The sequence below is a fragment of the Acinetobacter sp. YH12027 genome (assembly GCF_013420085.1).
In the GTDB taxonomy this organism is placed as follows: domain Bacteria; phylum Pseudomonadota; class Gammaproteobacteria; order Pseudomonadales; family Moraxellaceae; genus Acinetobacter; species Acinetobacter amyesii.
Genome location: NZ_VOYW01000024.1, coordinates 1 through 55,206, shown reverse-complemented (window position 1 = coordinate 55,206; position 55,206 = coordinate 1). Strand labels below are relative to the sequence as shown.

Below are 55,206 nucleotides of genomic sequence, written 5' to 3'. Positions count from 1 at the left end.
TGAAAACCTTCAAAATTCTTGCTGAGCGATATCGCAATCGAGGCAAAAGACTAGCATTAAGATTCAATCTAATTGCTGGAATTTATAACTTGGAGCTGAGTGAAAAATGACTTATGAAAGAAATCTAGTAATTATTAAAAAACCAGTATTTAAACCATCTACTCTTTTTATAGGCAAAAAAAACCTCCCATTTGGGAGGTTTTTTTAACTCAATTAACGATTGTTGTTTTCGTCGTCTTGAGCATCTTCAAATTTAGTTTCGCCATCAAAACCAGCATTTTGACCGCCGAAGCCACTTTGACCGCCGAAGCCACCTTGACCACCGAAGCCACCTTGACCACCGAAGCCACCTTGACCACCAAAGCCACTTTGACCACCGAAGCCACCTTGACCACCGAAGCCACCTTGACCACCGAAGCCACCTTGACCACCGAAGCCACCTTGACCACCGAAGCCGCCTTGTTGACCACCGAAGCCAGCAGCGCCTTGAGCACCAGCAGGAGCACCAGCAGGACGTGGGTTACGTGCTGGAACAACAGTTGAAATAGCGTGTTTGTAAACCATTTGGCTTACAGTATTTTTTAATAAAACAACGTATTGGTCGAAAGATTCAATATGACCTTGCAATTTAATACCGTTTACAAGGAAGATCGACACTGGAATACGTTCTTTACGGAGAGAATTTAAGAACGGATCTTGTAAAGTTTGACCTTTAGACATGTTATAACTCCAAAAAATAATAAAAATCAGCGCAAAAGCTACCTTTACTTTTCAATTAAAAATTATCAAAAAGGTAGTCTGTAAATTTTGCTTTATCCGTAGCACTTTCGCAAGTCTTCTTGAGCCTGCTGCGCAGTTAAATATGTAGTAAATTTATGCGTTTCTTGCAAAGATCTTAACCAAGTATATTGACGTTTTGCAAGTTGTCGTGTTGCAAAAAGTGCCTTATCCTCCATTTCACGCTGTTTTTCGCTACTTTGATCACTATTTTTCAAAAAATCTAAAGCTTGACGATATCCAACTGAGCGCATAGAGGGTAAATTTTCATCTAAATCGTATTTTTCAATGAGAGCTTTCACTTCATTTAAAAATCCAATTTCCCACATTATTTTTAGACGTCGAGCTATACGCTCATGTAATTCTAATCGGTCGGGCAATAATGCGTAATTATGAAAATTGTATCGGTATGGTACGTTTTTAGGTTGCTCAGCTTGTAACTGAGTAATGGGTTTACCGGTTAACTTAAAAACTTCGAGCGCACGGATAATTCGTTGCTTATCACTCGGTTTAAATTTTTCACCTGCCAATGGGTCTACATTGCACAATTCTGCATATACAGCATCCCAACCTTGCGACTCAGCTTTGGCTTCAATTTCAGCACGTACGGCATAGTCTGCACTTGGTAAATTTGAAGACAACCCTTCCAATAAAGCCTTGTAATACAACATTGTACCACCGACTAATATCGGTGTTTTACCTCGTGCATGCATATCATCAATCAGCACACACGCATCTTCCACAAAGTTCGCTGCCGAATACACTTCTAGCGGACTGATAATATCAATCAAATGATGTGGATATTTCTCCAACTCAGCTTTACTCGGCTTGGCCGTACCAATATCCATATCCTGAAAAACCAAAGCAGAATCGACAGAAATTAATTCGAATCCACCTTGCTCGTATAATTCACATGCCAAGGCGGTTTTACCGCTTGCAGTTGGTCCCATTAAGTTGATGACCGGCAATTGATTTGACATGTAAAACTACTCTCCCCGAGCAAAAAGTTTATCTAGCTGTGCCAATGGAAACGCACGCCACGTCGGACGTCCATGGTTACATTGGCTGGCAAATTCAGTTTGTTCCATCTGACGCAGTAATGCATTCATTTCAGATAGACTTAAAATACGGTGTGCGCGTACAGCGCCGTGACAGGCCATGCCTGCCAATATTTGATCGCGCTTTTGTAGTAACCCTGCAACCTGATCACTTGGGTCTAAATCATTTAATAAATCTGGAATCAGCGCATCAAAGTCTGCTTTATGCAAAATGGCAGGAACACCTCGGACAATAACTTGCTCATCGCCATATTGATCTATTTCTAAACCTAGGCGTGCCAATTGTTCTTTGAGCTCATCGACGCGCATCGCTTGCATCCTACTGATGCTCACGACTTTAGGAATCAGCAATTGCTGCGATGTCCAAAACTCAGGTTTATCCCAAGCAGTTTTCATTTGTTGCAAAACAATGCGCTCATGTGCCGCATGCATATCAACAATGATTAAACCTTCGGTGTTTTGGGCCAAAATATAAATACCATGCAATTGCGCAATGGCAATCCCCAAAGGATGCTCATCGACTTTCTGCTGAATATGTTCAGCCAATGCGGTATCCGGATCATTTAACGACTCAGTTTGACGTAAAGGCGCCAAATAACTTTGCAATGCATTATTGAGCTGTCTGGAACCCGCTAAATTTGACTGATATCCAGCACTATTGTTCGACGCATTTGAATATTGCTGTGTATAAGCTTCCTGCCCTGTTGGCGCATGATTAGAAGCATATTGCACTGTTGCAGGTGAACTAAAGTCAGTGAGTCCGCCTGAGATCTCTGGACTGACAAAATTTGAGCCTTGCTCTGCAACTGGCTGAGATTGATGTAATGAAAATTGTTCCTGATGACGCGGCTGCGGAATAATATTTTCATGTGCCTGCCCGTCGAGTTTCATTGCAGATGACAATTCGGCTGTCGCGGTTTGAAATTGCGCTAAAGTCGATTTGGCAAAATGGCGCACAAACTCATGTACTTCACGTTGATTTAGAAAACGTATTTCATGCTTGGTTGGATGCACATTCACATCGATATTTTCTGGATCAACTTCCATAAATAACAAATAAGCCGCATGTTGATGTCCATGCAAAATACCGTCATAGGCCATGCGAAGTGCATGTGAAACTGTCTTGTCTTTTACGATACGTCCATTCACATAGACATATTGCATATCGGCTTGCGCACGTGCATCTGAAGGATGACCTAACCACCCACTGAGACGCATATTGACGCTATCAGCATCCATCCAGTACGCATTTTCAGTAAATTGACGGCCTAATAATTGTTGCACCCGCTGAAAACGCAGCGCACCACTATCTGCAATAGGCAAGTTCAGCTTAATGCTATTGTTATGCTCAAGGACAAAACGTATATCAAAATGGGTCAGTGCTAAACGACGGACAATTTCTTCGATATGTCCAAACTCAGTCCCCGGTTTTTTGAGGAACTTACGCCGTGCAGGTACATTAAAAAATAAATCTTGCACACGGATGGTTGTGCCTTGCGTCGCTGCCACAGGCTGAATTTCTTGCGAATCAAATGCGGTGCCATTTACTTCGACCTGATAGCCTACACCGTCATCATTTTGGCTACTGGTCAGTGTCAAACGAGACACCGCAGCGATCGAAGCCAAGGCTTCCCCACGAAAGCCCAAACTGACAATGGCATGTAAATCTTCAGCAGTTTGGATTTTACTGGTGGCATGGCGCATGACCGCCAAAGGTAAATCTTCAGGGTGGATGCCCCGACCATTGTCTATAATTTCAATCAGTGTACTGCCGCCTTGTTCAATACGAACAATCAGCTCAGTCGCCCCTGCATCAATGGCATTTTCCAGTAATTCTTTGACCACAGAAGCGGGACGTTCAATCACTTCCCCTGCGGCAATTTGGTTGGCTAAGGCAGGATCAAGCGTTCGAATGCGGCGGGCACTGATTTCATTCAGCATGGTTAAATTTTTGCTCCAAAGCGTTTTGCAAAGTTTCTGAAGAAGAGCTTAAAGTCGCTGTACGGGTGGTTTCATCCGCAGACTTTTCAATATTAATAATTAAATCAGCCGCAGGGATTTCGTCGCCCCCTTTTGATGGCCATTCAAATAAAAATAGGGCGTTCGGCGTTTCTAAATAATCACGGATGCCCATAAGTTCAAGCTCATAGGGGTCATTCAGACGATATAAATCAAAATGAAAAATATCTTGTCCTTGAATATTGTAAGGTTCAACCAATGTATAGGTTGGACTTTTTACCGCACCTTGATGACCCAAGTGTTGTAAAAAATAACGTGTTAACGTGGTCTTTCCTGCACCCAAGTCACCAATTAAATACGCTACACCCGTCGTAAAATGCGTCGCCAGTACGGTAGCTAAGTTTTGGGTATCGACTTCACTATTAAGTTCCAGACTGAATGAATACTGCATATTACTCACAACATGTACATAAGAATTAAATATGATAGCATCGCACTGGCTAAAATGGATATGTTCACACTACAGATTGAGCATTTTTCATGATGTGTTCTCTGCTTTATTTGCTCAGTTTTTAGATCTTTCTTCATGCACAGTTTTGAATTTACCCCCCCGATGATCAATGGTGTCAATGCCAGCAAAGTCTTCCTTGACGGTCAACACACACATGCCTCTACCGTCTATGCATATTTGTGTGAGCAATTTCCTCATATCCTAGCAGCAGAGTGGCAACAACGATTTAAGGATGGATTGGTCTATGCCGCAAATGGTGACGTTTTAACACTAGACAGTCCTTTTGAAGCCAATCGTCATGTTTATTATTATCGATTCTTAGCGCATGAAATCCATGTTCCTTTTGAACATCAGATTTTATTTGAAAATGATCATTTCATTGTGGCCGATAAACCACATTTTCTCACCATGAGTCCAACCGGTCAGTATGTACAAGAAACCTTATTGGTTCGACTCAAAAAGCAAACGCAGCTTGAACAGCTAACGCCGATTCATCGTTTAGACCGTGAAACTGCAGGCGTGGTGCTGTTTTCCAAATGTGTTGAAAGCCGTGGGCTGTATCAACAGATGTTTGCCACGCGCCAAGTTCAAAAAACCTATCAAGCCATTGCAGCTTATCGAGATGAGTTAAATTTCCCGATGACAACTCGCTATCGTATGGAAAAAGGTCAACCTTTTTATACAATGCAACTAGTAGATGGTGAGCCTAATAGTGAAACCTTTATACAGCTCCTCCAGCAGCATGGAAACCATGCCAAGTATGAATTAAAGCCGCATACCGGCAAGCAACACCAACTTCGTGTGCATTTAAATGCTTTGGGCATTCCAATTCAAAATGACCCCTTTTATCCAGTAGTACAACATAAGGCAGATGACGATTTCAGCCAACCTTTACAACTACTTGCGAAACAGCTTGAGTTTATCGATCCTGTGACAGAGCAGGCTTTTCAATTCAGTTCTGCCTATGAATTGACACTGTAAATCTATTGTCATTACATTAAATTGATAAAATACTGCCAAACTTTCTTGAATTTATAACAGTTTTGATTAGAATAAATGCGAAAAGTTAAGTATTTTAAAGCTTTCTAAGAATATGAGAAAAACTGAAGTCTACCAAATCCGCCTCGATTCACAGGAAAAGAAACAGGCCTTTGCCGTGTTTAAGCAATTAGGCATTACACCTGCACAGGCTGTACGTCTATTCTTTAAACAAGTTGTTTTAACCAAATCGATCCCCTTCTCTATTGAAAACCAAAATATCAATATTGAACAATTGATTAAGTTACGTAAATTAAAACAACAAGAAGCTCAAGCCATTTCAACCACTGAAATTAGCCCTGCGGAATTAGAAATTTTAAATAATGATCCATTATTAGATGATGATCATCTCGACTTGTTTGAAGAGCTCAATGCAATTTTGGGTGAAGGTGACAAAACTTAACACTGTCGCATTTATAAACAATTTATAAATCAACCAATTTCGAAAATTCGATATGCTTCATGCAAGACTGATAAAAATAGCAGGGAGTATAGAAAAAAATGATCGTTCGACGCGCAACAGAAGCAGACCTTCATCCACTTGCTGTTTTATTTGATGAATATCGCCAATTTTATGGCACCTCTTCTAATCTTGATATTTCATATAAATTTCTAAGACAACGTTTTGAAAATAATGAAAGCGTAATTTTTATTTGCTTAAAAGATGATGTGATTACTGGGTTTATCTTACTATATTTGGGCTTTTCATCTGTGGCTTGTTCAACCTACTATATTTTAGATGATGTCTATGTCAGCCCTGTATATCGTCGTCAGGGTTCAGCCAAACAATTGATCGATACCGCTGTTCTCTTTGCACAACATGAAGGTGCGCTTCGAATCAGCCTCGAAACTCAAAAAAATAACTATCACTCGCATCAGCTCTATGAATCGATGGGCTTCATTAAAGATGATGAATTTCAAACTTATCATTACTTTATTCGCTAATGCCTTGCTCGGCATTAAAATACATCATCAACGCATATTAGAAACGAATCTTTCGATCAGTAGATAGCAGACATATTAAGGGGCTTTAATACCGCACATTCATCCTTCAAATGATGACGTATCAAAGCCCAATACCCATTACTGTGGATTTAGATTTTCACGAAATTTCGATTGTTCAATTTGCGCTGCATTCAAATAAATCCATTCACCCTCAGCGAGATCTTCAAGCTTTAATTGTCCAATTTGAGCTCGATGTAAAGTTTCAACTTTATTACCGACAGCCGCCAACATCCGCTTTACTTGATGATAGACCCCTTGATGGACAGTCATTTGTAATTGCTGTGAAGCCAATAGCTGTACATCGGTTGCAGCGAAGATGCCTTTTTCGTTTCGAAGCTCCACGCCTTGTTCTAATTGTTGTATTTGCTCAGGCGTCACAGGATCTGCGGTATGCATCGAATACACTTTGGCAACATGCTTTTTAGGGTGTGTAAGCGCTTGTAGATATTGACCATCATCCGTGAGCAGCAACAGTCCCGTGGTGTCTTGATCCAGTCGCCCGACGCATTGCAGACCACGATTTAACAGCACATCATCAAATAATTCAAAAACACTAAAATGATGGGTTGCCTGATGCGAACATTCATAACCTTGGGGTTTATTTAACGCAATATAGATATGCTCACGATAGACATAGTCCTGACCATGCACACTGTAAGTTAAATCATTCAAGTCCAGTTTTTGCTTTGGATTATCTACAATCTCACCGTGTATTTCGACCGCACCATTTTTAATCAACTGTTGGCAATATTTACGCGAACCAAAACCTTGTGATTGCAGCATTTTTTCCAAAAACATAGAACAACCTAATAAACACCATATATTGCTATTTTATACTGAACCACGAGCCAACTTGCAGGAAAAATAGCGGAAATGATCTTGAACGCCAGTTTTTAATGTTTCTGCGCTACACTATTGATTATTTATTGAAGTTTCTCACGAATATCCTATGTCTCAGTTGGATTTAAATCTGATCGTGTTATTGGTGTTATTGGCTTGTGGCATCTTTAGCCACAATACAGCGATCACCATAGCAGCAGGTGTCTTGATTGTTTTCCGCATCACGCCTTTAAGTGAATTTTTCCCCTATCTGCAACAATATGGCTTAAACATTGGCATTATTATTTTAACCATTGGGGTACTCACGCCGATCGCTAGCGGAAAAATTCCTGGTGATTCGATTTTAAAATCCTTTTTAAGTTGGAAATCCCTCGTCGCAATCGCCATTGGCATCTTTGTCGCATGGCTAGGCGGACGTGGTGTCAAACTGATGTCAAATCAGCCAGATGTGGTTGCCGGGCTATTGATTGGGACAGTCGCAGGTGTTGCGATGCTGCGCGGTGTACCTGTCGGCCCACTCATTGCAGCAGGCATCTTGTCGCTACTGATTGGGATTAAACAATAAGGCTGTTGCTGACATAGCGGTTTAACAAAATTTTAATTTGAGCCATGCTGCATTTGAAATAAACGTCGACTAAGCATGATTCCAACGAATGATAATGCTGACATCAAGATCCCCGCCCAAAACCACGCTCCAGTTTGTGAAACCACAGTGGCAATCACAGGTGGCAGAACAAATTGTGATATGGCAGAGCATTGTAAAATCATGCCGACCGTCGTACTAATTGCCGCAGGATAAGGTGCAAAATGTAGTGCTTGCGCAAAAACCGTCGCAGCAACTAAGCCTCCAAAAAGCGAAAAACTAAACACCGTTAAATATTGCAGTAAAAACGGTAACGCATCTTTAGAGAGATAAAACCCTAAGGAGCAAATGATCAAAACAGCAAAACCCAGTTGGACTAAAGTTTTAGCTTGAAAACCACGCTGTAATAACAGTCCGCAACCCCATGTGCCCACAGCATTCGCAACGGCAACACTGGCTGTTAAAGCACCCGCCAGCTCTGCTGAAATTTGATTTTGCGCATAAATCATCGGTAAGAAGCCCACCAATGCAAACCACTGCCCTGCATATGTCCCAAAAATGAGCGCCAAAAGCCATGCTGCAGGATGTTTCAAAGTATCTCTAATGAGACCAATAATAGGTGTTGTATTCAGTGCCACATTAGGCTGAGGAATAAACATAGCGATACAGAGTAGTAATGCTGCAGTAATCATAGCGAAACTGAGCCAAACCACACTCCAACCATATTGAGCAATTAGAAATGGCGCAACCAATAAGGCTATGCCCATACCTCCGCCCATATAAGCACTCCACAGTCCCATCTTTGCGCTGATGTGCTGTAGCGGTACAAGCTGACGGATAAATGCAGGCCCTGTGAGTGTCACCAATAAGAAGCCAAATCCTTCTATGACACGCAGTAGCAACAAGACATCAAAGCTTTGTGCAAAGCTCCCCCATGCACTTGCTATCGTCAATAGACTTAAGCCCAATAAGATACACAGTTTAAATCCAATTTTTTGGATATAACTACCAATCAACAATGCAAAGCACATTCCTGCACCCTGTACTAGTGAGAGCAATAAACCAGACTGAATAAAGCTAATACCAAGTTGCTGTTGTAATACAGGTATTGCGGGCGGTAATTTCCCGATATGCATTGCAGCAACAAAACCTGCCGCAATAATGAATAAATCTTTTGACATCCCTTTCATTGAATTGTCATGCTCTTTTCGCCATGCAATAGTGCACAGCTTAACAATTCAAAATATTATTTTGAGTCAAAAAACAAATGACCTTAGATGATTTTTCAATTATTTAATCATCTTGCACCGTCACATGCTAAGCGCACTTTGATTTAAATTAAACAATGATATTCCGTGATGTCATCTGCAATTGTTTGAGACAACACGTATTCCCATCAAAAATGTTTTTTCTGATACTTTCAATAATTTGGCGGTAGTGAAGGAATTCACCTGCATAACAATTAGTGAATTATTTAAGCAGTGAGTTATTCAATATTTACTTGTTTCCGTTCACGCTTATTGGCGTACATTTTCAAGTCTGCCATTTCGACCAATTGATCGATGGATTCGGCATCCTCTGGAAATAAAGCCATGCCAATACTGGCACCAATTTTCAAGCTCATTTGCTCGAATGCAAATGGCAGTCCGCAACTTTCTGCGATTCGATTCATCGCCGTTTGCGCACGCTCTAAGTTGGCAATATTGGTTAAAATCACAGCAAATTCATCACCACCCAAGCGTGCAACCAAGTCATCTTGACGTGTTTCACGCAAAATGCGCTGTGCAATTTCTTTCAGTGCAGCATCCCCAATGCGATGTCCAAACTGATCATTAATCGGCTTCAGACCATCCATATCAATCATCAAGATACCTAGCACTTTTTTCTGCGCACGTGCTTTTTCTATCCCTTGGCGCAAAAAGTCGACAAACAAAGCCCGATTGGCTAAGCCTGTTAAGCTATCTTGAGTCGCCAATTTATATAACTCTGTCGCACCGAAACGTGTCGCATGGTACATCGCCGCAGCGATCAACTCAGACATCAAACTCAATATATGTAAATCAGCTTCCTGAAAGGCATCGACTTGATCAGAGTAAATCTTTAAAACACCGACACCTTCATCACAGTGAATCAATGGCACTACTGCCATCGAACGCAATCCAACACGTTGACATGCCACGCGATCTACCCGTGCATCTTTTTCCGAATCTTGGCAATACAGTGTTTGTTTTTGTGCAATACATAGACCTGATAAGCTGTTTTCAATATGTAGTCTTAAACCTAGTAAATGGCTCGCCCCACCAGACACTGCACGATAGACCATATCACCATCTTCAGCCAACTCTACAACTGCACCTTTAGCATGTGTAATCTGCTGCGCCTGTTCTGCGACCACGGTCATCACTGCATTTAGATCTAAACCCAGTTTGGCAATAGCTGTCTGCGTTTGAATCACAGACATGAGTTGAGTTGGTGAGGGTTCTATAGTATTCGGCATGATTGAGTTCAAACAGTGTTCAGTATGAGATACAGCTCAATTCTAAAAATTATTCATCCACTTGTATAGCAATCTTAAAGTGATTTCTGTTCATTCAAGCACTTTAGATACAACTCTTTCAAATACTGCTCTTAAAAAAAAGCACTCAAGGAAAAAACAGAGCAAGCAGAATCATCGATAAATATTTCGAAGGTTAGGGAAAGTCATGATGTATGGATGACCCACGTATTTTACGACTCTCCCCTCAATATTATTTCAAGGCGTAAATTTCACTCTGCATCCATTCTCCGCCTTCCAATTGCACATCGACAGCCACACGTTGATATTCAGCCCCTTCAAATTCATCTAAAGCCGCCCAATGTGCGGCTAAGTTTTCAGAGATAAAAACATAGCCTTCAATGGCTTGACCTGCCTTCGATAAACGAATACCCGGACTGCCCATCGCCGCACCCCAGCCTTTATGTTCTAATTCACCCCAAACTACACCTTTCTTCCACTCGCCACCAATACGCTCCATCACGTGTGCATTGGGCTGACCTAGACGTCATGTCCCGTATACAAAAAGACTCTGAGTCATAGCTCCTCCTTAGTTGGAATAATATTGATTGCGTTTTTGTGAGAATTTGGCCAACTGTTTTAGGAAGCCTTCAAAATAGCTTTTTTCAGCCTCTTCGGTACGATAACCGGCGTACAATGTCCGTCTTAAACCTTCAGGTGAAACACAATCTAAACGTCGAGAGGTCACCCAACCTTTTTGTTCATATTCATTTACCACCCAATCTGGTAATGCCGCAATACCACGACCACTTGCAACCAACTGAATCAGCATCTGGGTCAAATCTGTGGTACGGACGTGTTTAGGCTGAATATTGGCCGGTAAAAATAATTTCGCCATGATATCTAAACGATGTTTATCGACCGGATAGGTAATAAGCGTTTCTTCTGCTAATTCTTGAACAGTCACATTTGTTGCACGAACCAATGGATGCGTATTTGACAGTACCAAACGAGACTCATATTCAAAGATAGGGAAATATTCCACACCTTTTAAATTGATCGGATCTGCCGTAATCAGAAGATCAAACTCGCCCGTTTGTAATAGTTCATGCGGATTGGCTTCAAAGCCAGAGGCAAAGTCTAAATCTACATCGGGGTATTGTTGACGGTAGACATTCAATAACGGCATGAGCCAGTCAAAGCAACTATGACATTCAGAAGAAAAAATAATTCGGCCGGTTTGACCATGCACAATACGTGTAATGTCCGATTGCGCAATTTGAACTTGCGGCAAAATGTCATCGGCAAGGCGTAGTAAACGTTGCCCAACATTCGAAAAGGTCACAGGACGTGTGCGTCGGTTCACCACCTCTACCCCATACCAATGATCAAGCTCTTTCAACTGATGTGAAAGCGCAGAAGGCGTTAAACACAGATCATTAGATGCAGCGACCAAAGAACCATGTTCTCTGAGTGCCAATAATGTTTTGAGATGGCGTAATTCCAACATAATGAGTTCCACAAACGACATACTGAATGAGCTGAAAATCAGTATTTTTAAATTATATTTATCATATCATGATATTTATGAATCATATTCATCATAAATTTTATTTAACTATTTTTTATTCACATGAATATACTTCATCAAGTTTTACTGAATCATCTTTAGCTAATGTGTTTTTTTCACATTACAAATCAGGTAATTTTTTTCCACAATGCGGGCAATATGCATACTGCTCACGCTCCTGCTTTAATGATTCCTCTTTTTGCTCACGTAACAATTGCCAAATAATATCCTGTGTTTGCTCACGGGTTAAACCCACTGTTTTTCGGATTTCTTCGATTTTTTCAGGCTCAAGTACAAAATCAATTTCACGATTTTGAATCAACTCACGAAAACTGAGTTCTAATTGTTGTTTGCGTTGCTCCAATTCATGTGCCAAACCATTGGCTAAAATACCTGCTGGCAATGCTGCCAAGCCAACCCCTAATATCGTAATCATTGCACCTAATATCCGCCCAACAGGGGTTATCGGTGTTACATCGCCATAACCGACCGTCGTTAAAGTAACAACAGCCCACCACATGGACGCAGGAATAGAACTAAAGACCTCTGGCTGTGCTTTACTCTCAACTAAATACACCCCAGCTGCGGCCATAATAATCATAATAAATAAAATAAAAACAACAGCTTGAAATGAACCTTTTTCACGTTCAATGACACGTAACAAAATTTGCAACGACACAAAATATCGAGTTAATTTTAATAAACGCAGTAATCGTAAAATACGTAAAAAACGCAAATCAAAATGGACAAAGAAATTTAGATATGCAGGTAAAATTGCCAATAAATCAATAATTGCGCCACCACTTTTTACCCAATTCAAACGATTACGCCAAGCGGAGTAAAATGGGTCTTTATCTGCAATCGACCAAAGCCTCAATACGTATTCAACACTAAATACAATGATTGAAAAATTTTCAAAAAAATCAAAGTAAACTTGATAAGACAAATAAATATCATTGACCGATTCGAGTAAAACCGCAGCAGCATTACCTAAAATCAGCAATATCAAAGCATAGTTGAGAAAATGACTAAATTTAGTTTCATAATCATCATTATGTAAATTGTTATAGACAAATTTACGCAGTGAATACCATGCACTAAAAGTCATAATTCAAATCGTTAGCAAATTAACTTGCTACAGTGTAAACCATCGCTTAGGAAAAATACGAATCCTTTAGACAGTCTACTGTTAAATCTATTGAACGATATTAACCACACTTTATTCATCAGTATTTTTCGTATGCACCATATATCCATTATTCCACAAATAATAAAGCCAAACGAACTTGGTCATATCCCATGCGTGGACTGGTTAACTCCACAATTGGACGCAACTTAACCGTGCCATCATCATTATAATGTGCTGGGTCTTGTCGTTTCGCCAAACGTTTATAGATTTTACGCACCTGCTCAACCACATCTTCTCCCGGATGTGCCACCGAGATATCCAAACCTTGCTCTTTTTGCAGACGAGCCAAATGATTAATAATCGTAGCTGGTGTTAAACCACGCTCCACAGCAATATCTTGAATTTCATAACCTTCCTCAAACAACTCACGAGTTTGATCTAAAGTCGCTGTGGCAAAGCTTTGTTTCACACCAGTTTTGGCAATTTTCTTTTCATTGCGCTCGATTTCCACTTCATTCAGCGTTCCGCCACAGTGACGAATAAAGGCTTTATGTTGTACGGTTAAATCGGCCTCTGCAAAATTGGTTTCCGCTTCGTCAGAGAGCTCCTGAAAACGTCGATCGGCTTTAATAGCCAAACTGTCGAGTTCTAAGGCTTGTTCATTAAAACCAAGTAAACGCAGACCATCTAATGTTTTTAAACGCGACAATGCCACATAACCCTGACCTTTCTCAAAAGTATGCGTTAAGTTAATTTCAGCCGCTGCAAGGGTCATCCCTTGAGATTTATGAATGGTGATCGCCCAGGCCAAACGCAGTGGAATTTGTTGGAAACTGGCAATGGTTTTACCATCATCATTATCGACAGACCATGTTTCAGGTTCGACCACCAAGGTCGTGCCGTCCGTAAGTTTTACTTTAGGCAAGATGCCATATTCATCATCTTCTTCAAAACCTATCACTTCACCGAGGCTGCCATTGATATAGCCCACGTCAAAGTTGTTTTTTACAAACATCACTTTGGCATTTTTCTTTAAGGTCAAAGTTTCCGGCGCACGCACTGAAGATTTTAAGGTTTCGATCAGTTTATCATTACCATCACATTGGGCATCAAACTGGCGAGATTCTTGCTCAATTTCATTTAGATGTTTATAGTTAATACTATCTACATCCATATTATGGGTATACAAGCGCGTAAAGGTTTCACCTATATTTTGTGAACTTGTCTGCCTTAAAGCATGCAAATGATCGCCAGTAATTTGCTGAGCACGAATCGCATTTAGAATATCATTGAGATAGTCATTACCCTGACGATGTTGTTCGGTCAAATAACACACGCGAAACTTCGCTTCTACCCATGCCTCAGACATAAAGCAAAACTTGTCACGGTTTAATTCACCTTTGCGTCCCACAGGGGGTAACTGGAAGAAGTCACCTGCAACAATGACTTGAATCCCCCCAAAAGCATCTTCACTGTCTTTAAAAAATTTTAAAACTTTATTCACCAAGTTTAATTGCTTGGCATGCAACATCGAAATTTCATCGATGATTAAAACTTGGGCATTTTCCAAATGCTCTTTTAAATATTTACGTTCTTTTAAGCGCTTTAACTCATCTTCGGAAATCGCATCTTTAATCCCAATCCCTGCCCATGTATGAATTGTCATGCCATTCATATGGGTTGCAGCAATCCCTGTAGAAGCCGTAATTGCCACCGGCACTTTGCGCGCTTTTAGATAATTGATGTACTGATTTAAAGTATAAGTTTTACCTGCACCAGCCGAACCTGTTAAAAACACATTTTCGCCTGCTTTGAGCAGCTTGAGTGCAGTTTCTTGTTTCATAAGACCTATACCGTAAAAGAACGGCTATAGCCTAACGATTTTTGACTCAAAAGTTAAGCGCACAACACAGTTTACTAAATCCGTATTTCGCCAATCTTACTTTAAGCTATTGAACCTATTTAAAAATTCTTTGGCGATATTTACTTTTTCTATTTCTGCTTGGGTATTATTTGAATACTCAAGTTGATCAAAAACCAAAATGTGGTTTTGCACATGACAGCCCAAAGTCATCGATACATGCAAAATGGGATGGTACATATGAAAAGCTACATATACTCTTGCAATGATACTGGCGCTATAACTTGACGCTAAACAATGTCGAAAGTGAATAGATTCATCAATAATTCGATCGATGGTTTTTAATTCTTCAAAGACCCACTCTTGAAAATATATTTTGTCTTCTGTTGTAAATGGCTGCCAGACTGTTGTCTCAAATTTACGCTTTAATTGAGTTAACACTTCTTGCTTTTGTTGCTTAGCATGCCAATGCACCGCCTGATGAAAGACCCCATTCCACGTAATATTTTTAGGGACTGTATGACCTGTAGAATAAGTCGCACTAACATAGTCACGCACATATGCATCAAATACAGATACTCTTAAATTAGCATGCTTTAAATAAAATAAATTTCGAAAATCCTGCAGTTGAATTTTATGCTGTCGTAACATACTTAAAAACTGGCGATTTTCTTGGGTTTCTGGACGGATATAATCCATCAAAGCCTGCGGTAAATGCTGCGTACAACGTACTAAATGTTGCAGATAGGCCTGCATAATACGGCTCAAAGGTAGATAGACTTTTTTTATGGCCTGATCCTCCGCGCCTAACACCTGTCGCATTAAGATCAACCACTCATCTAAATACAAAATCGATGGGCTGATCACTACACGATGGTCATCATGCTGCTGATATTTTCGCTGTAAAACAAACTGTAGATTTTTTTCATGATTAAACCAATCATGTTCATGCGCAATCGTATGGCAATTTTGAATAAATAAGCGCGCTGCAACAAATTGAAAATGTTGTAAGGTCTCAAGAATCAATGCGGGATGAATATGCTGCGTATCGACAAAACTTAATGCCGTCACAGCCACTCGTACATTACTGTGTTGAAAATTACGACTCAGCCAATCCAATACTTCGGCTGACTGCTTGAACATCCATCGCACTGCACGGTTGTTATCGAGTAAAGGGAGTTTTCCACATTTTTTTTGCCAAATTGCTGTGGCTTGCACAAAATTACTATGGCTTAATATGTCCTGCTCTGCCCAAACATCCCGATGCATCAAACGAATAAAACCCAACAAATTGGGACGCTCATATGCATGGTCGAGCAACAAAATAATATCTTCTATATGTTCATTTAATTCTTGTAAATTGAACCGATCTTCATAACTCAAACTCATGATCCGGTAAATCGTTGGATCTAAAAATTGTGCTGTAGCAAAACAAATCTCGTCCAAACTATCCATCAAGAGCTGTATCGGCAATATTTCAGCTTCTGTAAGTGAATGAAGCGCAAACATCTGCTCAATCTTTTGCATCAACCAATGTGGTAGACAGATTTGGCATTCGATATACGTTTGTAATAGCGGTGTCTGATAAATCTGCTGCTCTTGCATCAGCTGATCAAAAATTTGCGCTTCAACTGCTGTCATCTGTGCTAAAAACTGCTGAACACGCGCTGGCCCATTTAGATGTTGAAAAATCGACTGTAAGATCAAATGTCTCAACTGCTGTGCTTTTTCCCTAAGCAAGAGTGAATGTTGCGGCTTTAGGTCGCCAGTAAAAAAATACAATTCATGAAATAAGAAATCTTCTATTGTTTCAATACATGGCACTGTCGAATGCAATTCAGCAATTTTGATGGGTCTAAATGGACTTCTAGGAAACTGATATCCAATCGATTCACGACTTTGTAGTTGTAAGGTCCACAGTCCATTACACAGTTGAATGCGGTGCAGCTCTTGTTCAATTTTAAAGATATTTTGTGAATTGAGTGCTGTAGCAAGATCCATTTGCTCTTGATACAACTGCTTTAAACTTGGAGATATTCGAATAAGTTGCCGAGCAATATGCTCTAGCTGCGGGGTCAAGCTTTTCTTTTCCATCTTCCGCCCTAACGATTGTTGAATATTTTTCAACCTTCACTATAGTCAAAGTTTAATGCTCCGACTACTGCCATTAATCAACCAAATAGCTGTACAAAAGGTCAATACAAAGGCATTCAATAAAAAAGTCTAAAAGCTATTGTTGTGACAAAATTCACTATGATTTTGAGCTGTGACGAATAAAAAATGGATGAAGTTGAAGAGTAGTCACTACTATTGGTCTACAGAATGTTGTTCTGCACGGATTTTTTTAAGCTGTTCTATCGCAGTGTAAATATCTTGTTGTAGAGCCTCACGATAACGCTTTAAATCCTCCACACTCTGAATATGACTTAAGCTTTGACGGGGTAAAAATTGAAAATAGAACGGAATGCGCTTGGGGATAATACGTTTGGGTAAAGACGGAATCACATCACCATGACGTAATAATTTATCGAGCTTTTGTATTTTTAATAGTTGTTTAAACCAACGATGTTCAACAATCACACTGGCATCAAAACCCAGTTCAAAGACTTCATCCCCACCTAAAGCAGCAAAAGGCACGATGTCATAATTAAATTCTTGCGCCAGTTTTAAAAAGCCATAACGTTGCTTCCAGATCAGTTGATAGGCTTCTCCTTTTCGCTTCAATACCTCTCGACCGCCACCGGGAAAAACTAAAATGGAATAACCTTGTTGCATCACTGTTCTGACATAGTCCTGAATACCTTGGACTGCACCGAACTTTTTGACCATGCCACGCCAACCGGGCAAATAAAAATGGCTATGATCAGCAATACTGACCACAGCCACTTTATGTTCATTGTAGAGATAATCAATAATCACCGGTGAATCGAGTACACCGTAAATTGTGTGATTCCCTACATACATTGCAGGTTTAGATGCATCGATGTATTCAGCGCCTAAAAATGTTGGCGTGAAATACATGCGGGATAAAGCGCTTAAACGCTTTATCCATTTTGCATCATGTTCAACCTGCAAATGTACCGACCTTAGGCAGCATCATGTTTTTGAACAAGTACAGAACCTACTGAGTAGCCTGCACCAAATGAGCAAAGTACACCGTATTCGCCATGGTTTACTTCATTCGCAGTACGGTGCAATGCAATAATGACACCTGCTGATGAAGTATTGGCAAATTCATCAAGAATGATTGGCACAAGGTCTGGCTGAGCATGTTCTTTACCCACAACCAGTTTCAGAATCAATTCATTCATGCTGGCATTTGCTTGGTGTAACCAGAAGCGTTTTACATCTGTTGCCGCAATTTTATTGTCATCCAATTGCTTAGTGATCATTTTCGCCACTAATGGACACACTTCTTTAAATACTTTACGACCGTCTTGACGGAAACGGTTGTTGTCGATGTCAGCATCGACTTCACTCATATTTAAGTAACCGAAGTTGTTACGAATGTTGTTTGAGAACTGAGTAAACAGGTCAATATCCAACACTTCAAAACCAGCTTTGGTTTCAGTTTCTTCAATGATCGAAGCCGTTGCAACGTCACCAAAGATGAAGTGACAGTCACGCATACGGAAATCTGTATGACCAGATGTGATCTCAACGTTCACCAATAACACGCGACGAGCGCCTGATTTGATCGCGTCATAAGCTTGTTTGATACCAAAAGTTGCAGCTGAACATGCAACGTTCATATCGTAAGCATAACCTTGGATACCCAACGCAGTTTGAATTTCAATTGAAACGGCTGGATAAGCACGTTGAATATTTGAACAAGACAAAATCACTACATCGATGTCTTCTGCAGTCACTCCTGCATTTTCCATCGCTTGTTTAGCCGCAGCAACACCCCATTCCGCTTGTAGCGAAATTTCATCATTTGGACGTTCATGTAGCACTGGGCGTAAACGTTTTGGATCTAAAATACCGCTTTTTTCAGCAACATAACGTGCTTTCACGCCAGACGCTTTTTCGATAAATTCTGCACTTGAACCACGGCGCGCTTCTAGCTCACCGGCTTCAATTTTTTCAGCATTGTCGCTGTTGTACTGTTCCACATAAGCATTTAAAGCTTCAACTAACTCTTCGTTAGTAATTACGTCTTCTGGATGATAAAGACCTGTACCCGTAATGCGGATGCCCATGTAAAACTCCTTTTAGAAATTACCTATATCTTAACTGATTCCGAGCTTATCCCATACTTTTTGCAAGCGGGATGGAGAAATTGGCATCTTGGTCTTCATTGGTTGAGAGAAAATAGAGATGCGTAACTCCTCAACCATGAAATACAATTCTTTAAGGCGAGTGTCATTTTTAAACTTAAATAATTTTTCCATCCATGGGTCAACTTGATCAATGGCAGAATTGTCCCTTTGTAGGTTATTTGGCAAGCGGTCTAAACGCAAGACTAATGCCTTCAAATATCTTGGAAATTCGAGCCACACATCGGAAGTTTTGCCATAAACAAAATCTGAAAGTTGCATCAAATCGAGCTGATCTTCAATGTCATCAATATTCTTTCCAAACACAGAATCATCTAAAACCAATAATTTCCGACGTATATCCTGCCATTGAATATAGGTTTCAGTTAAAACGGCTAATGCTTGTTGCCCATGGGTTAAGAAAGATTTCTTTACATTTAAAATCAGGTTTTGGTACTCCTGCACATTGACAGGTAGCTCATTTATTGCAAGCTGAAGTGTGGCATAAACTAACATTTGCTCTAGTTTGGCTTTGTCACCTAGCGGTGAATAAGCCAATGCCAAGGGTTTAGATATCTGTTTTTTCAACTGACGAACTAAGTCACCCAACTGCATATGAACCAAACGAATGATCCCTTCGCGGTGTTGTTTGACTGCTTCAAATTGGTCATTGAAAGTCTGAATCACCACACCCGATTCATCTTTGGCATCCAACTCTGCAAAGCCTTTGACTGGAACAAGCGCTTGGTATTGTTTCACCACCACACCCGTGACTTTTTGTGATGCTTCGAACACAAAATTATCAGGGAAGGTTTTAAACTCACCTTTTAACTGTTTGACTGGGCTATGAGTTTCCGTACGACAGCGTGCTTTGAGTTCATCTAGATCACGACCTTGCTCAATCACACGGCCTTTTTCATCAATGACTTTGATTAAAGGCAGCAGATATTGCTCAACGCGCTCCCAAGAAAAGTCCTTATCTGTGATTTGCTCACCACGCAGTTGGAACGCCAAGAAACTAAAAATATGCTCGCGCAAATGCACGGCATCGACACGATCCATCAATTTACGCGCTGTATCTGGTATTGGCACCAAGTGACGGCGTTTATCCTTAGGCAATGCTTTAAGCAAGGCTTCAATCAGGTCTTGTCGCCAACCAGGTATACCCCATGACCAAATATTTTCATCCACTTGCGGCAAAGCTTGAACTGGAATTTTGACCGTTGCACCATCTTCATCATGACTTGGGTCAAAACGATAACTTGCAGCCAAATGCAGTTCACCATTTCGTAGGTAGTCTGGAAATTGCTGGGTCGTTGGACGGTCATTCATCCAAAGCGCATCATCATCGATAAATAAATGCCGTGGATTTTTCGGTTCTACAGTTGCACGCCAGTCTTCAAAACTACGACGACTTGCCACCTCTTCAGGCACTTTTGCAGCATAAAATTGGTAGATGGTTTCTTCATCCACCACCAAATCACGACGACGCAGTTTATCTTCAACACGCTCAACTTCTTCGAGTTTTAATAAATTGTGTTTTAAAAACGGCGGCGTAATACCCAAATGTCCCGTCGTCAACGCATCGCGTAGGAAAATTTCATGCGCCGCCGGATGATCCACTTTTTCATAATTAATCTGACGACATGGCTCAATAATCAAACCAAATAAAGAAATTTGATCATAAGCATTCACCACACCAGCTTTTTTCGACCAATGCGGCTCAAAATAATAATGCTTCAATAAATCGCCTGCAGCCAATAGAATCCATTCAGGTTCAATTTTCGCCAACGTTCGAAGATATACCTGAGAGGTTTCAACCATCTCAAAAGCCATGACCCACGGTGTATTGGTTTTATGCAAGGTTGATGCAGGGAAAATACGTGCCTTTTGCTGACGCACTGCCATGAACACATTACGTTCATCGGTTTTGTTGGCAATAAATGAAAGTAAACCCGTTAATAGCGCACGGTGCAGATTTTCATAATTGGCTTTCTTTTCATTAAAGGACAGTTTTAAGCCTTGAGCCAAATCCACCAATTGCTCATGGGTTTTTTTCCACTCACGGAGGCGTAACCAACTCAGGAAATGGTTGCGTGCAAAGGTTCGACGCTTATTTTCACTCATGTCACGGTTAGCGACTAAAGCTTCCCATAATTTGATATAGAACAAGAAATCCGAGTCAGCTTCACGGAACAAAGCATGTTTCTGATCGGCCTGCATTTGTTTATCCGCAGGACGTTCACGTGGATCTTGTACCGCTAAAGCAGCGACAATAATCAAGACTTCATTTAATACACCAAAATGCGCTCCACCCAAAATCATCCTTGCAAGACGTGGGTCGATCGGCATTTTCGCCATTTGCTGACCAATTTTGGTTAAACCACCACCCTTCGCCGGAGGAAGTCCCCCTTTTGTAAAGGGGGATTTAGGGGGATTACTTTCAATAGAATCTCCCCCAACCCCTCTTTGCGAAAGAGGGGCTTTCCCTTTCTCAACCATCGCCCCAAGCTCAATCAAAAGCTTACGACCATCATTCACCAAACGATGATCTGGCGGCTCAATAAAATCAAAGTCTTCTAATTCACCAAAGCCCAAACTTTGCATTTGCAAAATAACCGAGGCCAAGTTGGTTCGTTTAATCTCAGGCTCGGTAAATTCAGGACGACTCATAAAGTCTTCTTCTGAATACAGTCGAATACACACACCCGGTGCGATACGACCACAACGACCTTTACGCTGATTTGCTGCCGCCTGTGATACAGCCTCAATCGGTAGACGCTGTACACGTGAGCGATAGTTATAACGGGATATCCGAGCAAAGCCACTATCAATTACGTAGCGAATATTCGGTACGGTTAAAGCCGTTTCTGCCACGTTGGTGGCAATAATAATACGTCGCCCACCACCCGATGGATTAAAGATCTTTTGCTGTTCTGCCAAAGCCAATCGAGCATATAAAGGTAAAACTTCGGTATGACGTGGCCCAAACTTTTGCAGTGTTTCCTGTAACTCACGAATTTCTTGTTCAGTGCTGGCAAAAATCAAAATGTCGGCATGTTCAGGATGACCTTTTTCCTGCGCATCTTGAAAACATTCTTCTACTGCCGAAACCACGGCACGGGGTAAATTTTCTTCAAAATCGTCAAATTCATCATCATCACTGCCGACAATGCTCAGCTCTGAAATCGGACGATAACGCAACTCTACAGGGAAGCTTCGACCTTCCACCTCAAAAATAGGTGCCCCATTGAAGTAATTAGAGAAGCGGTTTACGTCTAATGTCGCGGAAGTAATAATGACTTTGAGATCTTTACGACGTGGCAAGAGCTGTTTGAGATAGCCCATGATGAAGTCGATATTTAGCGAACGTTCATGCGCTTCATCGATAATAATCGTGTCGTATTTATTTAAGAATCGGTCATTGGCCAGTTCAGCCAATAAAATACCGTCAGTCATCAAACGCACGATGGAATCTTGTGAACCTTGTTCATTGAAACGAACTTTAAAGGAGATCGACTCCCCCAGCTTTTCGCCCACTTCTTCTGCAATACGTTGCGAAACACTACGCGCTGCCAGTCGACGAGGTTGCGTATGGCCAATCAAACCCGTTAAACCACGACCGGCAAGCATGGCAATTTGCGGCAACTGTGTAGTTTTACCCGAACCTGTTTCACCTGCCACAATAATCACTTGATGCTTTTGAATCGCGTCAATCAGTTTGTCTGCATACTGCGTAACAGGTAAGTCTTGATTTAATTTAATATTTGGGATGCGGGCAATCCGTTCGCGCACTTTCGCATTCGACTTTTCAAACAAATCTTGAAATTTTTCAGGATTGGCTTCTTTGCCTTTTTTCAGCCGACTTAAGCGATGGCGATCACGAACCATGACCAATTGATCGACATTTAACTGACTTGGCACAGATGCATTATCCTAATAATTAAAATAGAACCGAATATTTTACGCTGTATGTAAAAATAGTGAAAGATGAATCTATTTTTTGCGTGCCTGAAACCAATAGATGAAGCCGAACAGAATAAAATGATAAAAAACTAAAATTACGGCCAATAACCAATAATTGCCACATGCTTCTATACTGTCATGTAATAGCTGATAAAATGGCACTGTATAAGACACACTCAACGGCACAATTAAAAACATCAATAAAATGAAAGAGATGATCAAAAAATGATGAACAGATTTTGCTAAGCACAAAAAGAATTGAGAATAAAAAGCAAATCAACGCAATAAAAATAAATAAAAGAGGTTCATCCGATGAAGAACCATTCATTTCAGCATAATAATTAATTTGATTCGGGCTAGCACCTTGAAATGAAAGCACATTCTTGATTCATCCAGTACAGAATAATAAAGCCACATGCTGACTAGAATACGCAACTCAAGCTTATCCATTTGGATGCTTTATCCATTAGGTTTCAGTCCCATAGAAAATATAAATGATACTAAAAACAATAAATATACTCTGCCCGATCACCCATGCGAACAACCAACCATTATGACAATAAACAATACTGTCATAGATAATTTTTGAAATTGAAGCAGTTTCTATCATTAAAATGATGATGAATTGAAAAATCGCATATAGCCATAATATAACCACATACCAAGCACGTCTAAATGATAGCAACAGTGGGGAAAAAAAAGAAGATTCCAACGATTCCCGTGGTACTCAATAGCGTAGGATCATCTGATGAAGTTCCTAATAGTTCATTAAAATAGGTCGCTTTTTGAGGTTGCAAGTATTCATAGATACATAAATTTGTACCTGTGTCTTCAACTTTAAGAATACATAGTGATGCAAGTGCAAGACTGAGAATGGCAATGATACGAAAAAATTGACTAAGCACTTGATCAAATCTGGAATCATTTTATGTTCATGCCATCTTATATGAACAAATTCTATAATTTGAAATATTTTTTATAACTTTTTTAGAGATCACCCTTGAAATCTTATGCCACAAGCATCATGTTGGTTACAGACTTTGAAAAGATGATTTTGTCATTTTACTTTCAACTTTATATGGCATTGATATGGCTTATATCGAATGAAATAATGATAAATAATCGTTATTGCTGAAATAGTTCTGGAGTGTACTAATTCGGATTTTCCGATATTAGTTATGTAAAAATACTATTTCAGCAATAAGAAAAATTTCTGTACCCTATTGGAAATCAAAAACAAACCTCAATCATGGAGACAATGATGAGCTTAATTAATACTGAAGTTAAACCGTTTAAAGCACAAGCATTCCAAAATGGTCAATTCATCGAAGTAACTGAAGCTGATCTTAAAGGTAAATGGTCTGTTGTATTCTTCTACCCAGCTGACTTCACTTTCGTTTGCCCAACTGAACTTGGTGACCTTGCTGACAACTATGCAGAATTCCAAAAACTAGGTGTTGAAATCTACTCAGTTTCTACTGACACTCATTTCACTCACAAAGCTTGGCACGATTCTTCAGAAGAAATCAAAAAAATCCAATACGTAATGGTTGGTGATGCGAACTGGACTCTTGCTAAAAACTTTGACGTATTAATCGAAGCTGACGGTCTTGCTGATCGTGGTACTTTCGTTATCGATCCAGAAGGTAAAATCCAAATCGTTGAAATCAACGCTGGTGGTATCGGTCGTGATGCTCAAGAACTTCTTCGTAAAGTTAAAGCAGCTCAATACGTACACGCTCACCCAGGCGAAGTTTGCCCAGCTAAATGGAAAGAAGGCGACGCAACTCTTGCTCCTTCAATCGACCTAGTTGGTAAAATCTAATCTGTATTAGATTGAACTGATTCAAAAACCACGCTTTTAGCGTGGTTTTTTTATGCCTATTATCTGCGAGTATATACCTCCATACACCCTACGCAGTTCACACTTTATTCCTACAACTTTAACGCTCAAGCACATTCCACATGTCTGTAGATATTCATCAAGTTAGAGCTTACACAAATATAATAAAAATGCGCCGCAAACCCGATTGTCTAGGCTTACATCTTTGCCAGTATTTCAGTATTTTTAACATGAATTTTAGGTCAATTGCTTATTTCAGGAAGATGTAAGCCCATGAAAAAATATTTCGTCTCGATCAGTTTAATTTTATGTTCGTTTACAACTTTTGCTGCCGTGAACTGCGAAGGTGAAATTAAAAACCAAAGTATTCGTGAAGATATTAAAGTCAAAAAAAATTGTCAGCTTGAAGGTTTAATTGTTCATGGCAATGTGATTTTAGAAAATGGTGCCAATGTTGAACTGCATGACAACTACATCAAAGGCAATATTGAATCGAATAAAAATTTTACCAAGATCATTGCCAATCATAACAATATCAGTGGCAATGTCGATTTTACGACAGGGAAAAACATCCAACTCCTCAATAACCAAATTTCAGGCGACCTGAAATTAAAGAAAAATAACGGCAATATTGTGCTAAATAATAATGAAATCGCAGGTAATTTAATTTGTCTTGAAAATGCTTTTTCAATTAATGGCAGTAACAACCAAGTCAAAGGCAATAAATCAGAACAATGCCGTAGTTTTTAACTCTCCTTACACTAATATGGGAGAATGACACTTATGGCATTTATTTGAACTGGCATTATTTTTATCAAATTAGTTGATAAAGAAATGAAAAAAATGTGAGATAAAACATTATTTTTTAACAATTCTGCAATACTCCACGCCTTGAATTTGTCTTAATTTCAAAAGAGATAAACCTTTAACTGCAGTATGACTATAACAACGCAATAAGGGGGTGGCTTATGACAACAACTGTGGTAACTTCTTGGAAATACAGTTCTTCTTCACGTTACTTAAAAATATTTTATGCGAATGGTTCTGGGGATCTCTTTTATCCAGTTTCACCTTTTATTTATGATAATTTACTTCGATGTAGTGATAAAACGGCATTTGTCCACAAATATCTAGAATATGATCTACATTTTTCACGCGTAAGCTTACAGGGTTAAACCGCTACAAGTTTAGCGCTATAGCAACAGTATTTTTATTAATTAAAAAATATTTTCGATAAAATCAGGGCTGAATGCCCTGATTTTTAGTTACGCCAAGTCACCATAAAGAGCCCTGCGCCCACATTTAATGTTGTACTGATAAAACGATCATCCGTTTCAACACGTTGGATAAATTCAGCGACCTCATCGGCATGTGACAGCACATTGTCCACGATTAACACGCCACTTTGAGCTTGTATCAATTCAGCTAAATATGGCCAATATGCGATATACGCATCACGTTCTGCATCCAATAAAATGAAATCATAACGCTGATTTAACTGCTGTAAAAAATGCAGCGCATCGCCATGATGAAATTCAATGTATTCGGCTAAGCCTAAATTTTCAGCATGCTGTTTGGCTTGCTTGATACGCGCTGCATCAATTTCAATGGTTTCGACCCGCCCTTGTGTAGACTGCGCAGCATCTGCTAACCACAGCGTGGAATAGCCTGTAGATGTTCCAATTTCCAAGATTTGTTTGGCTTGTTTTAAGCGAATTTGCATAGCTAAAAACAGTGCAGACTCAGGCTCAATATTTCGGTAACGCGCAAGTCGGTGATTTTGCGCAGCATCGTGAGCACTAAAGTCTGCATAGAGTTGTTGCATATAGTTTTTAAAATTTGCATCCATGCTCATGATTCTGTCCTTTTGTTATTTCTTTCATATTTAAAGATTAAAGTACTAAATGTCTGCTCAGTGGGTTTCTTGGATCAGTTTAAAACGCGGAATTACTTCACCATTAATTTCAACGGTTTCCATAAACATCTCTAAGGGTCTAACCCACATGGAATAGTCATCATACAAGCACTGGTAGACCACAACTTTTCACGCGTTTCACTATGTGTTGCAACATGAAAAACTTGATACAACTGACCTTTATAATGCTGATAAATCCCTTGCTTGACCTGCATGCCATTTCCCTAAAAAGTTCTCAATACAATAGGGTTGACTCTAGCATTGTCTTGCTTAAAGCGCGATGAATTCGTTTATTTTTCCACTATTTAACTTGTATTTCTCGATAGTGGCCCAATATTGACTGGATTCACATCGGTATATTCTTATGATTTAGAAAGAAATTTAATCATTTGATTTGTAAAACCGATTAATTTTATAAAAACAAACCGTTTCACCTATTTAATGGTTTGTTCTATCATTCTCTCATCAAATAAATTTACTCCTCTGGAGACGTTAGCAATGTTAGATCAAAATACTTCTGCTCAATTAAAAACCTTACTTGAACGCCTTGAAGGCCCGATTGAAATCGTCGCGACTTTAAACGGCACGGACAAATCAGACAAAATTAAAGAATTGGTGACCGAAGTTGCCGCTTTATCTGATTTAGTGACTGCACGTTTTGACGGTAACAACAGCCGTGCGCCAAGCTTTGGTATTGCAAAAGCAGGTGAAACACCACGTGTATTCTTCGCAGGTCTACCGATGGGCCACGAATTCACATCTTTGATTCTAGCTTTGCTACAAACTTCAGGTTATGCACCGAAAGTTTCTGACGAAGTACTGAACACTATCAAAGGTCTAGGTCTTAAAACTGACTTTGATGTGTTTGTATCTTTAAGCTGCCATAACTGTCCTGACGTGGTTCAAGCACTTAACTTGATCGCAATTTACAACCCGGGTACAACTGCAACCATGATTGATGGTGCATTCTTCCAAGAAGAAGTGGAAGAACGCAAAATCATGGCTGTACCAATGGTATTCCAAGACGGCAACCACATCGGTCAAGGTCGTATGACCTTGGAAGAAATCATTGCTAAATTAGACACCAACTCTGCCGCAAAAGATGCTGAAAAGTTAAATGCCAAAGATGCCTTTGATGTCCTTGTGATTGGTGGTGGCCCTGCAGGTAATACTTCTGCGATCTATGCGGCACGTAAAGGTATCAAAACCGGTATCGTGGCTGAGCGCATGGGCGGTCAGGTCATGGATACGATGGACATTGAAAACTTCACGTCGATTCAAAAGACACAAGGTCCTAAGTTTGCTGCTGAAATGGAAGCACATGTACGTGAGTACGGTGTGGACATCATGAACTTGCAACGTGTATCTGACATCAAAGGTGCTGACCAAACAGCCAATGGCTTGGTTGAAGTGACTTTAGAGAATGGTGCAAAACTTGAATCTAAAACAGTGATTCTTTCAACAGGTGCACGTTGGAGAGAGATGAATGTTCCAGGTGAGCAAGAATACCGTACTCGTGGTGTTGCATACTGCCCACACTGTGACGGTCCATTGTTTAAAGGTAAACGTGTTGCAGTCATAGGTGGTGGTAACTCAGGTGTAGAAGCAGCGATTGACCTTGCAGGTATTGTGGAACATGTAACGCTAGTTGAGTTTGATACTAAGCTTCGTGCTGACCAAGTGCTTCAAGACAAGTTAAACAGCTTACCGAATACCACTGTGATCATGAATGCATTGTCTACAGAAGTGGTCGGTGATGGTTCACAAGTCACTGCACTAAAGTATAAAGATCGTGCAACAGATGAAATCAAAACGATAGAATTGGCTGGTATCTTCGTACAAATCGGTTTGTTACCAAATACTGATTTCTTAAAAGAAACAGCGGTTGAACTTTCAAACCGTGGTGAGATCGTAATTAACGAGCGTAACGAAACCAATGTAAAAGGTGTATTTGCTGCAGGTGACTGTACAACAGTACCGTACAAACAAATCATTATTGCGACAGGTGAAGGCGCGAAAGCATCATTATCTGCTTTTGATTACATCATCCGTTCTGGTCAATAATTCAGTTTAGACAGAACAGCAAAAGCCAGTTTTCGAACTGGCTTTTTTTATGTCTGAAAATTCATCTCTTGTTTCATTTATAAATTAGTAATAAAACAAATATTTAACTCTCTGACGCTTTTCACTTACACAATAATGAGCAAAACAAACCGTTTAAAACTTGTACAGCAGCTTATTTGCACATTAAGATAAAACAATCATCACGGATTGATGGTTGACAATAACAACAAGAATGTTGGTCAAATTCGACGAAATGGAGAAACGCAATGCACTATCAATATCACTGTGCTTGTTGCAATAAAGTATTGGCTTCAAGCGATAAAGAATGTTCCGAATGTGGCTCGCATAATATCCGTAGCCCATATGGCTTTTGGATATTTTGCATACTCAGTTGTTTGGCTGTTGCCATTCTATTTAAGAGTGTTCAAGTGTATTTGCAACAGCACGATACTGAAGCGACAACCCAACTCAACATCTTTGAAGTACTCAAGCAAGATGGTAAAAATTAAGCTTTTTTACAACAGCCAAATACAGCCGTATGAACAGGCTGGCAATGTGTGAAATTTAGCCAAGTTAAATCTAAGCACTATTATCCAGTTGCTTTAAAGTCATTCAAAGCGAGAAATTAAAATGATGAAAGCCTGAATGATTTCAGGCTTTTTTATGCGCTAGCATCGCCCTGCTCACTTATCTTCACGAGGAAAATTCTTTAAACTATGACAATAGCAAAGAGGTTCTAGACGATGGTGCAGTTAATCAAAAAAGGCGGTTTACGTGAACGCGCCAATCGTAGCCGATTATACAAGGGCTCTGAAAATACCGAAACCACCCTCAAACCGAACCGTTATCGTGATCATGCTGAAACTACCGATGTTGCACAAGATCCATCAAATACAGCACCATCTAAAGACCAAGATCAAACCAATCCAGAGCAATAGAACTTGGACATAAAAAAGCCAAGTTTTAACACTTGGCTTTCGCTTTGCTTACAGCAATATGTTTGCAGCTATTGAAGATTGAACATTCTAATTGCGTCGAACCACAGCCAAATCGCAAAAATTAAAAATAACGCCCCTGAAACCACATCAATATAACTACCCGAACGTTGGTAGAGTGCTTTAATTTTAGGCAAAGACATAATCATCATAAACAAACTAAATACGATAAAGGTCTGAATCGGAATAATGACAGCTAGCTGTGCTTTTAGGTTGCTACTGGCTGATGAGCTCAACGCCAGTGAGAACACACTACTAAAATAGATCAGTGTTTTCGGATTGGCTAAATTCGTAAATAAACCTAATAAGAAATAATTTTCAGTTTTCTGCTGACTTAAGTCCTGCCCATCTTCTAAATTGGCTGTTTGATTTAAACTTTTAAGCCCGCCACTAAACATTGCCCAGCCCATTTTCGCTAAGAAAAATCCACCTACAGCCATTAAAACTTGTTGTATCCATGGAAATTGCTCGACCAAAACCGTAAAGCCCAATAAGGTTAAAACGACCCACACCACAATCCCAACTGAGATCCCCGCAATAATTTTTAAGGTATTTGCACGGGTTGTTGATACTGCACATTTAGCAATTAATAATACATCTGGACCGGGACTCAACTGCGCAACAAAATGAAGCGCACAGATGGTGAATAACAGTGACATGCAAGCTGATTCATTTGAATTAAAACGTGAAGATTATATCGCTTGTTCAATTTTTTTGTTGGCAACACAAGGTTTATTTTTAGGCCGTATCAAAATTTACGCAAAAAAAGCCGAATACACATTCGGCTTTTCATACTGAGTTACTTATTTTTTATTGACATCTTTCAGTTCAATTTGTTTCGCTTCTGGCGTCACTTCACGAGCTTCACCATCAATAACGGATGAATCACGACCTGATTGCTGATTTTGCATATCTTGCATTTGACGCATCATATCTGCAAATGGGTTCTGACCTTGAGCACCGCCCATGCCTCCCATATCGCCCATCATGCCACCCATCATTTTTTCCATCATAGCTTGCTGACGCTTCATCATTGTTTTCATCATGACTGCTTTCATGGCATTTTGTACAGGTGGAATCAAAATAAGTAATGCCATAATATCTGAGATTAGACCCGGTAACAGCAATAAGAAACCAGCCAAAATTTTTGGTAAATTTCCAGTTAAAGCTGGATCATTACTCATTTGACCTGCTTGCATTTGCTGCATTTGAGGCATCAGACCTGATGAATATTTACGGATAATATTCATCCCTATAAAGAAGGCCGCCACGAACCAGAAAAAGACATACCACATGCTGCCGACGAGGTCGCCCACACCGATCCAGACAAACACTTCCAGGATCAAGCCTGCTAAAATCAGAAGAAATAATTTCATGAAAATTAAACAAATCTAAGTAAATTAATTTAAGGTGTTGCGTTCAACTGCTCAATCACTATCAAGCTTTTTTGACACGCTTATGTAACAATATGGGCATATTTTTATTTTTAAAGGGCAAATAGGCAAACATGTCATTAATTATCGGTATTGACCCTGGGTCGCGCTTAACTGGTTACGGCATCATCGAAAAGGATGGTTCTAAACTACGTTTTGTCGATGCTGGCACCATTCGTACCGAAACGACAGAAATGCCTGAACGCTTAAAACGTATCTTTGCTGGTATTGATCGCATCGTAAAGTTTCACGGGCCTACTGAAGCTGCGGTTGAACAAGTCTTTATGGCTCAAAACCCTGACACAGCCCTAAAACTAGGTCAAGCACGTGGCGCTGCTATTGCTGCTTTAACCAATTTAGATTTACAAGTCGCTGAATATACTGCGCGGCAAATCAAACAATCTGTGGTTGGTTATGGTGCTGCAGACAAAGAACAAGTCCAAATGATGGTTATGCGCATTCTGAACCTAAGCATCAAACCCCAGCAGGATGCAGCCGATGCTTTGGCTGCCGCAATTTGTCATGCGCATGCGTCCGGGAGTATGAGTAAAATGGCTGTACTGAATGCCTTAGGCGGTATGGCTCGTGGTCGAAGTCGTGTAAGCACTCGACGTCGGTAAATATTCGTCAAAACATATAGCTCAGTAATTCATTCTGTTTTCAAAAGCCCACTCAATCGAGTGATCAAATTTAGCGAATCATTTTAAAATTGCTATAGTCTAATTCATGCATTGGAATTTCTTGCTGATCGATTTTAGTCACGTCTGCTCGTAAAGGACCCACCAGACTGTGTTTCAGTATTTTATGAATGGCGTCTTCAGTTCCTATAATCAGCGCTTCAACTTCGCCCGTCGCTAGATTTTTCACATAACCATTCAAACTAAGTGCAAGCGCTTGCTGCTCAAACCAACGACGGTAGCCAACACCCTGCACTTTACCTTGAATTCGCAATTTAACCGCATGCATTTTAGTCTTTAACTCCTGAATGATTAACCACATGATAAACCGCTTGGGCCATATCCTGCGCTTGCAAACCACGCATCCCCGGCTTCGCCAATACATCACCTGCTAAAGCATGCAGGCTTACGATTTCATGCAGATGTATTTGCTGATGGAATTGTGCTTTTAAACTTGCAATCATCCCTGCAAGCACATCTCCCATACCGCCTGTACCCATTCCTGCATTACCTGCGGTGCAAATCCAAAGCTGATCTTCAAGTATTAAGCTGCCTGCGCCTTTAAGCACCCATTGACCTTGAAATTTTTCTTTTAAATACTGAATTGCTTGTACACGATCTGCTTCAACTTCAGCAGTAGTAATACCCAATAATTTCGCAGCTTCACCCGGATGTGGCGTTGCATAGGTTCGTGCATTCAAATTTTTAGGTGCTTCAGCTAGAAACCATAAGGCATCTGCATCCAAAACAATTTCCAAGGTTGACTGCTGAATCAATGGAAACCATGACTGAAACTGCTGTTGTGCCCAATCGTCACGACCAAGCCCCATGCCAAAGCTAATCGCATCGACTTGATCGATCAGTTGCCGAATCGCTTCTGTAGTTAATGCATTGATATCGCGTAGCATAATATTCGGTGCGCGCGCCAAAATAGCGGTGTGATGTCGTGCATCACAAACAACCGTAACCTTACCTGCACCTGCATGGAATGCAGCCTCAGCAGCCATAATCACCGCCCCACCCATTTCAGCATGGCCACCAACAACCAAAACATGGCCATAACTGCCTTTATGACCAAAAGCTTGACGTGCAGGTAAAGTGATTTTCTGTGGCGACAAATACGCAAGTGGCTCAAGCTTAATATCAGTCGGTATGCATGCTATCACCGAAACTTCACCTGCATATTCCTTCGCTTGACCTGTAAATAGCCCTGCTTTTAGACCCAATGCCGTAAAGGTATAATCGGCTTGAAATGCAATGGGTAAAGGCTGCCCTGTATTGGCATGTAAACCGCTTGGAATATCAATCGCAACTTTGAGTCCCGTGCATGCATTCAATCGTTGAATAATGGCTTGCCATTCGCTAGAAAGTTCACGATTGAGTCCTATACCAAATAATGCGTCGATATAGACGTCATAATCTCGCTGAAAATCAAAATGTGTATAGATCTTAAGCTTATGATCTATCGCTTCCTGTACTGCAGAATGTAAGTCCTTCGATGCCCCTATTTCAGCGGCATAGATATCAACTTGAAAGCCTGCTTGCTGTAGGTATTGCGCTGTAAGATAGCCGTCGCCTGCGTTGTTACCCTGCCCACAACACACTGCAATATTTTTTAAATTTTGCTGCTTTAACATTGGAATAAGTTGCTGAGCAATCGACCATGCGACCTGCTGCATCAGACCATAACTGCTATTGTGCTGAGCAAACCAACGCTGCTCCCAAGCTTGAATACTTTGGCTAAGATAAACAGGGCTATGGTAAACTTGCAGACGCATTGTTTTTCCTTGTTATGATTATGGCCGCTTCAACTCCTGCACAAAAAATTCCTGTCGATCAATATGATCCAGAAACCCTAAAAGCATGGATTAAAGCGCAAGCCTTAAATTTAGGTTTTTCTGATTGTGTCATCGCAAAGCCAGATGCTCAAGAGGAACTCCCTCGTTTTAAAGAATATTTAGAACGTGGTTATCATGGCGATATGAAATTCCTAGAGGAAAACCTTGAAAAACGTGCCAATCCTGCACTTTTAGTCCCCGGCACACGCAGTATTATCTGTGTCCGCATGGACTATTTGGTCGAAACCCCAAAACCACGTTATGTTCCTGATGAGCCAAATGCAGCCATCATTGCACGCTATGCACGAGGTCGTGACTACCATAAAGTCATGCGCGGACGTTTAAAAACTTTGTCGAATATTATCCGTGAAAAAATCGGAGATTTTGAATCTAGACCCTTTGCCGACTCTGCCCCAGTGTTTGAAAAATCCTTAGCTGAAAATGCAGGCATGGGCTGGACAGGCAAACACACCTTACTGATCCATAAAAAATCAGGCTCATTTTTTGTATTAGGTGAGCTGTTTACATCACTCGATTTGCCTTTTGATTCTCCGGCAACCAAACATTGTGGTTCATGCACAGCCTGTATTGATATCTGTCCAACTCAGGCCATCGTTGAGCCCTATATGTTAGATGCACGTAAATGCATTGCCTACTTAACCATCGAATATAAAGGCATCATTCCTGAAGAATTACGCCGTGGCATTGGCAACCGTGTGTTTGGCTGTGATGACTGTCAACTTATCTGTCCATGGAATAGCTTTGCGCATAAAACTCAAATTGAGGACTTTTATCCACGTCATCGCCTCGACCAAGTGAGTTTATTAGATCTATGGCAATGGGATGAAGCCACCTTTTTAAGCTGCACGGAAGGCAGTCCTATCCGACGAACAGGCTATCAAAGCTTTATGCGAAATATCGCCATTGGCTTAGGCAATGCACCATACAGTTCAAATATTGTTCAATCATTAAAAAATTCTCGCGAAAAACATGACGCGATCGTGCAAGTTCATATTGATTGGGCAATTACAGAACAAAATTCAAAAATGCTTTAATGGATTTTTATTCTCTATTTTCCAGATCCTTACAAAGTTTTCATTTAAGCTAAAACTTAGTGACGTAATCCAAGAAAATTAATTTTTAGCTCAAAATAAACATTGCAGCGATTGTGCTGTCATTTAGCATAACTTTGCAAGCATCTTAAATATCAAAAGTTCTTTGAAAAAGTCATTTCAATGCATTTTAGCTAAATTGCAATGTTACAAAATAGTCTTGGAAGTCTGCAAATTTTACGTATGATGATCTGCATTAGGCAGAAAATATGGATCATTTATGAGCTACCGAAATGACTGGACACATCCAGAAATACAAGAGTTGTATCAACAACCATTGATGGATTTATTATTCCAAGCACAGACCATTCACCGTGAATATTTCCAAGCCAATCATATTCAAGTCAGCACCTTACTTTCGATTAAAACCGGTAAGTGCCCTGAAGACTGTAAATATTGCTCTCAGTCTGCACATTATGACTCTGGATTAGAGGCTGAAAAACGTCTGGCTGTGGAAAAAGTCATCAATGAAGCGAAAGCTGCGCTTGCCTCAGGTTCTTCGCGTTTTTGTATGGGCGCTGCATGGCGCAATCCACATGAACGGGACATGCCCTATGTGCTAGAAATGGTGCGTGAAGTCAAAGCGCTGGGACTTGAAACCTGTATGACCCTTGGCATGCTGAATCAGTCTCAAGCAGAGCGCCTACATGAGGCAGGCTTAGATTATTACAACCATAACCTCGATACCTCTCGTGAGTATTATCCCAATGTCATTAGCACGCGTAGCTATGATGACCGTTTAACGACGCTGGACTATGTCCGCCAATCTGGAATGAAAATCTGTAGCGGCGGAATTGTGGGCTTAGGTGAAAGCCGTGATGACCGTATCGCCTTTTTGATGGAGTTGGCAACGCTGCCGATTCATCCTGAATCCGTGCCGATTAATCTCCTTGTCCCTATTCAAGGTACCCCACTTGCAGAGGTTGAGAAACTTGATGTGATCGAATGGATTCGCACCATTGCAGTCGCACGGATCATTATGCCAAAAAGCTATATTCGACTCTCTGCAGGTCGTGAATCCCTGAGTGATTCAGAACAAGCTTTGGCATTTATGGCAGGTGCAAATTCACTCTTTTCTGGTGAAAAACTACTGACCACGCCAAATGCAGGCGAAGGCAAGGATCAACTTTTATTTAGCAAACTCGGTTTAGTGGCTGAACAGCCCAAACCAAATGCTGCACAGCTTTCAACTGATGCCATGCAAATGGCTTAAAATAAGCCCCGAAGTTCGGGGCTTAGTTCAATTGAATGATCAGTGATAGGTATCAAAGTGCAATGCAAGAGATGGTGCGAACAAATGAAATGGCTAAATCACCATGAGTAGGGAAAATATATCGTTTACTTAACAAAGTTATGTGCTGTTATTAAAATTCCATAGCCTGCATTTAAATAATCCCCTTCACGAATAATGTCTTGACCATTAGCATGTTGAACCACCAATTGCTGCTGAATCACATCATAATGAAAAGATTCAAAGCAATCCTGATGTTGTAATAACCATGCAATGGTATCTGCCATATTGGCATCGACGGTATAACGCTCGGCTTGAAAATCTTTACTCATATCTGCATAAAAACTGTGAATGTATTTCTATTTTAATGATTTCAATATTGACCGGCATTAAAAAAGTGAGCTTTCGCTCACTTTTTTTTCGGCTTAGACTCTGCATTACTTTGTCACACCGCACTTACGACATTCCTTGTGCGAACCGATTTCTTCCATTTGCTCGTATTCGTAAATATGCATGCAAAATAGTTTTCTGAATAATTGAAGCATGTTGTTAAAACTCCCATTTATTTATTAATGTGCTTCTGAATATTTCGTCCTGAAATATTATGAACATGCCTAAACACGCCATAGCTAATTTATTATCATATTTTTCCAATGAGTCAAATATCTTTACTTTAAAATGACACAATTTCGGATAATCGGTTATTTTTAAGCCTCCCTTATATTCACCTGAGTTATAAGGATTTTTATTAATATCAACATCACAGATATAGATTAATTTTCAGCAAATTTCGCACAAAAAAAACTCTCCCTTAGGAGAGTTTTTTCAAATAAATGAGCACGTGAGTGCCTTTATTAACAAGCCCCCAGATTTAAACGTTCTGACTGGCAAACTTCGCACGTGCAGCATGCAATTTTTTATAGCTATCAATCAGACGTAAATGACGATCTAAACCTTCAAGTTGCATATTGGTTTCAGTTAAACCGTAGAAGCGAAGACTGCCATCCATTGAACCAATCACTGCATCCATACGTTCGTCACCAAACATACGACGGAAATTATGTTCATAGTCATTGAGATCTAAGTCATCGTCCAATTCAACTTCTAAAACCACATTCATACATTGATAGAACAAACCACGTTCGACCGTATTGGTGTTGTATTGAAGGAAAGTTTCAACCAACTCTTTTGCTTCTTCAAACTCTTGTAAGGCAATATAGATCAGTAGTTTGAGCTCAAGTACCGTTAATTGGCCCCATACGGTATTATCATCAAACTCAATCCCGATGAGCGTCACAATATCCGTGTAGTCATCCACTTCAAGCTCTTCTAAGCGCTCAACCAGTGACACTAACTCATCTTCATCTAGACGATGAATGTTTAAAATATCCTCACGGAAGTCCAAAGCTTTGTTGGTGTTATCCCAAACCAAGTCTTCAACCAAATACACTTCAGAATAACCCGGAACTAAAATACGACATGCCGTAGCACCAAGATGCTGATAGACCGCCATATACGCTTCTTTGCCCATGTCTTCTAGAATCGCAAACATCGCTGCAGCTTCTTCCGCATTGGCATTTTCACCTTTTGCTGTGAAATCCCACTCTACAAAATCATAGTCTGATTGTGCGCTAAAGAATTTCCAAGACACCAAACCACTTGAGTCAATAAAGTGTTCTACAAAGTTATTTGGCTCAGTGACTGCATTTGAGCTAAACGTTGGTTTTGGTAGATCGTTTAGACCTTCAAAGCTACGGCCTTGTAAAAGTTCGGTTAAGCTACGCTCTAAAGCCACTTCGAGTTTAGGGTGCGCACCAAAAGATGCAAATACCCCACCTGTACGTGGGTTCATTAAGGTTACACACATCACAGGGTACTGACCACCAAGTGAAGCATCTTTTACCAATACAGGAAAACCTTGTTCTTCTAAGCCTTGAATACCTGCAACAATACTTGGATATTTGGCTAAAACCTCTTCAGGGACATCTGGTAAAGCCAATTCACCTTCTAAAATCTCACGTTTTACTGCACGCTCAAAGATTTCAGATAAGCATTGAACCTGCGCTTCTGCCAAGGTATTCCCTGCACTCATGCCGTTTGACAAGTATAAATTTTCAATCAAGTTTGATGGGAAATACACTGTTTCACCATCTGACTGACGTACAAATGGCAGAGAACAAATACCGCGTGCTGTATTTCCTGAATTGGTGTCATATAGATGTGTGCCTAATAACTCATTTTCTGGGTTATAAATTTCACGCGTATAGTCATCTAAGATTTCAGTAGGTAACTCGCCTTCTGGGCCTGGTTGGAACCATTTTTCATCTGGGTAATGCACAAAGTCAGCATTGGCAATCTCTTCACCCCAGAACTGGTCGTTATAGAAGAAGTTGCAATTGAGACGTTCAATAAATTCACCCAAAGCCGAAGCTAATGCGCTTTCTTTGGTTGAGCCTTTACCATTGGTAAAACACATTGGCGATTGTGCATCACGAATATGTAGTGACCAAACATTCGGTACGATATTACGCCATGACGCAATTTCAATCTTCATGCCTAAACCTGCCAAAATACCTGACATATTGGCAATGGTTTCTTCTAATGGCAGATCTTTACCCGGAATAAACGTGGTACTGTCTGACGCTAAATTTGGCATAAGTAAAGCTTGTGCATCTGCATCAATGCTTTCTACTTCTTCAATGACAAACTCAGGACCAGTTTGAATCACTTTTTTAACCGTACAGCGATCAATTGAACGCAAAATGCCTTGACGGTCTTTTTCTGAAATATCCGCAGGTAGTTCGACTTGGATTTTGAAAATTTGCTTATAGCGGTTTTCAGGATCAACAATATTGTTTTGAGATAGGCGAATATTGTCTGTCGGAATGTCTCGCGCTGCACAATACACTTTTACAAAATACGCTGCACATAATGCTGATGACGCTAAAAAGTAGTCGAATGGTCCGGGAGCAGAGCCATCGCCTTTATAGCGAATAGGTTGGTCGGCAATTACCGTGAAGTCATCAAATTTGGCTTCTTGTCGAAGGTTATCGAGATAATTAACCTTAATTTCCATGTGGGCACCTAAATATTCTTATGTGTCAGTGCAACACATAAAAATGAAAACATAAGCCGAATAACTGTAGGACATTGACTTAAAAATGTGAGGCCAGTACCAATCTAAGCGCTGTTGGGCACGGTACTGACAAGAATGGGCATTATTATAAGGTTATTTTGACTGTTTGATAACTTTTGTCGTGATTTACATCACGATAGGATTCGACACTTTGTGCATTTTGGTCGAATCCAAGCTCAACTGCTGCAACTACAGCCAATTTGTTGTGTTAGTGTGCAGCCGTGAAGAAAAAGGCTTGTCTTTTAAAAAAATCTTCGCTAGTATGCTTTGCGTCTGAACTTGTTGATAAATAACACATTCAGAATATAGGGCCTATAGCTCAGTTGGTTAGAGCAGCGGACTCATAATCCGTTGGTCCACAGTTCAAGTCTGTGTGGGCCCACCATATAAAACAACCCCTTACGTGCATTAATCGTGAGGGGTTTTTTGTTTCTTGATTCTGGTAAGCAAATGGTAAGCGAAATCAATCAACTTTATTAGAGAACAAATTTAGGTACCCCCTAGCTGTATCTTAAATTTGGATAGCGTAGTTAAAACTTTAATTTTTAAATCTTTGTACAACAAAGCCTTTCTACCACTGAATAAAAATGGCTCAATTTTTTGGTAGTGTTTCAAAAAGTATGCTGATGCTATTTTAATTACCAATCAAATGTCGTGAAGCCTTGAAAATAAGATGTTTTCCATCAGAATATTTTCTATAATTTTATTGACAACTGAAGCCAGCATAACTTTTAGAACTCCACCATTTTTTAAGCGTCTCGACTAATGTCACATTAAGATAAGGTTTTTTCATCAAGATATTTTTTAAACTCTTAGATTCTCAAATGAAGTGCAACAGAGATTAAATTACTAAAAGGAAGCAATATGAGCTAGCATGTTGAGATAAAGCATCACAGCACACTCCTTCTTCTATTAAAGCTTCTAACTTGTGCTGCAATCCTTTACCATACTCAATGCATTATTTTTATTATAAAAATCGATATGAGCATACTTTTACTAAGCACAACGGGACATCCTGAAGCAAATTTAGAATCTGCACGTTATTTTCTAGAAAATAAAAGCGATATTGAGAAAATTACAATACTTAGTACAGATTTTATGATGCAGTCTGGTAAAACAGAGCTTTTAATGCAAAGCCTCAAAGAAATTTTTAACAAGGAAATCGAAATTCTTGATCTTCCAAGTGGTCATGAAGAACATGATATGTTTGGAATTGAAAATGAACCGTACCGGGTTTGTCGGAGACTCAATATTCTGAGAGACTATTCCGATGAAAAAACCAAACTATACCCCCGAAATTAGAGAAAGAGCGGTTCAATTACTAATTGAATCTGAAAAAGATTATCCTTCTACTTGGGCAGCAATCACAGCTATTGCTCCTAAAATCGGTTGTACTCCTGAAACATTGCGTGTTTGGTATTTAAAGCATATGGATCAACTAAATCCTGCCAAAGTACAACAGATATCTGACCAAGAAAAAATGAAGCAAATGGAACGTGAAATTAAAGAATTAAAGCGTGCCAATGAAATTCTACGCAAAGCAGCCGCTTTTTTCGCCCAGGCGGAGCTCGACCGCCCTCACAAATAATGGTGGATTTTATCCATAATAAAGAGCTGTACGGAGTCGAGGCGATTTGTAGAATTTTACCGATCGCCCCTTCAACCTATTATCGGACTCTAGATCTCTGTGATGAGAAGCATTGCACGATCGAGGCATGCCAAAGAATGTGATTCATCATTCCGATAGAAGTGTTCAATATCTTTCTATTCGCTATACCAATCGTTTTGAAGCAGCAAATTTACGAGCATCAGTCGGTACAACGGGTGATTCATACGATAATGCTTTGGCTGAAACGGTGAATGGCTTATACAAAACAGAGGTGATTGAATATCTAAAAGCAGATTGGCAAGGTTTAGCACATGTACAACTTGCGACACTAAATTGGGTAGATTGGTTCAATAAAGAGCGTGTACATAGTGCACTAGGTTATGTATCGCCTTTTGAGTTTGAAGCAATGTACTATGATAAGGTTAACACGTTAGGTCAGGTGGCCTAACTTAAATAAAAAAGTCTCCGACAAACCCAGTACGGTTCATGGATTGAATACAAATCTTGTATCCAAATGGATTCGCTTAATTGATGCTAAGCCAGGGAGTGATCGCTCACCACTACCGAATAAACCTGCATTTATTGCCTTATCTTGCTCTGCACCATTAGATCCTACTCCTACTGACATGTTAAAAGTTCAAATTACTTTACCCCACTCAAAAGCAGAAATTGGCTTGAAATGGCAAGTATCAGAAATACCTGCCTTGGCAGAATTACTCAAGGTGCTGGCAACATGATCCGTATCGATGAAATCTGGCTTTCTACCCAACCTCTGGATATGCGAGCAGGGATGGATACTGTCATGGCTCAGGTGGTGAGAGCCTTTGGCTACATTAAACCGCATTGTGCTTACCTGTTCTGTAATAAACGTGGCCATCGCATGAAAGTGCTGGTACATGATGGACTGGGCATCTGGCTGTGTGCCCGGCGGCTGGAACAGGGAAAATTCCACTGGGCTAAAGTTCACCAGGGTGAAAGCGTAGCTCTGAACCCGGAACAGTTACAGGCATTAATCCAGGGTTTGCCTTGGCAGCGCATTGGACGACAGCAGGTGGTCACGATGCTCTAAACCAAGCTCGGCTATTCTGCCATCCTCCAAACGTTCTATTTCATTCTTCTCATGACCTCAGGCATACTGCGGTCATGAATACGCTGCCAGATTTAAGCCAACTGACCCATGAACAACTGCTGGAATTCACCCGGCAGTTGGCGATGCAGCATCAACAACTCGCAGAAGATAAACAACAATTAGATGCTCAAGTTCAACATCTGGAAGTATCAAATCAACAATTAGATGCCAAAGTTCAACATCTTGAAGTCACCAATCAGCAATTAGATTCTAAAGTTCAGCATCTTTCTATTCTCAATCAAAAATACGAGCATGAACTGGCGCTGTTTAAACAGCATAAATTCGGCAGTAAAAACGAACATCTCACCGCAAAACAAATCCATCTGTGGGATGAGGCGGTCGAAGAAGATATCGCAGCCGTTGATCTGGAATTAGAACGATTAAATGCAGATAAAACCCATGCAGGGACACAGAAAGCCACAGTCAACAAACCTAAACGTCGACTGCTGCCAGATCATCTACACACCATCCGTATTGAGCATGAACCTGCATCAACCCAATGCAGTTGTGGCTGCCAGTTACGTCGTATCGGCGAAGATATCAGTGAAAAACTGCATTTCAGACCGGCACAGTTCTATAAGGAACAGCATGTACGTGGCAAATGGGTCTGTGATCAGTGCGACACCCTGACTCAGCAAGCGATGCCCGCCTATGTGATTGATAAAGGTATTGCCAGTCCTGAACTGCTCAGCCATGTGCTGGTATCGAAGTATGCCGATCATTTGCCGCTGTACCGTCAGCGCCTGATCTATCAGCGGGCTGGCATTGATCTGTCCAGATCCACGTTATCTGACTGGATTGGTCGCTGCGGTGTGGAACTGGAACCTCTGGCCAATGCCTTAAAACAGGTGGTGCTGCAACAGCGGGTGATCCATGCCGATGAAACGCCGGTCACCATCATGCGGATGGGTGAGAATGATAAAAAACCGAAGAAAGGTTATGTCTGGGCCTATGCCACTACACAGTACAATCCAGTTCAAGCCGTGATCTATGACTTTCAGGATAGTCGTTCAGGTCAGCATGCTGAAGCGTTCCTGAAAGACTGGCAGGGCCATCTGGTCTGTGATGATTACAGCGGTTATAAAGCACGCTTTAAATCAGGTCAGGTCATTGAGGTGGGCTGCATGGCGCATGCGCGTCGTAAATTCCATGAACTGCATGTGACCAAAAAAAGTCAGGTCGCTGAACAGGCATTAGTGCTGATTCAGAAACTGTATGCCATAGAAGCAGAACTCAGGAAAAAGACCGATGGTACAGCAGAACAGCGCCGCGAATACCGACAACAGCATAGTCAACCGGTGATGCAACAACTGTATGAATGGCTCAACCAACATCAACTGACTGTGCCATCGAGTTCTCCAACCGCCAAGGCGATCAATTACACTCTGAAGCGTTGGCCAGCTTTAAGCCGCTATCTGGATGATGGCAATCTACCGATTTGCAATAACTGGGTGGAAAACCAGATGCGCCCCTGGGCGTTGGGACGTAAGAACTGGTTATTTGCAGGTTCGCTGCGCAGCGGTCAGCGAGCAGCCAATATTATGACATTAATCCAGTCAGCAAAGCTGAATGGGCTGGATCCCTATGCCTATTTAAGTGATGTGCTGAAAAGGTTGCCGACACATAAAGTGACTCAGATTGAAGAATTGCTACCACACCGCTGGAAACCTAAATCGAATTAAAAAATAGGCATGGGGTTCAGCGGACGCTTACTGATAAACATTACACTGTAAGACCCATGAATATGCTTAGAGAAGTATTACAAGAATATGAAGATTGGATTCTAGAAAGTGCAAAACAAAAAAATAACCAAACTCAGGGGTGGCATCAATTAAACTTAACCCCAAAACTCCAAGGATTAGAGGTCTAAAGCTTTGCATTGTATTGACTAAACACCTAGTACAGTACATAAAAAAATGAAAAATTACGATTGCCGAACCGGAACAGATAGTGTAGGTACAACCATTAATTTATACAAAAACAAAGCAAATATAATAATAAAAGCACAAATCATATAGGTCATTGAAAAACCATACCATGCAATCAGCACTCCCATGAACAATGATCCAATAGCCATACCTATATCGAACAAGGCAAAGAAGGTCGAAATTGCATGTCCCATACGCTGTTTAGATACAGACTGAATTGCCAGTGTTTGTAAGCAAGCAAAAACAGAACCATAGCCTACACCAATAAATATTGCTGAAAGCCATAAAACCAATTGGTGTGATACAAAACTTACTATCAATAGGCCAATAGAAAAAGATAATAGTGATGGATACATCACAGAACTAGGACCATGATGATCATAAAAACGCCCCATCCATGGGCGTACGATAATCATCGATATCGCGAACACTACAAAAAATGCACCAGTATAAGTCAATAAATTTTTACTTTCACTATACGCAACAATAAAATTCATAATACTAGAGTATGCTAACGCCGTTAGCAATCCAACTAAACTAATAGGAATGACTTTAACTTCAACTAAGTCATGCCAACTTAAGTTTGCTAATTTTGAATTAGTTTTTTGTTCGATAGATTGAGAATGATTCAATACTTCTATTGATACATCTTTAATATTAAGTAGCCAACAAAATACTAAACTAATGCACATAATTATGCACAGCAGCAAGAATAATACTTTAACATTACTAAATTGTAATACCATCAAAGCAAGTAATGGTCCAAAAACAACACCTAAGTTGGTAGACATTACAAAGTAGCCCATCCCTTCGCCTTTACGATGTTCAGGAATAAAATCATTAGCTATAGGAACTGCCACTGACGTTAAAATACTGAACCAGATTCCATGTAAAAAGCGCACCAAGAGCAAGCTCCACATGCTATCAATCCACAAATAACTAAAGGCAAATAAAACAAAAAATAATTCAGACCCGCGAAAGGAGATTTTTTTACCTAATCTTTCAATAATTAAGCCGGAAAATGGGCGAATAGCAATAGAAGAAGCTAGAAATAAGGTTAGTGCTAAACCTGCTTCTTTTACAGTTCCACCCAAATCTTTCATAATGTATATAGGTAACACCGTAAGTAAAGCAAAATAATAGATAAATAGAAATAAGTTATTGCAAACAGATAAAATAAATGAGCGATTCCATAACTTTTCAGGTACGGGCAGTAAAGGTGTAGTAACTGACATAAAATTCTCATTTAGACGGTTAGGAATATAGATAATGATAAAGATGAAAATAATAAATATTTTCAAATGATTATTATTATCTTGAGCAACAATTAGATTTAAAAAAGAAATCAAAAAAACCGACATCCAGTCAAATTTTTTCGTGTTTGGTTATTAGGTAGTGCTATCTACCTCAGATTCTTGGTGCTGAAACTTATCATTATTACTCTCTATTCTGGAACTTTATATTCCCGTATGACTTCGTCTTAAATAAAAATCATAATATCCTTATCATCAATGACTATTGCAACAGTGCCGATTTTTGAATGCTATCTTATCTAAATGATAATCTAGCTTAATATAGATACCTCAAATAAACTCTATATTAAGGTCACCATATTTTTCAAAACTGGCTGTATAATTGGTAGGCTCATTAACAGTAGACATAGGGCCAAGTGCTCCAGTCAATATGACTTCACCTGCTTTAAGGGGCATATCCATTTTTGCCATAGTCTGTGCTAGCCATCGAGTTGCAATCAATGGGTTTCCTAGGCAATTTCTACCAATACCTTGAGAAACTTCCTCACCATTCGCAAGTAACTTCATATTGGCATTTAACAAGTCTATTTCTGACAATTGATATGGGGTTTGTCCTAATACGACGAGTGCTGAGGATGCATTATCAGCAACAGTATCTTCTATATGAATATCCCAACCCTGTATCCGGCTATCTACAATTTCAATAGCGATGAGCACATAATCGATGGCAGCCATCACCTCGATCATTGTCGTATCTTTATGGGGCAAATCATGCTTTAAAACCAATGCCAGTTCTACTTCAACTTTAGGCTGTATCAAGGAATTAAGCGCTATCGTTTCCCCTTCCATCACGAGCATATTTGAGTAAATATTACCAAAATCTGGCTGATCTACGCCTAATTGCTTTTGAACAGCTTTAGACGTAAGTCCAATTTTTCGACCAACAATTCTATTTCCCAAAGATAAATATCGTTTTGTATTTATTGACTGAATTTCGTAAGCTTCTTCGATTGTTAAAGGAACATCAAACAATTCACGTATTGGCTTGCATGGAGATTTAGTTTCTTCTGCTTTCCATAATAAGTCTGCTGCATTTTGAAATAAATTCTGTTTCATAAACTTTCCATAGATTTTAAATATAGTGGAGCTTAATAAAGTGAACTTTCTTGTTTATCATTGAAAATGAAAACACATTAAATCTCTTGCGTTAGTCAAAATTAAAACAGCCGCAAGGTCTATTTTTTACTGATCAACCTATTCTTTTTAATATGAATAGTATTATCAAATAATCATAAAACTATATTTATCAATTTAAATATCCAATATTTTAAAATTAAAAATATAATTTTATAGACATTTAGAACTATTTATATAAAAACATGAATTCATGTTTTTATATAAATATTCGGTACCGCACTAACTTGCATTTTTATGTTTCACCATCGTCAGTGCTAAATCTTCAATCATATCCTCTTGACCACCCACGGTACCTCTTTTGCCCAATTCAACAAGTAATTCACGTGCTGAAATACCGTACTTCTGCTCTGCTCGCTTTGCGAACAATAAAAATGAAGAGTACACACCAGCATAACCTAGCGTTAGTGAATTACGATCAATTCGAATTGGAGAATCTAGCATTGGAACAACTAGATCTTCCGCTACATCCATGATTTTAAATAAGTCTATACCGTGATTTGCTCCCATACGCTCAAGTACAGCAACAAATACCTCTAGTGGTGTATTTCCTGCGCCAGCACCTAGACCGGCTACAGACCCATCAATACGATTGGCACCTGCTTCTAGTGCTGTTAGAGAGTTGGAAATGCTCATTCCTAAATTATGATGGCCATGAAAACCAAGTTCAGTCTCGGGCTTTAAAACATCTCTCAAGCTACTAATCTTATTATGTACTTCTTGAGGAAGCATATAACCAGCAGAATCTGTACAATAGATACAATTAGCACCATAACTTTCCATAAGTAGCGCTTGTTCAATCAATTTTTGAGGCTCAGCCATGTGTGCCATCATCAAAAATCCAACGGTATCAAGCCCCAATTCAGCCGATTTAGTAATATGCTGTTGAGAAACATCAGCTTCTGTACAATGAGTCGCAACTCGTATACAAGAAACACCTAACTCCTTCGCCATGATTAAATGATCCGTTGTCCCAATTCCCGGCAAAAGTAAAGATGATATTTTTGCCTGCTTCATTTCAGGGATGACTGCTGACAAATATTCTTCATCAGAATGAGCCGGGAACCCATAGTTAAGTGAGGCACCACCAAGTCCATCGCCATGACTGATTTCAATTAGTTGAATACCAGCATCATCTAAACCTTTAGCAATATTAATCATCTCATTGAGAGAAATTTGATGTTGCTTAGCATGCATTCCGTCACGAAGACTCATATCGTGTAACTTAACTTTTTTATTTTTTAAATCCATTTCTAAATACTCTCATCATACCAATTTGTCATTTTTTCAACGTTTTGGTAATTCTAAACGACCATTATCAGACTCTTCTGCAAACATCTCTGCCGTACGTAATGCTGCTGCAGTCATAATATCGAGGTTACCTGCATACTCTGGTAAGAAATCACCTAGACCTTTGACTTCAACGAAAATAGAAACCTTATTTCCATCGAAGATCGGACCATTGACTAGGGTATAGCCAGGAACATACTTTTGAACTTCTGCAACCATCGCTTTAACTGAGGCGGTAATGGCATCTTGGTCAGGTGTAGATTCGGTTAAGCAATGAATAGTATCGCGCATAATCAGTGGAGGTTCGGCAGGATTAATAATAATAATCGCCTTACCACGCTTGGCACCACCGACTTGTTTTACAGCATCGGCCGTCGTACGGGTAAATTCATCAATGTTAGAACGTGTGCCCGGCCCGACAGATTTGGATGAAACTGTTGCGATAATTTCACCATATTCAACTGGCTGTACACGGCTAATGGCGGCAACCATCGGTACCGTAGCCTGTCCACCACAAGTCACCATATTGACATTCATTTCCAGCGTTTCAGTGTGCTTTTTCAGGTTGACTGGTGGAATACAAAATGGCCCAATTGCAGCTGGGGTTAAGTCGATCATCAACACACCTAGCTCATTCAGCTTACGGCTATTTTCCGCATGGACATAAGCCGATGTTGCATCAAAAGCAATACGGATATCATCTTCTTTGATGTTTTCCAATATGCCATCAACACCGCTTGCGCAGACTTTGATACCCATTTCTGCAGCACGTTTCAGACCTTCGGATTCAGGATCAATACCGACCATCCAGACGGGTTCGACCCATTCTGAACGCTTCATCTTCATCAGTAAGTCAGTACCAATATTTCCCGGACCAATAATCACGGCTTTTAATTTTTTACTCATGCAGACCAATGCTCCAGATTTTTCACTTATCTATTTTTCTATTGCCTAGTTTAACTAGCATAATTTTTTGGCGATTGGCAATCTACATTCAGATTACCAATCTCATTCCATACCTTACTGGTTAAAATGCTTTAGTTAATGAGGCACGTAACGTGCTGCCTTCTAAGGTGTCTTTATTGGAAAATTCTTGATAGGCTGCGATGTCGCCACCAAGTTTATATTTTGGTGAAAAGTAACTAAGCGAGGCACCCAGCGCATTTCTACGTTCATTGCCATCGCCGGTTTCAAAGGTGTTGTAACCAATCAACCCAAAATTGTACAAGCCATAATCTTTACCTAGCCCCCACTCAATGATGAGTTCATCGTGTAGCCCGCTACCATTTGGCATGCCATAACGTCCGAGTGCGCTAAAAGTGATATCGCCTTTTTGATTGAGTTTAGCATTTCCACCAAGGCTGAGCATGACAGAATCAAAACCCTTTCCTGGACTGGCCGGCTTGTCTTGGTTATATTTTCCAGTGTCGGCCCAATAACCTGTTCCAGCGGTGATATCCCATCTGTCACCATGCCAACCTAAAATACCGCCCACATATAAATCGCCGACACCAGTTTGTTTATCTATACTTTGACCATCGACTTTTAAGTCAGTGCGCATCATCGGTAGAACAGTTTCGAAGGCCAAATTGGCACCCAATATCTCTTGTGAAGTTACCCATGCAAAGCGATGTGCAAGTGCATTTACTGTCAGGTCAATGTGTGCATCATCGGCCTGATAATTGATATAGTAACCTTTGTAATAAACACCTGGTGGAGGTAATACGCTGCCCCGAACACCCTCCATACCCGGTACATAATGAGAGTCTGAAGCCTGGGCAACAACCGCTGCGCAAGAGCATAAAATAGAAAATGCGAGTTTGTTTAAATTAATATTCATATAACATCCTTATTAGTAATTTTAAAAATTACGCACTGATACACTTATCCAAAATGTGCCATGTACAGACTTAAAGCCTGCGCTTAAAATAGCTTTTACATGCCAGTTTTTCGTACATTAGTTGATGATTAGGCTCTTTCCGTGCCAACCATAATCACTAGTAAGCGTACCGGTTTTCCGCTGTCGTTGACCCAAGCGTGGCGCGTGCCGTTTTGCACCACGATATCACCGACATTCAATGTCTTAGCATCTTCATCCAGTAAAAGATTGACTGTGCCTTCTAAAATAACCACATAATCAATGGTGTCAGTTAAGTGATAACCTGGTGGTTCAGGTTCAAAAGTTTCAGCCAATCCCGGCAGGCGTGCAAAGGTTTCCTGAATCAATTTGTCCAAATCAACAGGTGCAGGTACATCAGCTTGAGTAGATGGAAAAGTTACAATCATCGCAGAAGTTCCTGCGACTTCAGGCAAAATGGTGCTTTGGTCAACTTCTGGCGTTTTAAATGCGCCACCGACTGTAGTTTTCGCTGAAGTCCGCCAGAAAATTTCCACACTAAAACCTGGTTGATATTCAAAATAATTCTCAACCTGAATCGGTGTTTCTGAAATAATTTTTGATTTATTGTTCAGGTTATTACCCGTCACCAAGACACGATAATTACTCATGTTTTACTCCTTTTAAATGGGATGCTGAAATTTTTATGCTTCGTGAGCGATATAAAAATTTCTAAATCCGTTTCCTTGGGACTCAATATCTGTCAGTGCTTTGTTGATTTCTTCGAGTGGGTAAGCGTGTTCCTCTAACAATGAGAAATCTAAAATCCCCGCTTCAAATAATTTAGCTAGCTCATTTCCTTCCGCCGTGGTAAACCAAAGCGAACCGATATACTGCAATTGCGCACACATAAATGGATGTGGGTCGATTGGAATTGGACCTGCAACACCACCGATTTGAATAATGCGACCACCACGAGTCACCGCCTGCATCCCATCCGTTGCCAAAGCTGTCGGGGATTTAGCACCAAGGGTATCAATCATTACATCCACCCCATCTGGTAAATGGCGACGAACTTGTTCATGAATGGCCTCATCACCCATTTGGATTGGAATAATGCGTTGACTATTCAGGGCTTGAAGACGTTTAAGTGCCTCAGGGTCTCGTGCTGCAACAAAGATTTTTGCTGCGCCGAAAGCCAATGCCAATAAGGTGGCATTTACCCCTAAAGTACCGCTTGCACCCAAAATCAAAATGCTTTGAGACGGTCTTAATTGTGATTTACGAATGCCAGAATATGCTGTACCTAAATAGCCAAATCTTGACGCTGAAGCAAAACTTAAATTTTCAGGAAGTCGCACTAAACTGCTGATTGGAGCAGTCATATACTGACCATAGCCTGCGTATGGATAACGCTTAAATACATTGGTCGATCCAGCACCAAAGCCGAAATACCCCATAAATGTAAAAGAATTACAAAAAGTTGCATTTCCTGAGTGACAAGACGAACATTCACCACAGCCAATACCAGGATTTATATAAACACGATCCCCCTTTTGATAAGTCGTGACATTTTCACCTACAGTAACCACTACACCTGCTGAATCCAAGCCAAAAATGGCTGGCAATTCAGGCAATGGTAAAAATGGATACCATTCAGGGAAATACGTCGTCACATTTTTTAAATTGGGAATAATTCCACTACTTTTTACCTGAATCAGGACATCATTTGGTCCTGGTGTAGGAATGGGTAACTCATCTATGGTAAATCGACCACCGACACTATGTAATCGTGCTGCTTTCATCATGCTCATGATTCATCCTTGATTTTTAACAACATATATTTTTAAGTTAAAAAAAGCGCATACCGATTTACGATATGCACACCTGCGCTTAGTCTTCTTTAATTTGACGAACTTTATAGCCTGGACGATGACCATCAGCCGTATCTTTAAAGATCAAACTAGTATTTTTCGATGAACCTGCAACACCACGTGCTGGTTTTGCAATACCACGGTTCCAACGTGACGCCAATTTACGCCATGTGATTGGCGAAACATCTGTTGCCATCAACTGTTCATCTTGCCAGCCTGTACCATCAATATAGAAGTTCTGCATCGCTTCACGAGCATGCAAATCGCAGTCATTGAAACCATGTAGACACAATGGTTTGTAAACTAAATCAAAACGTTTTTTGAAATTCTTACGTTCTTCAGGGGTATTACAAACTCTAACCAAGATTTCCCAATATTCATGCGTATCATCAGTAATTGGCACATACCATTCATACTGTACAACATGCTCTTCAGGCCAGTTTTCAACCATCAAAACGCCCGGCAATACCACTGATGTACGATAGAAACGCCCTTTTAGGCCTTCAACTTTTACATTCAGTTCTTGGTTTTCTAAGATGGGTTCCCATTTGTCAGTGAACAACCATTGCATCAAACCTTTTGGACCATTTTCATCTTCAACTACGGTGATTGCATCGTCAGAAGTCGGCACGATACCTAAAGGAAGTGTCCAATCCATCGCATGTACAATGGTATTGTCTGCGTGTACAAGAATATGTCCATTGTCAAAACCATTTTCACAAGCAATACGCCAGTCACCAAAACCAGTACGGTGCATCCCCATAATCATGGCATTTTCATCCAAGACGCTTGGTGAATGTGGCCATAATGGGTGTGGGAATTTTTCGCTACTTTCAGGGAAACGGAACGGTAAGTCGTGTGAAAGTGGTGGCGCATCTTCAAATGGGAAGTCTTCGTCACGGACAAACACAAAAATCATGCCGTTCACTTCATGCACTGGATAATTGGTAATGCCTGTTGTGCCAATAATCTTGTCGTTCGGGTTACCCACGATCGTCGTCAAATCACCACTTTTCAAATCAAACGTAAAACCGTGATACCAACAAGAAATTGTTTCTTTGTTAAAGCACATTGGCTTTTCAGATAAACGCACACCACGGTGAGCACATTGATCTTTCAGCGCAAAAACTTCACCATTGACACGACGTAGTACAATCGGTGTACCACAAATTTGGATTCCCTGAACTTCATCTTCAGAAAGTTCTTCGCTGAATAATGCTGGGTACCAGTGGTTCATAAAACCCCAAGCTGCATCTTTATAAGGTTGATATTGACTCTGTGTCTTTGCATCATTGGTACGGGCTTCACTGATGCCCTTCTGCACGACACGACGTCGAATAATTTTTTCTTCAGACATTTCAAAGTTCCTTTTAAACTAACCGTACTGCACTTTAGGAACTTCATCTTATTTCATCTAAAAACGCTCACCGCTCCAAAAAATGCAAAAATTATCCATGAAATGCATGAATATTTAACAATACATAAAAAGAATATTTCATACTGAAAATAACTTTATAAGGATAATTTATTCTTCAAATTTTAAGAGGAAAAATACTAACAGCCCAAGCACACAAAAATATTTTTGAATTAAAATTAAGCAACTTAAAGCAAATCCACATTCTTAAACACGTCTAAAAAAAGATACCTTTAGTCATAAACTAAAGGTATCTCAAGAATAATTTTAATAAATCAATGTAAAACATGATGATTAGCTAAATTATGAAAATATTCAGTCCGTCAGCAAATTACTGAATACCATTTTCAAGAAAATCAATTGCCATACGATTAAACTTATCTGCATACTCCCATTGTGCCCAATGACCACACCGATTTAAAACATGCAACTCTGCACGTTGTAATCCATTAAGTAGAATCAAACCAGTTTCCATCGGCACAAAGCGGTCTTCACGCCCCCAAATAATCAACGTTTCATGATTAATTTCAGGCAAACGATAACTTAAATCTGGAAACTGGTTTGGATTGGCTTTGGAACTGTTTACAAAATTTTCCAGATGATCTTTACGCGTTAAAATACTATTTAAGCGGTTTGTGAAAATTTCTCCAGTTAAATTACTGGTGTCATAGACGAAAATATTCATCATTTCTTTTAAGTTTTCTATGTTCGGGTTCTGATAAAGCTTATTAATAAGCTTTATCCCTTCCGCCGGTTTCGGTGTGAATATCCCTCCCCCACCTGTACCACCACCCATTAAAATCAGTTTATCAACCAAGTCAGGGTATTCTAGAGTGAATGCAACTGCACTATGAGCACCCATAGAGTTGCCAATCAAACTAATTTTGCTTAGGCTCAATGCATCCACCACCCCTTTCAAAATTCGAGCGTTCAAATGAGAGCGTGAACCACTATCATTCAGAACTGTATCGCTCTTACCCCATCCCGGACAATCCATCAAAATCACCCGATAACCAGCATCAGTCAGTGGTTGAATATTACGATTAAAGTTTGCCCATCCACTCGCTCCCGGTCCGGAACCATGCAACATCACCACAACTCGGTCACCTTGCCCAATATCGTTATAATGAATATTGAATGTCGATGCTTTATCCTGAATTAAAATAAACTTACTAGTTTCTACTTCAGTCCATTGTTTTGACATATTTTTATATCCTAAATTTTTCTGTTTTTAGTTAAATCATAATTTAACCGTGGTAACTGTGAGTGCACCATATCCTGCAATCCACTCAGGAATGGGTCGATAATAACGGTTTTTTTCTACTGTCTGACCAAATGCTGCCATGGCAGCAGCAGCAGCAACCCAGTTTTTAACCTCGTGTGTCGATTTGCCTGCAAGATTAGAAAGCTCTTGGTTACTCAAACTATCCAATCCTGATAACTGCCCTGTGGCAATCAGATTCAAAAACCACTGATCCCACTCTGGATTCAAGGGATGCAAGCTGTTCTGATCAACAACAAAATGGTGTGCTGCATCAATGACACGTTGAGTCCGCGCTTGTCGTTCATCTGTAGATAAATTACGTCCACTGCCAAGTAATCTGTCTCTGACATGATCATTAGCGGTATGGAGTTCTGGCACTGGTGGCTGATGCGAAAGACCGCCAGAACCAATAATCAGTACACGCTTCTCTAATGTGGCAACAAAATTTCCCAAGGCTTCACCCAAAAGATGCACTCTTTTAAAAGATGGCAGTGGTGTAGCGACAGAATTAATAAATACTGGAATCACAGGAACCTGATCGAGCCCACCTAACAAAAACTCTAAAGGCTGTGCAAAACCATGATCGACCTGCATTTTATGAGAAATGGCAACATCAACTCCGTGCTCCAACACATAGGTAGCAGCAGCTTCAGCAAGCTCGGCAGGGACTGACAAATCACCCTTAGCGGAACCAAAATCTCCAATCGCATGCGCTGCCGTGCCAATACAAAACGATGGCATCATGTCGTAAAAAAAACCGTTATAATGATCCGGTGCAAAGAGCAAAACCAATTCTGGATCAAATTCCTTAATCTCTTTACGCGCATTGGCAATCGTATTTTTAATTTCATCTAGAATAGCTTTTTCTGGATCGACCAACCCAATCAAGGGCGTATGAGATAAACACTGTAAAAATGCGTGCATTTCAGGCTACCTCATCGTGAGACTTTAAATAGATAATCATTAACCTACTCCTCAATCATGCAGATACCATTAATTACTAGCAACGAATTGCTCAGCGAAAATATTCTCCGCTTTAACCCCTAACTCTAATAAACGAGTAGTTGCAGCATTAATCATCGGCTGTGGACCGCAAAGATAAGCAACTGTGTTGGAATCA

At 40.2% G+C, this 55,206-nt stretch carries 50 protein-coding genes, 1 tRNA gene, 3 pseudogenes and 1 other annotated feature; of the genes and pseudogenes, 21 read left to right on the top strand and 33 right to left on the bottom strand.

Features of this window, described 5'->3' with window-relative positions:
* A pseudogene (locus FTT94_RS10345) lies at positions 1 to 110 on the top strand (IS5/IS1182 family transposase); the annotation flags it as partial.
* 103 nt (positions 111 to 213) lie between these two features.
* On the opposite strand, the gene hfq reads toward FTT94_RS10345, so the two are convergent.
* The 4 genes from hfq to tsaE form a co-directional block, all read right to left on the bottom strand.
* The gene (hfq, locus tag FTT94_RS10340; protein ID WP_180170751.1) at positions 214 to 720 is read right to left on the bottom strand and encodes an RNA chaperone Hfq; all 507 of its coding nucleotides are present in this window, start codon (positions 718 to 720) and stop codon (positions 214 to 216) included.
* A 92-nt stretch (positions 721 to 812) separates the two neighbouring features.
* The gene (gene miaA, locus FTT94_RS10335; protein ID WP_180007346.1) at positions 813 to 1,757 is read right to left on the bottom strand and encodes a tRNA (adenosine(37)-N6)-dimethylallyltransferase MiaA; all 945 of its coding nucleotides are present in this window, start codon (positions 1,755 to 1,757) and stop codon (positions 813 to 815) included.
* 6 nt (positions 1,758 to 1,763) lie between these two features.
* Positions 1,764 to 3,776, bottom strand: coding sequence for a DNA mismatch repair endonuclease MutL (gene mutL, locus FTT94_RS10330; protein ID WP_180026933.1), 2,013 nt, complete (start codon positions 3,774 to 3,776; stop codon positions 1,764 to 1,766).
* On the bottom strand, positions 3,766 to 4,245 hold the full coding sequence (tsaE, locus tag FTT94_RS10325; protein ID WP_180170750.1) for a tRNA (adenosine(37)-N6)-threonylcarbamoyltransferase complex ATPase subunit type 1 TsaE: 480 nt from the start codon (positions 4,243 to 4,245) through the stop codon (positions 3,766 to 3,768). Before tsaE ends, mutL begins: the two co-directional genes overlap by 11 nt.
* 135 nt (positions 4,246 to 4,380) lie before the next feature.
* Between tsaE and FTT94_RS10320 the strand changes: the two genes are divergently transcribed.
* The 3 genes from FTT94_RS10320 to FTT94_RS10310 all read left to right on the top strand — a co-directional run bounded on the left by FTT94_RS10320 (position 4,381) and on the right by FTT94_RS10310 (position 6,288).
* Positions 4,381 to 5,286 (top strand): pseudouridine synthase, encoded by a 906-nt coding sequence (locus FTT94_RS10320; RefSeq protein ID WP_180170749.1) that lies wholly within the window; start codon positions 4,381 to 4,383, stop codon positions 5,284 to 5,286.
* 112 nt (positions 5,287 to 5,398) lie between these two features.
* Complete coding sequence (locus FTT94_RS10315) at positions 5,399 to 5,746, top strand: type II toxin-antitoxin system RelB/DinJ family antitoxin (protein WP_078189014.1); 348 nt, start codon at positions 5,399 to 5,401, stop codon at positions 5,744 to 5,746.
* A 98-nt stretch (positions 5,747 to 5,844) separates the two neighbouring features.
* Positions 5,845 to 6,288, top strand: coding sequence for a GNAT family N-acetyltransferase (locus FTT94_RS10310; protein WP_168378877.1), 444 nt, complete (start codon positions 5,845 to 5,847; stop codon positions 6,286 to 6,288).
* A gap of 138 nt (positions 6,289 to 6,426) precedes the next feature.
* Here the strand turns inward: FTT94_RS10310 and FTT94_RS10305 are convergent, their stop codons facing one another.
* Positions 6,427 to 7,146: a pseudouridine synthase gene (locus FTT94_RS10305; RefSeq protein ID WP_180106225.1), complete on the bottom strand. Its 720-nt coding sequence runs from the start codon at positions 7,144 to 7,146 to the stop codon at positions 6,427 to 6,429.
* A gap of 151 nt (positions 7,147 to 7,297) precedes the next feature.
* On the opposite strand from FTT94_RS10305, the gene FTT94_RS10300 reads away from it, so the two are divergent.
* Complete coding sequence (locus FTT94_RS10300) at positions 7,298 to 7,753, top strand: DUF441 domain-containing protein (protein WP_111885075.1); 456 nt, start codon at positions 7,298 to 7,300, stop codon at positions 7,751 to 7,753.
* A 32-nt stretch (positions 7,754 to 7,785) separates the two neighbouring features.
* Here FTT94_RS10300 and FTT94_RS10295 read toward each other — a convergent pair whose 3' ends face one another.
* From FTT94_RS10295 to FTT94_RS10250, 10 genes are all read right to left on the bottom strand, one after another.
* Positions 7,786 to 8,952 carry a CynX/NimT family MFS transporter gene (locus FTT94_RS10295; protein WP_257223272.1) on the bottom strand — a complete coding sequence of 389 codons (1,167 nt, stop codon included), beginning with the start codon at positions 8,950 to 8,952 and terminating at the stop codon, positions 7,786 to 7,788.
* A gap of 305 nt (positions 8,953 to 9,257) precedes the next feature.
* Positions 9,258 to 10,268, bottom strand: a complete 1,011-nt coding sequence (locus FTT94_RS10290; RefSeq protein WP_180170748.1) for a sensor domain-containing diguanylate cyclase — start codon at positions 10,266 to 10,268, stop codon at positions 9,258 to 9,260.
* Positions 10,269 to 10,518: 250 nt separating this feature from the next.
* Positions 10,519 to 10,785: a gamma-glutamylcyclotransferase family protein gene (locus tag FTT94_RS10285; RefSeq protein WP_227591810.1), complete on the bottom strand. Its 267-nt coding sequence runs from the start codon at positions 10,783 to 10,785 to the stop codon at positions 10,519 to 10,521.
* 69 nt (positions 10,786 to 10,854) lie between these two features.
* Positions 10,855 to 11,775, bottom strand: coding sequence for a LysR family transcriptional regulator (locus tag FTT94_RS10280; RefSeq protein ID WP_078189020.1), 921 nt, complete (start codon positions 11,773 to 11,775; stop codon positions 10,855 to 10,857).
* A 181-nt stretch (positions 11,776 to 11,956) separates the two neighbouring features.
* Complete coding sequence (locus tag FTT94_RS10275; protein WP_180007353.1) at positions 11,957 to 12,943, bottom strand: ion transporter; 987 nt, start codon at positions 12,941 to 12,943, stop codon at positions 11,957 to 11,959.
* A 148-nt stretch (positions 12,944 to 13,091) separates the two neighbouring features.
* The gene (locus tag FTT94_RS10270; RefSeq protein ID WP_180007354.1) at positions 13,092 to 14,807 is read right to left on the bottom strand and encodes an AAA family ATPase; all 1,716 of its coding nucleotides are present in this window, start codon (positions 14,805 to 14,807) and stop codon (positions 13,092 to 13,094) included.
* A gap of 96 nt (positions 14,808 to 14,903) precedes the next feature.
* A complete protein-coding gene (locus FTT94_RS10265) occupies positions 14,904 to 16,919 on the bottom strand; it encodes a hypothetical protein (RefSeq protein WP_180170747.1) in 2,016 nt (671 codons plus the stop codon).
* A gap of 213 nt (positions 16,920 to 17,132) precedes the next feature.
* On the bottom strand, positions 17,133 to 17,900 hold the full coding sequence (locus FTT94_RS10260) for a 1-acyl-sn-glycerol-3-phosphate acyltransferase (protein WP_180106217.1): 768 nt from the start codon (positions 17,898 to 17,900) through the stop codon (positions 17,133 to 17,135).
* A gap of 11 nt (positions 17,901 to 17,911) precedes the next feature.
* Positions 17,912 to 19,027, bottom strand: a complete 1,116-nt coding sequence (locus tag FTT94_RS10255) for a beta-ketoacyl-ACP synthase III (RefSeq protein WP_180026928.1) — start codon at positions 19,025 to 19,027, stop codon at positions 17,912 to 17,914.
* Between the two features lie 30 nt (positions 19,028 to 19,057).
* A complete protein-coding gene (locus FTT94_RS10250) occupies positions 19,058 to 22,975 on the bottom strand; it encodes a DUF3418 domain-containing protein (RefSeq protein WP_218956007.1) in 3,918 nt (1,305 codons plus the stop codon).
* Between the two features lie 1,336 nt (positions 22,976 to 24,311).
* Between FTT94_RS10250 and ahpC the strand changes: the two genes are divergently transcribed.
* The 3 genes from ahpC to FTT94_RS10235 all read left to right on the top strand — a co-directional run bounded on the left by ahpC (position 24,312) and on the right by FTT94_RS10235 (position 26,068).
* A complete protein-coding gene (gene ahpC / locus FTT94_RS10245) occupies positions 24,312 to 24,875 on the top strand; it encodes an alkyl hydroperoxide reductase subunit C (protein WP_078193727.1) in 564 nt (187 codons plus the stop codon).
* A gap of 291 nt (positions 24,876 to 25,166) precedes the next feature.
* Positions 25,167 to 25,643, top strand: coding sequence for a hypothetical protein (locus FTT94_RS10240; protein ID WP_180084197.1), 477 nt, complete (start codon positions 25,167 to 25,169; stop codon positions 25,641 to 25,643).
* Positions 25,644 to 25,861: 218 nt separating this feature from the next.
* On the top strand, positions 25,862 to 26,068 hold the full coding sequence (locus FTT94_RS10235) for a KTSC domain-containing protein (RefSeq protein WP_078189026.1): 207 nt from the start codon (positions 25,862 to 25,864) through the stop codon (positions 26,066 to 26,068).
* A gap of 86 nt (positions 26,069 to 26,154) precedes the next feature.
* Here the strand turns inward: FTT94_RS10235 and FTT94_RS10230 are convergent, their stop codons facing one another.
* Together FTT94_RS10230 and FTT94_RS10225 are read right to left on the bottom strand one after the other, a co-directional pair.
* Positions 26,155 to 26,748: an O-methyltransferase gene (locus FTT94_RS10230; protein ID WP_180170745.1), complete on the bottom strand. Its 594-nt coding sequence runs from the start codon at positions 26,746 to 26,748 to the stop codon at positions 26,155 to 26,157.
* A gap of 57 nt (positions 26,749 to 26,805) precedes the next feature.
* Positions 26,806 to 27,023 (bottom strand): annotated as a pseudogene (locus tag FTT94_RS10225) (DUF1653 domain-containing protein).
* A gap of 283 nt (positions 27,024 to 27,306) precedes the next feature.
* Between FTT94_RS10225 and ahpF the strand changes: the two are divergent.
* The 3 genes from ahpF (at position 27,307) to FTT94_RS10210 (ending at position 29,810) form a co-directional block, all read left to right on the top strand.
* Positions 27,307 to 28,872, top strand: coding sequence for an alkyl hydroperoxide reductase subunit F (gene ahpF, locus FTT94_RS10220; protein WP_180170744.1), 1,566 nt, complete (start codon positions 27,307 to 27,309; stop codon positions 28,870 to 28,872).
* Between the two features lie 266 nt (positions 28,873 to 29,138).
* On the top strand, positions 29,139 to 29,381 hold the full coding sequence (locus tag FTT94_RS10215; RefSeq protein ID WP_078192893.1) for a hypothetical protein: 243 nt from the start codon (positions 29,139 to 29,141) through the stop codon (positions 29,379 to 29,381).
* Positions 29,382 to 29,615: 234 nt separating this feature from the next.
* Positions 29,616 to 29,810: a hypothetical protein gene (locus FTT94_RS10210; protein ID WP_078192892.1), complete on the top strand. Its 195-nt coding sequence runs from the start codon at positions 29,616 to 29,618 to the stop codon at positions 29,808 to 29,810.
* A 68-nt stretch (positions 29,811 to 29,878) separates the two neighbouring features.
* Here the strand turns inward: FTT94_RS10210 and FTT94_RS10205 are convergent, their stop codons facing one another.
* Positions 29,879 to 30,526 carry a LysE family transporter gene (locus FTT94_RS10205; RefSeq protein WP_180027227.1) on the bottom strand — a complete coding sequence of 216 codons (648 nt, stop codon included), beginning with the start codon at positions 30,524 to 30,526 and terminating at the stop codon, positions 29,879 to 29,881.
* 144 nt (positions 30,527 to 30,670) lie between these two features.
* Complete coding sequence (locus FTT94_RS10200; RefSeq protein ID WP_078189033.1) at positions 30,671 to 31,243, bottom strand: FxsA family protein; 573 nt, start codon at positions 31,241 to 31,243, stop codon at positions 30,671 to 30,673.
* Between the two features lie 131 nt (positions 31,244 to 31,374).
* Between FTT94_RS10200 and ruvC the strand changes: the two genes are divergently transcribed.
* Positions 31,375 to 31,920: a crossover junction endodeoxyribonuclease RuvC gene (gene ruvC / locus FTT94_RS10195; RefSeq protein WP_180170743.1), complete on the top strand. Its 546-nt coding sequence runs from the start codon at positions 31,375 to 31,377 to the stop codon at positions 31,918 to 31,920.
* 70 nt (positions 31,921 to 31,990) lie between these two features.
* Here the strand turns inward: ruvC and FTT94_RS10190 are convergent, their stop codons facing one another.
* A complete protein-coding gene (locus FTT94_RS10190) occupies positions 31,991 to 32,266 on the bottom strand; it encodes an acylphosphatase (protein ID WP_111885749.1) in 276 nt (91 codons plus the stop codon).
* A gap of 1 nt (position 32,267) precedes the next feature.
* The gene (locus FTT94_RS10185; RefSeq protein ID WP_180170742.1) at positions 32,268 to 33,755 is read right to left on the bottom strand and encodes an NAD(P)H-hydrate dehydratase; all 1,488 of its coding nucleotides are present in this window, start codon (positions 33,753 to 33,755) and stop codon (positions 32,268 to 32,270) included.
* Positions 33,756 to 33,775: 20 nt separating this feature from the next.
* Between FTT94_RS10185 and queG the strand changes: the two genes are divergently transcribed.
* Together queG and bioB are read left to right on the top strand one after the other, a co-directional pair.
* Positions 33,776 to 34,870, top strand: a complete 1,095-nt coding sequence (gene queG, locus FTT94_RS10180; protein WP_180170741.1) for a tRNA epoxyqueuosine(34) reductase QueG — start codon at positions 33,776 to 33,778, stop codon at positions 34,868 to 34,870.
* A gap of 277 nt (positions 34,871 to 35,147) precedes the next feature.
* Positions 35,148 to 36,140, top strand: a complete 993-nt coding sequence (gene bioB / locus FTT94_RS10175; RefSeq protein WP_168379635.1) for a biotin synthase BioB — start codon at positions 35,148 to 35,150, stop codon at positions 36,138 to 36,140.
* Between the two features lie 125 nt (positions 36,141 to 36,265).
* Here the strand turns inward: bioB and FTT94_RS10170 are convergent, their stop codons facing one another.
* Both FTT94_RS10170 and FTT94_RS10165 read right to left on the bottom strand, forming a co-directional pair.
* On the bottom strand, positions 36,266 to 36,490 hold the full coding sequence (locus FTT94_RS10170) for a hypothetical protein (RefSeq protein WP_180007368.1): 225 nt from the start codon (positions 36,488 to 36,490) through the stop codon (positions 36,266 to 36,268).
* A gap of 539 nt (positions 36,491 to 37,029) precedes the next feature.
* Positions 37,030 to 39,234: an OsmC domain/YcaO domain-containing protein gene (locus FTT94_RS10165; protein WP_180170740.1), complete on the bottom strand. Its 2,205-nt coding sequence runs from the start codon at positions 39,232 to 39,234 to the stop codon at positions 37,030 to 37,032.
* A 368-nt stretch (positions 39,235 to 39,602) separates the two neighbouring features.
* Here FTT94_RS10165 and FTT94_RS10160 point away from each other — a divergent pair.
* The 7 genes and pseudogenes from FTT94_RS10160 to FTT94_RS16695 all read left to right on the top strand — a co-directional run bounded on the left by FTT94_RS10160 (position 39,603) and on the right by FTT94_RS16695 (position 43,902).
* A tRNA-Ile gene (locus FTT94_RS10160) sits at positions 39,603 to 39,679 on the top strand.
* Positions 39,680 to 40,275: 596 nt separating this feature from the next.
* Positions 40,276 to 40,596, top strand: coding sequence for a hypothetical protein (locus FTT94_RS10155; protein ID WP_180003135.1), 321 nt, complete (start codon positions 40,276 to 40,278; stop codon positions 40,594 to 40,596).
* Positions 40,565 to 41,351 (top strand): annotated as a pseudogene (locus FTT94_RS10150) (integrase core domain-containing protein). The gene FTT94_RS10155 and the pseudogene FTT94_RS10150 overlap by 32 nt, the downstream one beginning before the upstream one ends.
* Positions 40,840 to 40,953 (top strand) — a sequence feature (AL1L pseudoknot). Its footprint overlaps the pseudogene before it by 114 nt.
* A 43-nt stretch (positions 41,352 to 41,394) precedes the next feature.
* The gene (locus FTT94_RS10145; RefSeq protein WP_257231381.1) at positions 41,395 to 41,640 is read left to right on the top strand and encodes an IS66 family insertion sequence element accessory protein TnpB; all 246 of its coding nucleotides are present in this window, start codon (positions 41,395 to 41,397) and stop codon (positions 41,638 to 41,640) included.
* Entirely contained in the window at positions 41,637 to 41,972 is a 336-nt protein-coding gene (gene tnpB, locus FTT94_RS10140; protein ID WP_004828548.1) for an IS66 family insertion sequence element accessory protein TnpB, read from the top strand. Before FTT94_RS10145 ends, tnpB begins: the two co-directional genes overlap by 4 nt.
* 74 nt (positions 41,973 to 42,046) lie before the next feature.
* Entirely contained in the window at positions 42,047 to 43,714 is a 1,668-nt protein-coding gene (locus tag FTT94_RS10135) for an IS66 family transposase (RefSeq protein WP_180060432.1), read from the top strand.
* A 56-nt stretch (positions 43,715 to 43,770) separates the two neighbouring features.
* Positions 43,771 to 43,902, top strand: coding sequence for a hypothetical protein (locus FTT94_RS16695; RefSeq protein WP_257231380.1), 132 nt, complete (start codon positions 43,771 to 43,773; stop codon positions 43,900 to 43,902).
* A gap of 54 nt (positions 43,903 to 43,956) precedes the next feature.
* Here the strand turns inward: FTT94_RS16695 and FTT94_RS10125 are convergent, their stop codons facing one another.
* The 10 genes from FTT94_RS10125 to FTT94_RS10080 form a co-directional block, all read right to left on the bottom strand.
* Positions 43,957 to 45,195, bottom strand: coding sequence for an MFS transporter (locus FTT94_RS10125; RefSeq protein ID WP_180170739.1), 1,239 nt, complete (start codon positions 45,193 to 45,195; stop codon positions 43,957 to 43,959).
* Between the two features lie 348 nt (positions 45,196 to 45,543).
* Complete coding sequence (locus tag FTT94_RS10120; RefSeq protein WP_180170738.1) at positions 45,544 to 46,329, bottom strand: 2-keto-4-pentenoate hydratase; 786 nt, start codon at positions 46,327 to 46,329, stop codon at positions 45,544 to 45,546.
* A 300-nt stretch (positions 46,330 to 46,629) separates the two neighbouring features.
* The gene (dmpG, locus tag FTT94_RS10115) at positions 46,630 to 47,658 is read right to left on the bottom strand and encodes a 4-hydroxy-2-oxovalerate aldolase (protein WP_180170737.1); all 1,029 of its coding nucleotides are present in this window, start codon (positions 47,656 to 47,658) and stop codon (positions 46,630 to 46,632) included.
* A gap of 36 nt (positions 47,659 to 47,694) precedes the next feature.
* The gene (locus FTT94_RS10110; protein ID WP_180170736.1) at positions 47,695 to 48,603 is read right to left on the bottom strand and encodes an acetaldehyde dehydrogenase (acetylating); all 909 of its coding nucleotides are present in this window, start codon (positions 48,601 to 48,603) and stop codon (positions 47,695 to 47,697) included.
* A gap of 121 nt (positions 48,604 to 48,724) precedes the next feature.
* A complete protein-coding gene (locus tag FTT94_RS10105) occupies positions 48,725 to 49,537 on the bottom strand; it encodes a transporter (RefSeq protein WP_180170735.1) in 813 nt (270 codons plus the stop codon).
* A gap of 128 nt (positions 49,538 to 49,665) precedes the next feature.
* Positions 49,666 to 50,205: a cupin domain-containing protein gene (locus FTT94_RS10100; protein WP_180170734.1), complete on the bottom strand. Its 540-nt coding sequence runs from the start codon at positions 50,203 to 50,205 to the stop codon at positions 49,666 to 49,668.
* A 33-nt stretch (positions 50,206 to 50,238) separates the two neighbouring features.
* Positions 50,239 to 51,348 carry an alcohol dehydrogenase catalytic domain-containing protein gene (locus FTT94_RS10095; RefSeq protein ID WP_180170733.1) on the bottom strand — a complete coding sequence of 370 codons (1,110 nt, stop codon included), beginning with the start codon at positions 51,346 to 51,348 and terminating at the stop codon, positions 50,239 to 50,241.
* Positions 51,349 to 51,427: 79 nt separating this feature from the next.
* Positions 51,428 to 52,765, bottom strand: a complete 1,338-nt coding sequence (locus tag FTT94_RS10090; protein ID WP_180170732.1) for a Rieske 2Fe-2S domain-containing protein — start codon at positions 52,763 to 52,765, stop codon at positions 51,428 to 51,430.
* Positions 52,766 to 53,153: 388 nt separating this feature from the next.
* On the bottom strand, positions 53,154 to 54,026 hold the full coding sequence (locus FTT94_RS10085) for an alpha/beta fold hydrolase (RefSeq protein WP_180170731.1): 873 nt from the start codon (positions 54,024 to 54,026) through the stop codon (positions 53,154 to 53,156).
* A 36-nt stretch (positions 54,027 to 54,062) separates the two neighbouring features.
* Positions 54,063 to 55,010 (bottom strand): 3-carboxyethylcatechol 2,3-dioxygenase, encoded by a 948-nt coding sequence (locus tag FTT94_RS10080; RefSeq protein WP_180170730.1) that lies wholly within the window; start codon positions 55,008 to 55,010, stop codon positions 54,063 to 54,065.
* Positions 55,011 to 55,206: the final 196 nt, after the last annotated feature.

Bases quoted from the DNA above. Each gene is read 5' to 3' on its own strand.
- hfq (WP_180170751.1), bottom strand. From the start codon at position 720: ATGTCTAAAGGTCAAACTTTACAAGATCCGTTCTTAAATTCTCTCCGT.
- miaA (WP_180007346.1), bottom strand. From the start codon at position 1,757: ATGTCAAATCAATTGCCGGTCATCAACTTAATGGGACCAACTGCAAGC.
- mutL (WP_180026933.1), bottom strand. From the start codon at position 3,776: ATGCTGAATGAAATCAGTGCCCGCCGCATTCGAACGCTTGATCCTGCC.
- tsaE (WP_180170750.1), bottom strand. From the start codon at position 4,245: ATGCAGTATTCATTCAGTCTGGAACTTAATAGTGAAGTCGATACCCAA.
- FTT94_RS10320 (WP_180170749.1), top strand. From the start codon at position 4,381: ATGCACAGTTTTGAATTTACCCCCCCGATGATCAATGGTGTCAATGCC.
- FTT94_RS10315 (WP_078189014.1), top strand. From the start codon at position 5,399: ATGAGAAAAACTGAAGTCTACCAAATCCGCCTCGATTCACAGGAAAAG.
- FTT94_RS10310 (WP_168378877.1), top strand. From the start codon at position 5,845: ATGATCGTTCGACGCGCAACAGAAGCAGACCTTCATCCACTTGCTGTT.
- FTT94_RS10305 (WP_180106225.1), bottom strand. From the start codon at position 7,146: ATGTTTTTGGAAAAAATGCTGCAATCACAAGGTTTTGGTTCGCGTAAA.
- FTT94_RS10300 (WP_111885075.1), top strand. From the start codon at position 7,298: ATGTCTCAGTTGGATTTAAATCTGATCGTGTTATTGGTGTTATTGGCT.
- FTT94_RS10295 (WP_257223272.1), bottom strand. From the start codon at position 8,952: ATGTCAAAAGATTTATTCATTATTGCGGCAGGTTTTGTTGCTGCAATG.
- FTT94_RS10290 (WP_180170748.1), bottom strand. From the start codon at position 10,268: ATGCCGAATACTATAGAACCCTCACCAACTCAACTCATGTCTGTGATT.
- FTT94_RS10285 (WP_227591810.1), bottom strand. From the start codon at position 10,785: ATGGAGCGTATTGGTGGCGAGTGGAAGAAAGGTGTAGTTTGGGGTGAA.
- FTT94_RS10280 (WP_078189020.1), bottom strand. From the start codon at position 11,775: ATGTTGGAATTACGCCATCTCAAAACATTATTGGCACTCAGAGAACAT.
- FTT94_RS10275 (WP_180007353.1), bottom strand. From the start codon at position 12,943: ATGACTTTTAGTGCATGGTATTCACTGCGTAAATTTGTCTATAACAAT.
- FTT94_RS10270 (WP_180007354.1), bottom strand. From the start codon at position 14,807: ATGAAACAAGAAACTGCACTCAAGCTGCTCAAAGCAGGCGAAAATGTG.
- FTT94_RS10265 (WP_180170747.1), bottom strand. From the start codon at position 16,919: ATGGAAAAGAAAAGCTTGACCCCGCAGCTAGAGCATATTGCTCGGCAA.
- FTT94_RS10255 (WP_180026928.1), bottom strand. From the start codon at position 19,027: ATGGGCATCCGCATTACGGGTACAGGTCTTTATCATCCAGAAGACGTA.
- FTT94_RS10250 (WP_218956007.1), bottom strand. From the start codon at position 22,975: ATGGTTCGTGATCGCCATCGCTTAAGTCGGCTGAAAAAAGGCAAAGAA.
- ahpC (WP_078193727.1), top strand. From the start codon at position 24,312: ATGAGCTTAATTAATACTGAAGTTAAACCGTTTAAAGCACAAGCATTC.
- FTT94_RS10240 (WP_180084197.1), top strand. From the start codon at position 25,167: ATGAAAAAATATTTCGTCTCGATCAGTTTAATTTTATGTTCGTTTACA.
- FTT94_RS10235 (WP_078189026.1), top strand. From the start codon at position 25,862: ATGACAACAACTGTGGTAACTTCTTGGAAATACAGTTCTTCTTCACGT.
- FTT94_RS10230 (WP_180170745.1), bottom strand. From the start codon at position 26,748: ATGAGCATGGATGCAAATTTTAAAAACTATATGCAACAACTCTATGCA.
- ahpF (WP_180170744.1), top strand. From the start codon at position 27,307: ATGTTAGATCAAAATACTTCTGCTCAATTAAAAACCTTACTTGAACGC.
- FTT94_RS10215 (WP_078192893.1), top strand. From the start codon at position 29,139: ATGCACTATCAATATCACTGTGCTTGTTGCAATAAAGTATTGGCTTCA.
- FTT94_RS10210 (WP_078192892.1), top strand. From the start codon at position 29,616: ATGGTGCAGTTAATCAAAAAAGGCGGTTTACGTGAACGCGCCAATCGT.
- FTT94_RS10205 (WP_180027227.1), bottom strand. From the start codon at position 30,526: ATGTCACTGTTATTCACCATCTGTGCGCTTCATTTTGTTGCGCAGTTG.
- FTT94_RS10200 (WP_078189033.1), bottom strand. From the start codon at position 31,243: ATGAAATTATTTCTTCTGATTTTAGCAGGCTTGATCCTGGAAGTGTTT.
- ruvC (WP_180170743.1), top strand. From the start codon at position 31,375: ATGTCATTAATTATCGGTATTGACCCTGGGTCGCGCTTAACTGGTTAC.
- FTT94_RS10190 (WP_111885749.1), bottom strand. From the start codon at position 32,266: ATGCATGCGGTTAAATTGCGAATTCAAGGTAAAGTGCAGGGTGTTGGC.
- FTT94_RS10185 (WP_180170742.1), bottom strand. From the start codon at position 33,755: ATGCGTCTGCAAGTTTACCATAGCCCTGTTTATCTTAGCCAAAGTATT.
- queG (WP_180170741.1), top strand. From the start codon at position 33,776: ATGGCCGCTTCAACTCCTGCACAAAAAATTCCTGTCGATCAATATGAT.
- bioB (WP_168379635.1), top strand. From the start codon at position 35,148: ATGAGCTACCGAAATGACTGGACACATCCAGAAATACAAGAGTTGTAT.
- FTT94_RS10170 (WP_180007368.1), bottom strand. From the start codon at position 36,490: ATGAGTAAAGATTTTCAAGCCGAGCGTTATACCGTCGATGCCAATATG.
- FTT94_RS10165 (WP_180170740.1), bottom strand. From the start codon at position 39,234: ATGGAAATTAAGGTTAATTATCTCGATAACCTTCGACAAGAAGCCAAA.
- FTT94_RS10155 (WP_180003135.1), top strand. From the start codon at position 40,276: ATGAGCATACTTTTACTAAGCACAACGGGACATCCTGAAGCAAATTTA.
- tnpB (WP_004828548.1), top strand. From the start codon at position 41,637: ATGATCCGTATCGATGAAATCTGGCTTTCTACCCAACCTCTGGATATG.
- FTT94_RS10135 (WP_180060432.1), top strand. From the start codon at position 42,047: ATGAATACGCTGCCAGATTTAAGCCAACTGACCCATGAACAACTGCTG.
- FTT94_RS16695 (WP_257231380.1), top strand. From the start codon at position 43,771: ATGAATATGCTTAGAGAAGTATTACAAGAATATGAAGATTGGATTCTA.
- FTT94_RS10125 (WP_180170739.1), bottom strand. From the start codon at position 45,195: ATGTCAGTTACTACACCTTTACTGCCCGTACCTGAAAAGTTATGGAAT.
- FTT94_RS10120 (WP_180170738.1), bottom strand. From the start codon at position 46,329: ATGAAACAGAATTTATTTCAAAATGCAGCAGACTTATTATGGAAAGCA.
- dmpG (WP_180170737.1), bottom strand. From the start codon at position 47,658: ATGGATTTAAAAAATAAAAAAGTTAAGTTACACGATATGAGTCTTCGT.
- FTT94_RS10110 (WP_180170736.1), bottom strand. From the start codon at position 48,603: ATGAGTAAAAAATTAAAAGCCGTGATTATTGGTCCGGGAAATATTGGT.
- FTT94_RS10105 (WP_180170735.1), bottom strand. From the start codon at position 49,537: ATGAATATTAATTTAAACAAACTCGCATTTTCTATTTTATGCTCTTGC.
- FTT94_RS10100 (WP_180170734.1), bottom strand. From the start codon at position 50,205: ATGAGTAATTATCGTGTCTTGGTGACGGGTAATAACCTGAACAATAAA.
- FTT94_RS10095 (WP_180170733.1), bottom strand. From the start codon at position 51,348: ATGAGCATGATGAAAGCAGCACGATTACATAGTGTCGGTGGTCGATTT.
- FTT94_RS10090 (WP_180170732.1), bottom strand. From the start codon at position 52,765: ATGTCTGAAGAAAAAATTATTCGACGTCGTGTCGTGCAGAAGGGCATC.
- FTT94_RS10085 (WP_180170731.1), bottom strand. From the start codon at position 54,026: ATGTCAAAACAATGGACTGAAGTAGAAACTAGTAAGTTTATTTTAATT.
- FTT94_RS10080 (WP_180170730.1), bottom strand. From the start codon at position 55,010: ATGCACGCATTTTTACAGTGTTTATCTCATACGCCCTTGATTGGGTTG.